The organism is Sphingomonas sp. Ell38C01 (assembly GCF_055231975.1).
In genome coordinates this window covers 2,011,415-2,065,511 of sequence record NZ_JBUYVA010000001.1, presented here as the reverse complement: position 1 = coordinate 2,065,511, position 54,097 = coordinate 2,011,415, and the positions used below count along the sequence as shown (strand labels likewise).

At 68.0% G+C, this 54,097-nt stretch carries 60 protein-coding genes and 1 tRNA gene (2 of these 61 cut by a window edge); 28 read left to right on the top strand and 33 right to left on the bottom strand.

Going from position 1 to position 54,097, the window contains the following annotated elements; all coding sequences use genetic code 11:
* Positions 1 to 527: the 3' portion of a GNAT family N-acetyltransferase gene (locus ACV7NO_RS09830; protein WP_463405822.1), read on the top strand. It extends 67 nt beyond the left edge of the window; the window shows 527 of its 594 coding nt (coding positions 68-594); the start codon falls outside the window, past its left edge; its stop codon occupies positions 525 to 527.
* Here the strand turns inward: ACV7NO_RS09830 and ACV7NO_RS09825 are convergent.
* Positions 497 to 1,243: a hypothetical protein gene (locus tag ACV7NO_RS09825; RefSeq protein WP_463405821.1), complete on the bottom strand. Its 747-nt coding sequence runs from the start codon at positions 1,241 to 1,243 to the stop codon at positions 497 to 499. The two genes, ACV7NO_RS09830 and ACV7NO_RS09825, sit on opposite strands and share 31 nt — an antisense overlap.
* On the bottom strand, positions 1,240 to 2,070 hold the full coding sequence (locus tag ACV7NO_RS09820; RefSeq protein WP_463405820.1) for a hypothetical protein: 831 nt from the start codon (positions 2,068 to 2,070) through the stop codon (positions 1,240 to 1,242). Before ACV7NO_RS09820 ends, ACV7NO_RS09825 begins: the two co-directional genes overlap by 4 nt.
* Positions 2,071 to 2,165: 95 nt before the next feature.
* Here ACV7NO_RS09820 and lipB point away from each other — a divergent pair, with 95 nt between their 5' ends.
* From lipB to ACV7NO_RS09805, 3 genes are all read left to right on the top strand, one after another.
* Positions 2,166 to 2,840 (top strand): lipoyl(octanoyl) transferase LipB, encoded by a 675-nt coding sequence (lipB, locus tag ACV7NO_RS09815; RefSeq protein ID WP_463405819.1) that lies wholly within the window; start codon positions 2,166 to 2,168, stop codon positions 2,838 to 2,840.
* 89 nt (positions 2,841 to 2,929) lie between these two features.
* A complete protein-coding gene (locus ACV7NO_RS09810) occupies positions 2,930 to 3,202 on the top strand; it encodes a hypothetical protein (RefSeq protein ID WP_463405818.1) in 273 nt (90 codons plus the stop codon).
* Positions 3,203 to 3,435: 233 nt separating this feature from the next.
* Entirely contained in the window at positions 3,436 to 4,134 is a 699-nt protein-coding gene (locus tag ACV7NO_RS09805) for a hypothetical protein (RefSeq protein ID WP_463405817.1), read from the top strand.
* Positions 4,135 to 4,228: 94 nt separating this feature from the next.
* Here the strand turns inward: ACV7NO_RS09805 and queE are convergent, their stop codons facing one another.
* The 7 genes from queE to parE form a co-directional block, all read right to left on the bottom strand.
* Positions 4,229 to 4,861: a 7-carboxy-7-deazaguanine synthase gene (queE, locus tag ACV7NO_RS09800; protein WP_463405816.1), complete on the bottom strand. Its 633-nt coding sequence runs from the start codon at positions 4,859 to 4,861 to the stop codon at positions 4,229 to 4,231.
* Positions 4,858 to 5,559, bottom strand: coding sequence for a 7-cyano-7-deazaguanine synthase QueC (gene queC / locus ACV7NO_RS09795; protein WP_463405815.1), 702 nt, complete (start codon positions 5,557 to 5,559; stop codon positions 4,858 to 4,860). The genes queE and queC overlap by 4 nt, the downstream gene beginning before the upstream one ends.
* A gap of 221 nt (positions 5,560 to 5,780) precedes the next feature.
* Positions 5,781 to 6,692, bottom strand: a complete 912-nt coding sequence (locus ACV7NO_RS09790) for an Hsp33 family molecular chaperone HslO (RefSeq protein ID WP_463405814.1) — start codon at positions 6,690 to 6,692, stop codon at positions 5,781 to 5,783.
* A 105-nt stretch (positions 6,693 to 6,797) separates the two neighbouring features.
* Positions 6,798 to 7,718 (bottom strand): ornithine carbamoyltransferase, encoded by a 921-nt coding sequence (gene argF / locus ACV7NO_RS09785; protein ID WP_463405813.1) that lies wholly within the window; start codon positions 7,716 to 7,718, stop codon positions 6,798 to 6,800.
* A gap of 197 nt (positions 7,719 to 7,915) precedes the next feature.
* Positions 7,916 to 9,106, bottom strand: a complete 1,191-nt coding sequence (locus tag ACV7NO_RS09780; RefSeq protein ID WP_463405812.1) for an acetylornithine transaminase — start codon at positions 9,104 to 9,106, stop codon at positions 7,916 to 7,918.
* An 84-nt stretch (positions 9,107 to 9,190) separates the two neighbouring features.
* A complete protein-coding gene (locus ACV7NO_RS09775) occupies positions 9,191 to 9,832 on the bottom strand; it encodes a DUF1275 family protein (protein ID WP_463405811.1) in 642 nt (213 codons plus the stop codon).
* Positions 9,832 to 11,826 carry a DNA topoisomerase IV subunit B gene (gene parE / locus ACV7NO_RS09770; RefSeq protein WP_463407313.1) on the bottom strand — a complete coding sequence of 665 codons (1,995 nt, stop codon included), beginning with the start codon at positions 11,824 to 11,826 and terminating at the stop codon, positions 9,832 to 9,834. The genes ACV7NO_RS09775 and parE overlap by 1 nt, the downstream gene beginning before the upstream one ends.
* A gap of 190 nt (positions 11,827 to 12,016) precedes the next feature.
* Here parE and ACV7NO_RS09765 point away from each other — a divergent pair, with 190 nt between their 5' ends.
* The gene (locus ACV7NO_RS09765) at positions 12,017 to 12,862 is read left to right on the top strand and encodes an outer membrane protein (protein WP_463405810.1); all 846 of its coding nucleotides are present in this window, start codon (positions 12,017 to 12,019) and stop codon (positions 12,860 to 12,862) included.
* Between the two features lie 184 nt (positions 12,863 to 13,046).
* On the opposite strand, the gene ACV7NO_RS09760 is transcribed toward ACV7NO_RS09765, so the two are convergent.
* Positions 13,047 to 13,790 (bottom strand): GcrA family cell cycle regulator, encoded by a 744-nt coding sequence (locus ACV7NO_RS09760; protein WP_463405809.1) that lies wholly within the window; start codon positions 13,788 to 13,790, stop codon positions 13,047 to 13,049.
* A 66-nt stretch (positions 13,791 to 13,856) separates the two neighbouring features.
* Here ACV7NO_RS09760 and ACV7NO_RS09755 point away from each other — a divergent pair, with 66 nt between their 5' ends.
* Positions 13,857 to 14,708 (top strand): ABC transporter permease, encoded by an 852-nt coding sequence (locus ACV7NO_RS09755; protein ID WP_463405808.1) that lies wholly within the window; start codon positions 13,857 to 13,859, stop codon positions 14,706 to 14,708.
* Here ACV7NO_RS09755 and ACV7NO_RS09750 read toward each other — a convergent pair.
* The 3 genes from ACV7NO_RS09750 to ACV7NO_RS09740 all read right to left on the bottom strand — a co-directional run bounded on the left by ACV7NO_RS09750 (position 14,698) and on the right by ACV7NO_RS09740 (position 17,202).
* Positions 14,698 to 15,486, bottom strand: coding sequence for a LysR family transcriptional regulator (locus ACV7NO_RS09750; protein WP_463405807.1), 789 nt, complete (start codon positions 15,484 to 15,486; stop codon positions 14,698 to 14,700). The genes ACV7NO_RS09755 and ACV7NO_RS09750 overlap by 11 nt on opposite strands.
* 112 nt (positions 15,487 to 15,598) lie before the next feature.
* Positions 15,599 to 15,997, bottom strand: coding sequence for a Co2+/Mg2+ efflux protein ApaG (gene apaG, locus ACV7NO_RS09745; protein ID WP_463405806.1), 399 nt, complete (start codon positions 15,995 to 15,997; stop codon positions 15,599 to 15,601).
* A complete protein-coding gene (locus tag ACV7NO_RS09740; protein WP_463405805.1) occupies positions 15,994 to 17,202 on the bottom strand; it encodes a trans-sulfuration enzyme family protein in 1,209 nt (402 codons plus the stop codon). Before ACV7NO_RS09740 ends, apaG begins: the two co-directional genes overlap by 4 nt.
* A 234-nt stretch (positions 17,203 to 17,436) precedes the next feature.
* Between ACV7NO_RS09740 and ACV7NO_RS09735 the strand changes: the two genes are divergently transcribed.
* Positions 17,437 to 18,651 carry a phospholipid carrier-dependent glycosyltransferase gene (locus ACV7NO_RS09735; protein ID WP_463405804.1) on the top strand — a complete coding sequence of 405 codons (1,215 nt, stop codon included), beginning with the start codon at positions 17,437 to 17,439 and terminating at the stop codon, positions 18,649 to 18,651.
* A gap of 224 nt (positions 18,652 to 18,875) precedes the next feature.
* Here the strand turns inward: ACV7NO_RS09735 and ACV7NO_RS09730 are convergent, their stop codons facing one another.
* The 5 genes from ACV7NO_RS09730 to ACV7NO_RS09710 form a co-directional block, all read right to left on the bottom strand.
* On the bottom strand, positions 18,876 to 19,976 hold the full coding sequence (locus tag ACV7NO_RS09730; RefSeq protein ID WP_463405803.1) for a glycosyltransferase family 2 protein: 1,101 nt from the start codon (positions 19,974 to 19,976) through the stop codon (positions 18,876 to 18,878).
* The gene (gene leuB, locus ACV7NO_RS09725; RefSeq protein ID WP_463405802.1) at positions 19,973 to 21,028 is read right to left on the bottom strand and encodes a 3-isopropylmalate dehydrogenase; all 1,056 of its coding nucleotides are present in this window, start codon (positions 21,026 to 21,028) and stop codon (positions 19,973 to 19,975) included. The genes ACV7NO_RS09730 and leuB overlap by 4 nt, the downstream gene beginning before the upstream one ends.
* 85 nt (positions 21,029 to 21,113) lie before the next feature.
* Positions 21,114 to 21,845, bottom strand: a complete 732-nt coding sequence (gene recO, locus ACV7NO_RS09720; protein ID WP_463405801.1) for a DNA repair protein RecO — start codon at positions 21,843 to 21,845, stop codon at positions 21,114 to 21,116.
* A gap of 124 nt (positions 21,846 to 21,969) precedes the next feature.
* On the bottom strand, positions 21,970 to 22,431 hold the full coding sequence (locus ACV7NO_RS09715) for an NUDIX domain-containing protein (RefSeq protein ID WP_463405800.1): 462 nt from the start codon (positions 22,429 to 22,431) through the stop codon (positions 21,970 to 21,972).
* Between the two features lie 136 nt (positions 22,432 to 22,567).
* Positions 22,568 to 22,885 carry a hypothetical protein gene (locus ACV7NO_RS09710; protein WP_463405799.1) on the bottom strand — a complete coding sequence of 106 codons (318 nt, stop codon included), beginning with the start codon at positions 22,883 to 22,885 and terminating at the stop codon, positions 22,568 to 22,570.
* 395 nt (positions 22,886 to 23,280) lie between these two features.
* Between ACV7NO_RS09710 and dcd the strand changes: the two genes are divergently transcribed.
* On the top strand, positions 23,281 to 23,835 hold the full coding sequence (dcd, locus tag ACV7NO_RS09705) for a dCTP deaminase (RefSeq protein WP_463405798.1): 555 nt from the start codon (positions 23,281 to 23,283) through the stop codon (positions 23,833 to 23,835).
* 550 nt (positions 23,836 to 24,385) lie between these two features.
* On the opposite strand, the gene ACV7NO_RS09700 is transcribed toward dcd, so the two are convergent.
* The 5 genes from ACV7NO_RS09700 to ACV7NO_RS09680 form a co-directional block, all read right to left on the bottom strand.
* On the bottom strand, positions 24,386 to 24,730 hold the full coding sequence (locus tag ACV7NO_RS09700) for a tetratricopeptide repeat protein (protein WP_463405797.1): 345 nt from the start codon (positions 24,728 to 24,730) through the stop codon (positions 24,386 to 24,388).
* A gap of 150 nt (positions 24,731 to 24,880) precedes the next feature.
* The gene (locus ACV7NO_RS09695; protein WP_463405796.1) at positions 24,881 to 25,309 is read right to left on the bottom strand and encodes an ExbD/TolR family protein; all 429 of its coding nucleotides are present in this window, start codon (positions 25,307 to 25,309) and stop codon (positions 24,881 to 24,883) included.
* Between the two features lie 33 nt (positions 25,310 to 25,342).
* Entirely contained in the window at positions 25,343 to 25,822 is a 480-nt protein-coding gene (locus ACV7NO_RS09690) for an ExbD/TolR family protein (protein ID WP_463405795.1), read from the bottom strand.
* Between the two features lie 92 nt (positions 25,823 to 25,914).
* The gene (locus ACV7NO_RS09685; RefSeq protein ID WP_463405794.1) at positions 25,915 to 26,712 is read right to left on the bottom strand and encodes a MotA/TolQ/ExbB proton channel family protein; all 798 of its coding nucleotides are present in this window, start codon (positions 26,710 to 26,712) and stop codon (positions 25,915 to 25,917) included.
* A 48-nt stretch (positions 26,713 to 26,760) separates the two neighbouring features.
* Positions 26,761 to 27,429 (bottom strand): energy transducer TonB, encoded by a 669-nt coding sequence (locus ACV7NO_RS09680; protein ID WP_463405793.1) that lies wholly within the window; start codon positions 27,427 to 27,429, stop codon positions 26,761 to 26,763.
* A 234-nt stretch (positions 27,430 to 27,663) separates the two neighbouring features.
* On the opposite strand from ACV7NO_RS09680, the gene ACV7NO_RS09675 reads away from it, so the two are divergent.
* Positions 27,664 to 28,515 carry a hypothetical protein gene (locus ACV7NO_RS09675; protein ID WP_463405792.1) on the top strand — a complete coding sequence of 284 codons (852 nt, stop codon included), beginning with the start codon at positions 27,664 to 27,666 and terminating at the stop codon, positions 28,513 to 28,515.
* Here ACV7NO_RS09675 and ACV7NO_RS09670 read toward each other — a convergent pair.
* Both ACV7NO_RS09670 and ACV7NO_RS09665 read right to left on the bottom strand, forming a co-directional pair.
* A complete protein-coding gene (locus tag ACV7NO_RS09670) occupies positions 28,484 to 28,768 on the bottom strand; it encodes a Rossmann fold domain-containing protein (protein ID WP_463405791.1) in 285 nt (94 codons plus the stop codon). The two genes, ACV7NO_RS09675 and ACV7NO_RS09670, sit on opposite strands and share 32 nt — an antisense overlap.
* A 5-nt stretch (positions 28,769 to 28,773) precedes the next feature.
* Positions 28,774 to 29,145 carry a dihydroneopterin aldolase gene (locus ACV7NO_RS09665; protein ID WP_463405790.1) on the bottom strand — a complete coding sequence of 124 codons (372 nt, stop codon included), beginning with the start codon at positions 29,143 to 29,145 and terminating at the stop codon, positions 28,774 to 28,776.
* A 145-nt stretch (positions 29,146 to 29,290) separates the two neighbouring features.
* Between ACV7NO_RS09665 and ACV7NO_RS09660 the strand changes: the two genes are divergently transcribed.
* From ACV7NO_RS09660 to ACV7NO_RS09645, 4 genes are read left to right on the top strand one after another with little or no spacing between them, the layout of a single operon-like run.
* Positions 29,291 to 29,803 (top strand): GNAT family N-acetyltransferase, encoded by a 513-nt coding sequence (locus ACV7NO_RS09660; protein WP_463405789.1) that lies wholly within the window; start codon positions 29,291 to 29,293, stop codon positions 29,801 to 29,803.
* A gap of 43 nt (positions 29,804 to 29,846) precedes the next feature.
* A complete protein-coding gene (locus tag ACV7NO_RS09655; RefSeq protein WP_463405788.1) occupies positions 29,847 to 30,407 on the top strand; it encodes a DUF1285 domain-containing protein in 561 nt (186 codons plus the stop codon).
* Positions 30,404 to 31,000, top strand: coding sequence for a CoA pyrophosphatase (locus ACV7NO_RS09650; RefSeq protein WP_463405787.1), 597 nt, complete (start codon positions 30,404 to 30,406; stop codon positions 30,998 to 31,000). Before ACV7NO_RS09655 ends, ACV7NO_RS09650 begins: the two co-directional genes overlap by 4 nt.
* On the top strand, positions 30,988 to 32,172 hold the full coding sequence (locus ACV7NO_RS09645; RefSeq protein ID WP_463405786.1) for a CCA tRNA nucleotidyltransferase: 1,185 nt from the start codon (positions 30,988 to 30,990) through the stop codon (positions 32,170 to 32,172). Before ACV7NO_RS09650 ends, ACV7NO_RS09645 begins: the two co-directional genes overlap by 13 nt.
* Here the strand turns inward: ACV7NO_RS09645 and ACV7NO_RS09640 are convergent.
* The 3 genes from ACV7NO_RS09640 to ACV7NO_RS09630 form a co-directional block, all read right to left on the bottom strand.
* Positions 32,142 to 33,866, bottom strand: a complete 1,725-nt coding sequence (locus ACV7NO_RS09640) for a putative bifunctional diguanylate cyclase/phosphodiesterase (protein ID WP_463405785.1) — start codon at positions 33,864 to 33,866, stop codon at positions 32,142 to 32,144. The two genes, ACV7NO_RS09645 and ACV7NO_RS09640, sit on opposite strands and share 31 nt — an antisense overlap.
* 72 nt (positions 33,867 to 33,938) lie before the next feature.
* Entirely contained in the window at positions 33,939 to 36,185 is a 2,247-nt protein-coding gene (gene parC / locus ACV7NO_RS09635) for a DNA topoisomerase IV subunit A (RefSeq protein WP_463405784.1), read from the bottom strand.
* 60 nt (positions 36,186 to 36,245) lie between these two features.
* Complete coding sequence (locus ACV7NO_RS09630; protein WP_463405783.1) at positions 36,246 to 37,433, bottom strand: glycosyltransferase; 1,188 nt, start codon at positions 37,431 to 37,433, stop codon at positions 36,246 to 36,248.
* 90 nt (positions 37,434 to 37,523) lie between these two features.
* Between ACV7NO_RS09630 and ACV7NO_RS09625 the strand changes: the two genes are divergently transcribed.
* From ACV7NO_RS09625 to ACV7NO_RS09600, 6 genes are all read left to right on the top strand, one after another.
* A complete protein-coding gene (locus ACV7NO_RS09625) occupies positions 37,524 to 38,411 on the top strand; it encodes an alpha/beta hydrolase (protein ID WP_463405782.1) in 888 nt (295 codons plus the stop codon).
* On the top strand, positions 38,408 to 39,589 hold the full coding sequence (kynU, locus tag ACV7NO_RS09620) for a kynureninase (RefSeq protein WP_463405781.1): 1,182 nt from the start codon (positions 38,408 to 38,410) through the stop codon (positions 39,587 to 39,589). The genes ACV7NO_RS09625 and kynU overlap by 4 nt, the downstream gene beginning before the upstream one ends.
* A gap of 60 nt (positions 39,590 to 39,649) precedes the next feature.
* Positions 39,650 to 40,474, top strand: coding sequence for a hypothetical protein (locus ACV7NO_RS09615; protein WP_463405780.1), 825 nt, complete (start codon positions 39,650 to 39,652; stop codon positions 40,472 to 40,474).
* Positions 40,475 to 40,583: 109 nt separating this feature from the next.
* Positions 40,584 to 41,363 (top strand): phosphoribosylaminoimidazolesuccinocarboxamide synthase, encoded by a 780-nt coding sequence (purC, locus tag ACV7NO_RS09610; protein WP_463405779.1) that lies wholly within the window; start codon positions 40,584 to 40,586, stop codon positions 41,361 to 41,363.
* A gap of 83 nt (positions 41,364 to 41,446) precedes the next feature.
* Positions 41,447 to 42,649, top strand: a complete 1,203-nt coding sequence (locus ACV7NO_RS09605) for a transferrin-binding protein-like solute binding protein (RefSeq protein ID WP_463405778.1) — start codon at positions 41,447 to 41,449, stop codon at positions 42,647 to 42,649.
* Positions 42,646 to 44,013, top strand: coding sequence for a surface lipoprotein assembly modifier (locus ACV7NO_RS09600; protein WP_463405777.1), 1,368 nt, complete (start codon positions 42,646 to 42,648; stop codon positions 44,011 to 44,013). The genes ACV7NO_RS09605 and ACV7NO_RS09600 overlap by 4 nt, the downstream gene beginning before the upstream one ends.
* Here ACV7NO_RS09600 and ACV7NO_RS09595 read toward each other — a convergent pair.
* Positions 44,010 to 44,159: a hypothetical protein gene (locus ACV7NO_RS09595; protein ID WP_463405776.1), complete on the bottom strand. Its 150-nt coding sequence runs from the start codon at positions 44,157 to 44,159 to the stop codon at positions 44,010 to 44,012. The genes ACV7NO_RS09600 and ACV7NO_RS09595 overlap by 4 nt on opposite strands.
* A gap of 154 nt (positions 44,160 to 44,313) precedes the next feature.
* On the opposite strand from ACV7NO_RS09595, the gene purS reads away from it, so the two are divergent.
* A complete protein-coding gene (purS, locus tag ACV7NO_RS09590) occupies positions 44,314 to 44,544 on the top strand; it encodes a phosphoribosylformylglycinamidine synthase subunit PurS (protein WP_463405775.1) in 231 nt (76 codons plus the stop codon).
* Entirely contained in the window at positions 44,541 to 45,206 is a 666-nt protein-coding gene (purQ, locus tag ACV7NO_RS09585; protein WP_463405774.1) for a phosphoribosylformylglycinamidine synthase subunit PurQ, read from the top strand. Before purS ends, purQ begins: the two co-directional genes overlap by 4 nt.
* 61 nt (positions 45,207 to 45,267) lie before the next feature.
* Here the strand turns inward: purQ and ACV7NO_RS09580 are convergent, their stop codons facing one another.
* Complete coding sequence (locus tag ACV7NO_RS09580) at positions 45,268 to 46,023, bottom strand: queuosine precursor transporter (protein WP_463405773.1); 756 nt, start codon at positions 46,021 to 46,023, stop codon at positions 45,268 to 45,270.
* A 61-nt stretch (positions 46,024 to 46,084) separates the two neighbouring features.
* Between ACV7NO_RS09580 and ACV7NO_RS09575 the strand changes: the two genes are divergently transcribed.
* Together ACV7NO_RS09575 and ACV7NO_RS09570 are read left to right on the top strand one after the other, a co-directional pair.
* Positions 46,085 to 46,161, top strand: a tRNA-Arg gene (locus ACV7NO_RS09575).
* A gap of 26 nt (positions 46,162 to 46,187) precedes the next feature.
* On the top strand, positions 46,188 to 46,445 hold the full coding sequence (locus ACV7NO_RS09570) for a hypothetical protein (protein ID WP_463405772.1): 258 nt from the start codon (positions 46,188 to 46,190) through the stop codon (positions 46,443 to 46,445).
* A 149-nt stretch (positions 46,446 to 46,594) separates the two neighbouring features.
* Here ACV7NO_RS09570 and ACV7NO_RS09565 read toward each other — a convergent pair whose 3' ends face one another.
* Positions 46,595 to 49,039 (bottom strand): TonB-dependent receptor, encoded by a 2,445-nt coding sequence (locus tag ACV7NO_RS09565; protein ID WP_463405771.1) that lies wholly within the window; start codon positions 49,037 to 49,039, stop codon positions 46,595 to 46,597.
* 238 nt (positions 49,040 to 49,277) lie between these two features.
* On the opposite strand from ACV7NO_RS09565, the gene ACV7NO_RS09560 reads away from it, so the two are divergent.
* Positions 49,278 to 49,742 (top strand): Hsp20 family protein, encoded by a 465-nt coding sequence (locus ACV7NO_RS09560; RefSeq protein ID WP_463405770.1) that lies wholly within the window; start codon positions 49,278 to 49,280, stop codon positions 49,740 to 49,742.
* A 245-nt stretch (positions 49,743 to 49,987) separates the two neighbouring features.
* Here the strand turns inward: ACV7NO_RS09560 and ACV7NO_RS09555 are convergent, their stop codons facing one another.
* Together ACV7NO_RS09555 and secG are read right to left on the bottom strand one after the other, a co-directional pair.
* On the bottom strand, positions 49,988 to 51,622 hold the full coding sequence (locus tag ACV7NO_RS09555; protein ID WP_463405769.1) for a CTP synthase: 1,635 nt from the start codon (positions 51,620 to 51,622) through the stop codon (positions 49,988 to 49,990).
* A gap of 85 nt (positions 51,623 to 51,707) precedes the next feature.
* Entirely contained in the window at positions 51,708 to 52,097 is a 390-nt protein-coding gene (gene secG / locus ACV7NO_RS09550) for a preprotein translocase subunit SecG (protein ID WP_463405768.1), read from the bottom strand.
* A gap of 253 nt (positions 52,098 to 52,350) precedes the next feature.
* Here secG and ACV7NO_RS09545 point away from each other — a divergent pair, with 253 nt between their 5' ends.
* The 4 genes in view from ACV7NO_RS09545 to zwf are tightly spaced (at most 28 nt apart) and all read left to right on the top strand, a layout consistent with a single transcriptional unit that may run on beyond the window.
* Entirely contained in the window at positions 52,351 to 52,698 is a 348-nt protein-coding gene (locus tag ACV7NO_RS09545) for a MarR family transcriptional regulator (RefSeq protein WP_463407312.1), read from the top strand.
* Positions 52,699 to 52,726: 28 nt separating this feature from the next.
* Positions 52,727 to 53,008 carry an SH3 domain-containing protein gene (locus ACV7NO_RS09540; protein ID WP_463405767.1) on the top strand — a complete coding sequence of 94 codons (282 nt, stop codon included), beginning with the start codon at positions 52,727 to 52,729 and terminating at the stop codon, positions 53,006 to 53,008.
* Positions 53,005 to 53,934 carry an N-acetyl-gamma-glutamyl-phosphate reductase gene (gene argC / locus ACV7NO_RS09535; protein WP_463405766.1) on the top strand — a complete coding sequence of 310 codons (930 nt, stop codon included), beginning with the start codon at positions 53,005 to 53,007 and terminating at the stop codon, positions 53,932 to 53,934. The genes ACV7NO_RS09540 and argC overlap by 4 nt, the downstream gene beginning before the upstream one ends.
* Positions 53,935 to 53,943: 9 nt before the next feature.
* Positions 53,944 to 54,097, top strand: the beginning of a protein-coding gene (gene zwf / locus ACV7NO_RS09530) for a glucose-6-phosphate dehydrogenase (RefSeq protein WP_463405765.1). Its footprint extends 1,310 nt past the window's final position; 154 of the gene's 1,464 nt are visible here — the first part of the coding sequence; it begins with the start codon at positions 53,944 to 53,946; its stop codon lies beyond the right edge, outside the window.

Below are 54,097 nucleotides of genomic sequence, written 5' to 3'. Positions count from 1 at the left end.
GCCCGCCGTTGCGCCCGCTCCCCGCGTCGCCGCTGCGTCTCGTGGCATGGCCAGCGCCCGTTCTGTCGCGCTATCGCACGCTGTTCCGCCGCGTCGGCGCACCGTGGCTCTGGTATTCGCGGCTCGTGATGGACGACGCCGCGCTCGCCGCGATCGTCCATGATCCCGCGGTCGAGGTCTACGCCGCCACCGATCGCGCCGGGATCGAGATCGGCATGGTCGAGCTCGACTTCCGTCACCCCGGCGCCTGCGAGCTGTCCTATTTCGCGCTGGTCCCCGAACTCGCGGGGCAGGGTCACGGCCGCTGGCTGATGGCGGAGGCGATGGCGCGGGCGTGGCGCAAGGGCGTCACCCGCGTCTGGGTCCACACCTGCACGCTCGATCACCCCTCCGCGCTCAACTTCTATCGCGCGCAGGGCTTCGTCGCGATCGCGCGGACGATCGAGACGTTCGCCGATCCGCGCGCCACAGGCCTGTTGCCGCAGGACGCCGCGCCTCAGGTCCCGCTGCTGGCGAACCGCCGATAGGCGACGACGCCCAGCATCGTCAGCGCCAGATGGAATGCGGTTGCGACCCCCGCGATCCCGGCATCGACGATCGCGATCGCCACGGGGTTGCCCTGCCCCGGCATCCGCAGCCAGTCCTCGACCGGCATCAGCGGCAACACCGCGATCCATTGCATCAGGAACAGCGCCACGACCGCCCCGAACAGCGCGAACGGCGACCGCGCGGTCATCCGCCAGCTCCGTGCGAGCGCGCCCGTCGCCGACACGGGCTGACCGCTCGCCAGCACCGGCACCGCCGCAATCAGCCGCGCCTGCATGTACAGGCCCGGCAGCGCGAGCATCCACAACCCCAGCCCCACCGGGATCGCGATCAGCACGCTCGCCAGCACGAACCGCGGCAGCCGGCGCAGCGCGGTGCCCAGCGCGCCGCGCACGTCTGGCCGCGCCGGATCGAGCAGCAGCAGCGCGATCGCCGCCACCCCGACCAGCCCGATCGCGTCGGCGACAAGATACCAGATCGCGTTGGTCTGCCCCCACACGCCGACCGCGTCGAGCCAGGCGCTCAACGCCGCCTCCGTCCGCGGAGACGCCGGCAGCGCGGGAATCGGATCGGTCAGCAGTTGCACCGCCAGCGCGGGCAGAAACAGCAACGGCCCAACGATCCGGAGCAGCAGGTCCGCTTCGCGCTGGAACAGCGCCCAGCTTTCAGCCAGAAGCCGGGCGAAGGACGGCGTCATGCGACCGGCACGACGGCGATGCCCTCTTCCCGCGCCCGCAGTGCAACATACAGCTGCGTGACGAACACCGTCTGCAGCACCGCGAACACCGTCGTCACGATCGCGCCCGCCAGTGACGCAAGGAAGGTGACCAGCGCCAGATTGTCGGCGCCTAGGATCAGGCGGAAGACGATTCCCGTGATCGCGGTCGCCGCGGTCAACGCGACGATCAGCACGATCGCATACAGGATGGCCACCGCGATCAGCTTCCACGTCATGCCCCGCGTCAGTCGCCACGCGCGCCCGAAGGCGGCGAGTCCCAGCCGCTCGTTGACGATCACCGGCCAAAGCACCGACAGCCGCGAGCCGACCACCATCGCGACGACGCCCAGAACGATCAGGTACAATCCGGTCAGGCCGACGGCACCGGGCGACAGCGTCGTCTGCGGCTGTCTCGCCGCCGCCGCGGTGAAGTCGTAGCCGGCATTCGCCAGGAGCACGCCCGCCGGGATCGACGCGACCACGACCACGACCACCGCGATCGCGACGACAAGGATCGCCGCCCCAAGCCGCGCCCGCGCGATCGCATAGGCATCGCCGCGCGTCGTCGCCGGGTCGCTCGACACCGCGGTCAGCGCCAGCTGCCCGAAGAGCATGATCGCCACGACCAGGATAGACAGGATGCCGATCACGGCCAACAGGCCACCGCTCGCCGGCGCGAACGCCCGCAGCGCATCGCGCACGATCGTCGGCACCAGCAGCGTCGCCACCGCGATCCCCGCCAGCATGTTCGTCCGTCCGCCGATCACCTCGACCGTGCGATCCCACACCGTGCCGATCCGAACCATGTCCGCGCATCCCCGTCGTCGTTGTCCCGATGCGCGCAGGCCTAGCCGCCCCGCCCCGCCTTGCCAATCGCGGTCGCACGTCGCATCTCCCCGCGATGACGACGATGGCAACCGATGCGGCGATCGAGTGGCGGGTGACGCCGGGGCTGACCGACTATGCGACCGCGCTCGCGGAGATGGAGGCGCGCGCCGCCGCGGTCGTCGCGGGCGAGGCGCGGGAGTTGATCTGGCTGCTCGAACACCCCCCCGTCTACACGGCCGGCACCAGCGCGGATCCGGCCGAGCTGATCGATCCGCGCTTTCCCGTCGTCGCGGCGGGGCGCGGCGGGCGTTACACCTATCACGGGCCCGGCCAACGGATCGGCTATCTCGTGCTCGACTTGAACCGGCGCGGCCGCGACGTGCGCTGTTTCGTCCATGCGGTGGAGGGCTGGGTGATCGCCGCGCTGGCGGAGATCGGCATCGCCGCGTTCCGCGCGCCGGGACGGATCGGTATCTGGACGTTGGACCAGGCCGGGGTCGAAGCGAAGATCGGTGCGATCGGCGTACGCGTCCGCCGCTGGGTCACGCTTCATGGCTTCTCGGTGAATCTCGCGCCGGACCTGTCGCATTTCGGCGGAATCGTGCCATGCGGCATCGCCGACTACCCCGTCACGTCCGCCGCCGCGCTCGGGAAAGCGGTGAACGCCGCAACCTTTGACGCAGCCCTTGCGTTCACTCGGGACGCTTTTCTTGAAAGCCTGTCTTGTCCGCGTGAAAACGAGGCTTGAGGGGCAGGCGTTATCCGATTAATGTCTACTTCGATTTGGGTATTAAGGCCAGACAGCCACCCCAGGTCTTCTATCTAGGGAGCTTCCAAATGCGTGCAGTCTTTTCCAAGGTTCTGACCGGTTCGATGATCGCGGGCGCCGCGCTGATGGTTTCGGCCTGCGGCTCGAAGACCGAGACGACGACGACCGACAACACGATGGTCACCGACATGAATGCCACCGAGGGCATGGACACCATGACCGACAACATGACCGCCGTCGACGGCGCTATGAACGGTGGCATGATGGCCAACGACACGATGGGGAACGACATGATGATGTCGAACACCACCACGACGACCACGACCACCAACGCGATGTAATCTGCCACTTCGGCGGATCGACATATCGTCGGAAAAAATGGACCGTCCGGGCAACCGGGCGGTCCTTTTCGCGTCCGGAAACCTTCGCCGCTTGCACGATCGTTACGGGGCCGTGCGCCAGACTGCGGCCGGATCGCGGCGCGTCATGGTAAATGGGGCTTGGGTTGCCATCCGAAAACGCCTAGAATCCGGCATGTTGTTCGGGGCGGGAACGCCTCTGGGAGGATCAGGTGATGGGTGTGTGGCGTAACGCGGGATTGGGGCTCGCGGCGACCGCGCTGGCGGCGGCGATGCCTGCCTCGGCGCAGTTCTTCATGAAGTCGAAGGATCTGTCGGGGCGTCCGGTAACGGGATCCGAGGCCGATATCGGGCTGTCGCTGCCGGGTGCGACGCCTGCCGAGCTTCGCGCGGGCGTCATCTGGAACATGCGCGCCGCACTCAACGTCGCCGCGCTTCAGTGCCAGTTCGAGCCGACGCTGCTGACCGTCGACAACTACAACGCGCTGCTGACCGATCACAAGGAGGAGCTGAAATCCTCGTTCGATACGCTGTCGAAATATTTCGCGCGGACGAACAAGACGCCCAAGGCCGGCCAGACCGCGCTCGACCAGTTCGGCACGCGCACCTATTCCAATTTCGCGACCGTCTCGGCCCAATATAATTTCTGCGAAACCGCGCACGCCGTCGGCCGCAGTGCGCTGTTCGCACCGCGCGGCAAGTTCGGCGCGCTTGCGATCGACCGGATGCGCGAGATCCGCAACAGCCTGGTGCCGTGGGGCGAGCAGAATTTCCTGCGCTCCTATTATGTTGCGCAGATGCCGACGCCGCGTCTCGACCCGATCTGCTGGTCGAAGAAGGGCGAATGGGTGGAAAAGAAATGTGGCGTTCCGTCATGGGCGAGCGCCGCGCCGACCGCGATGGCGCAGCGCTGACATTGCCGTCATCCCAGCGAAAGCTGGGGTCTCTTGCCGCATTAAGCCGAGTTCGGGGCGAGAGATCCCAGCCCTCGCCGGGATGACGATCGGGCTACCGCAACCCCAGCATCTTGTGCGTCTGCAACGACAGCCGCCACTTTGGCCGCTCCATCACCAGCGCGATCGCGGCATCGCGGTTCGCGTCCGCCTGCGGGTCGTCGAGCGGCTGGAGCAGGAAATGCGCGAAATCCCAGGTCTCGATCGCGGCCACGTCGCTGCCGGGCTGCGGCCACACCAGCTTCAGCTCGTCCCCCGATCGCTGGACGGTCTCGCTTCCTGCCTTGGGGCTGACGCAGACCCAGTCGATCCCGGCGTGCACCGGCAGCGTCCCGTTGGTCTCGATCGCGATCGCGAATCCCGCGCCGTGCAGGGCATCGACCAGCGCATCGTCGATCTGGAGCATCGGCTCGCCCCCGGTCAGCACGACGAACCGGCGCTCGGCGTCCCCGCCCCAGAATGCAGACACCGCCGCGACCAGCGCCGCGGCATCCGCGAACTTGCCGCCACCCAGCCCGTCGACGCCGACGAAATCGGTATCGCAGAACCGGCAGACCGCGGTCGCGCGATCCTGTTCGCGCCCGCTCCAAAGATTGCATCCCGCAAAGCGCACGAACACCGCGCGCCGCCCCGCATGGACGCCCTCGCCTTGGAGCGTCAGGAACATCTCCTTGACGGCGTAGCTCACGGCGCGGTCGCGTATGCCGTCGGGTCGGCGATGCCGGCTTCCTCGAAGCCCTTCGCGCGCAGCCGGCAGCTGTCGCACAACCCGCAATGCACCCCGCCCGGCGCGGGATCATAGCACGACCAGCTCAGTCCCATGTCGAGCCCCAGCCGCGCCCCTTCGCGGACGATGTCCGCCTTCGTCATGTCCTGCAGCGGTGCGCGGACGCGGAACGGATCGCCCTCGACGCCAGCCTTGGTGGCCAGCTCGGCCAGCGTCTCGAACCCCGCGATGAACTCCGGCCGGCAATCGGGATAGCCCGAATAGTCGAGCGCGTTCACCCCGATATACAGGTCGCGCGCGCCCACCGACTCCGCCCAACCGAGCGCGAGGCTGAGAAAGATCGTGTTGCGCGCGGGCACATAGGTGACGGGGATCCCCCCCGCCTCGTGCGTCCCTGCACCGTCCTTGGGCACGTCGATATCGTCGGTCAGCGCGGAACCGCCGAACGCGGACAGGTCCATCGGCAGCACGATATGCCGCTCCGCTGCGATCAGCCGCGCGACCCGACGCGCCGCCGCAAGCTCGACCCGGTGGCGCTGGTTGTAGTCGAACGACAGCGCGAGGACGCGGTATCCCGCCTCGCGCGCGAGCGCGGCGGAAACCATCGAGTCGAGGCCGCCCGAGATCAGGGCGACCGCCAGTGGCTGCTGAACTGTCATGACCCGTCCCCGCTACGCGCCCGCGCCGCCGCCCGCAAGGGTGCGCCAGACAAGACGGGCCGCCCTCTTGCAGGAGGACGGCCCAGTTCGATCCGAAGATCAGCTAGGGAGAGAAGCGCGTCGGCAACGTATCGCAAACTTGCTTGACCACCCGGATAACGCACGAGCGTTGTGAATTGGTTAACGTCTCGGCGCGCAATCGCCGCCGCCGGGCGCAAGCGTCACGCCTCGACTGCGTCCGCGCGTACCGGAAAGATGCGCGAACAGAACGCGCAATCGACCCCGATCACCCCGTCCGCGTCCGCCATCTCCAGCCGCTGCTCAAGCGGGAACTTGGCAAGCACCGATCGGATATGCGCATCGTTGCATCGGCATCCGCGTGTGAGCGGCGTCGCGGTGACGACGCGGATCTCGTCTTCCTCATTGAACAACCGCCACACCAGCGTCTCCAGCGGCAGCGCAGGGTCGGCAAGTTCCTCGCCACCCATCGTCGATCCCAGCGCCTCGACATGGTCCCATTCGGGATGGTCGAGCTTGGTGTGAAGCCGCTCGCGCCCGATCTCGCCCTCGGGCAGGTGCTGCAACAACAGCCCGCCCACCACGCAGCGCCCGTCCGTACCCTTGCGCATCCCGACGCGGATCAGCGTCGGGATCTGCTCGGACTGGAGGAAATAGCTCTGCGCCGCCTCCGCCAGCGTCTCGCCGTCGAGCGGGACGATGCCCTGATAGCGCTCGCTCGTCGTCGCGAGGTCGAACGTGATCGCCAGATAGCCCTGCCCGAACAGCGCGAACAGCGTCGGGTCCGCCGGTGCATCCGCCAGACGGTCCGCATCATACTGGATATAGCCGCGCACCTCGCCGCCACGATAATCGCACACCAGAAGTGAGACGACGCCGTTCTGCGTCTGCGTCTGGAGAGTCAGCTGCCCCGCATCGTCCTTCAGCGTCGCGCCGATCAGCGCCGCGAGCGTCAGCGCCTCCGCCAGCAGCGCCTCGATCGCGGGAGGATAGGCATGTGCGGCAAGGATCTCGTCGAGCACCGGCCCGAGCCGCACGACGCGCCCGCGCGCATGCTGCGCCGGAATAGCGAAGCCGAGCGCCCGGTCGAGGTCGTTCACAGTGTCCATCGTCATCCCCGCGAAAGCGGGGATCCCGCTTCTTCTATATCGACCCGTCCGAACAGAAGCGGGATGCCCGCATGCGCGGGCATGACGAAGATAGGTGGATCGGTCGCCCGATCAACCGATCTGCCCGAAACACCAACGCAGGATCGATTTCTGCGCGTGCAGCCGGTTCTCCGCCTCCTGCCAGATCAGCGACTGCGCGCCGTCGATCACGTCCGCGGTCACCTCTTCGCCGCGATGCGCGGGCAGGCAGTGGAGGAACACCGCATCGGGCTTCGCGCACCCCATCAGCATCGACGTGACCTGATACGGCATCATCGCCTTCAACTTTGTTTCCGCCTGCGCCTGCCCCATCGAGATCCAGGTATCGGTGACGACGACGTCCGCCCCCGCGATCGCTTCCGCCGGATCGGACACGATGCGCGCGCGACCGGAGCCGCGGACGATCGCCTCCTCCTCGGGCTGGAATCCCTGCGGGCACGCCGCGATCACGTCGAAGTGCATCAGCCCCGCCGCCTCGACGATCGACGCCAGCACGTTGTTGCCGTCCCCCAGCCACGCGACCTTGAGCCCCGGCAGCGACTTGCCCGCCTCGACGATCGTCAGCAAATCCGCGACGATCTGGCACGGATGCGACGCGTCGGTCAGCCCGTTGATGACCGGAACCGAGGCGTAGTGCGCCATCTCCTCGACCTTGGCATGGTCGTCGGTGCGGATCATGATCGCGTCGACATAGCCCGACAGCACGCGCGCGGTATCCGCCACGCTCTCGCCGCGGCCCAGCTGCATGCTGCCCGCGTCCATCACGATCGACGTCCCGCCTAGCTGGCGAATCGCCATGTCGAAGCTCACCCGGGTGCGCGTCGAGTTCTTCTCGAACACCATGGCCAGCGTGTGCCCCGCCAGCGGCGCATCGGCGTCCGCGCGTCCCTTGGGGAAGCCGGCGCGCGCCGCCTTGCGATCGATCGCGTCCGCCAGCATCGCGGCGATCGCATCGCCGCCGGCATCGGACAGGTTCAGGAAATGGCGTGTCATAGATCCTCCCCGGCACGAGTGGCAGGACGGCTTGCCCCCGGCAAGCCGAGATCATGCCGGGAGCATGATCGACCTGCCACCGGGACCGCTCGAAGAGCGGTGGAGGGGACTCGCCGCGAGCGAACCGCCATGCCGCACTCCCCCTCCACCCTGCTTCGCATGGTCCCCCTCCCCGTGCCGGGGAGGATCAGGTTCGTTCAATCGTCGCTTACCGGCACATAGATGCGCGCTGCATCGCTCAGCCGCTCGATGCACTCCGCGATGTGCGTTTCGTCGATCACCAGCGGCGGCAGGATGCGCACGACATTCTCCCCCGCCGCGACCAGCAGCAGCCCGTGATGGTCGCGGCAATGCGCCACGAACCGCCGGCTGTCGCTCTTGAGCTTCAGTCCCAGCATCAACCCGTGCCCGCGGACGTGATCGAAGAGGTGATCGTGGTTCGGGATCATCTGCTCGAGGCCCGAACGCAGCCGCTCGCCCATCGCGGTCACCTGCTCGAGAAACCCGTCCTCCAGCAGCACGTCGAGCACCGCCTCCCCCGCCGCCATCGCCAGCGGGTTGCCACCATAGGTCGAGCCATGCGTGCCGAACACCATGCCCTTCGCCGCCTCTTCGGTGGCGAGGCATGCGCCGAGCGGGAAGCCCCCGCCGATCCCCTTGGCCACCGCGATGATGTCCGGAGTCACGCCGTACAGTTCGTGCGCGAACAGCTTGCCCGTCCGTCCGTACCCCGCCTGCACCTCGTCGAGCACAAGCAGCAGGCCATGTTCGTCGCAGGCCTTGCGTAGGCCCTGAAGAAACTCCGGCGATGCCGGGCGGATCCCGCCCTCGCCCTGGATCGGCTCGACCAGGAACCCGGCGGTATTGCCGTCGATCAGCGCGAGCGCGCCCTCCAGATCGTTGAACTGCGCGTACTTGAATCCGGGCAGCAGCGGCTCGAACCCGTCGCGCATCTTCGCCTGGTTGGTCGCGGAGATCGTCCCCAGCGTCCGTCCGTGGAAGGCGGTGTCGAAGGTGATGAGGTCGTGCCGCTCGGGATTGCCGTTCGCGAAATGATAGCGCCGCGCGGTCTTGATCGCGCACTCGACTGCCTCCGCGCCCGAATTGGTGAAGAACACCGTATCCGCGAACGTCGCATCGACCAGCCGCTGCGCCAGATGCTCGCCCTGCGGCGATCCGTACAGGTTCGACACGTGCATCAGCGTCGCCGCCTGGTCGGCGATCGCCTTCACCAGCTTTGGATGGCCATGCCCCAGGCAATTGACCGCAATCCCGCTCGCGAAATCGAGATACCGCTCGCCGCGCTCGCCGAACAGATACGCCCCCTCGCCTCGCACCGGCCGCACATCGCACCGCGGATAAACGGGCATGAGGGCAGGCGTGGACACGACAGGTCTCCTTCGTTCAAACAGCATGGGCGACCCAATGCAGGCCGCCCGGATGCGCCTGATACCGGCGACAAGGGGCAAGCGTCAACCGACTGGCGGTATGCGCAGCCGGGTGGACACGATCGCCAGAAGCCCCGCCGCCGCCGCCGCTCCCCAAAGGCTTGCGGTCCCGATCCGCGGATACAGCGTCGCCCCGGCGATCGCGCCGCAGACCAGCCCACTCCACAACATCGCATAGGGCGCCCAGCCGAACCGGGCGCCCCCCGCCAGCGCCGCCGCCAGATGCTGGCCGAACTTCACCAGCGTCCCCGTCATGTAGGTCACGCCGATGCTGACCTCGCCGTTGCGCTGGAATACCGCATTGGCGGCGCCCATTGCCGCCGCGAGCAGCGACACGGTCGCGTCCGGTCCGTTCGCCCGGTCGAGGGCCGACGCACACGCTAACAGAGTCGCGACGACCAGCAGCACGACCGGCTCGCGATGCGCAAGCGCCATCTGCGCCACGACCGCACCCACGACCACGCCCACTACGAACGCGCCGATCAGGATCGCCGCGATCGCAGCGCCGGGCCGGCCGGACACCGCCTCGACCGCCATCCGGGTCGAATTGCCGCTCATGAACGATACGAACAGTCCGCCCAGCTTCACGAATCCGATCGCATCGATATAGCCGGCCAACGCCGCCAACGCCGCCGCCAGCGCCCACACAGGCTTGTCATAGGTCATCACGCGTCGATCGCATCCTCGTCCATCCGCGCGGCATTCTCCTGGATGAACGCGAAGCGGTGCGCGGGGTTCGTGCCCATCAGCCGGTCGACCAGGTCCTTCACCCCGGCACGCTCCTCATATTCCTGCGGGAGCGTGATGCGGATCATCGATCGCGTCTTCGGGTCCATCGTCGTCTCGCGCAGCTGGATCGGGTTCATCTCGCCCAGCCCCTTGAAGCGCGACACCTCGACTTTCTTGCCGCGGAACACCCCGCCCTCGATCTTCGCGCGCGCCGCCTCGTCCATCGCGTAGAGCGATTTCGCTCCCACCGTCAGCCGGTAGAGCGGCGGCTGCGCCAGATACAGGTGCCCGCGCCGCACCAGCTCGGGCATCTCCTGGAAGAAGAACGTCATCAGCAGCGTCGCGATATGCGCGCCGTCGACATCCGCGTCGGTCATGATGACGATCCGGTCGTAGCGCAGATTCTCGGGCACGCAGTCCTTGCGCGTGCCGCAGCCCAGCGCCAGCGTAAGGTCCGCGATCTCCTGGTTGGCGAAAATCTTGGCGGAGGTGGCGGACGCCACGTTCAGGATCTTGCCGCGGATCGGCAGGATCGCCTGCGTCTTGCGGTCGCGCGCCTGCTTTGCGGAGCCGCCCGCCGAATCGCCCTCGACGATGAACAGCTCGGTCCCGCCCGGGCTGTCGCTCGCGCAATCGGTCAGCTTGCCCGGCAGCCGCAGCTTGCGCCCGGAGGTCGCGGTCTTGCGCTTCACCTCGCGCTCCGCCTTGCGCCGCAGCCGCTCGTCCATCCGCTCGAGCACATAGCCGAGCAACGCCTTGCCGCGTTCCATGTTGTGGCTCAGGAAATGGTCGAAATGGTCGCGCACCGCACGCTCGACCAAGGCCGCGGCCTCGGGGCTCGTCAGCCGGTCCTTGGTCTGGCTCTGGAACTGCGGCTCGCGGATGAAGACCGACAGCATCAGCTCGCAGCCGACCATCACGTCGTCCGCGGTCAGGTCCTTGGCGCGCTTGTTGCCGACCAGCTCGCCGAACTGGCGAAGCCCGCGGACCAGCGCCTGCCGCAGCCCCTGTTCGTGCGTGCCGCCGTCGGGCGTCGGGATCGTGTTGCAATACCAGCTGTAGCTGCCGTCGCTCCACAGCGGCCACGCCACCGCCCATTCGACCCGCCCCTGCTGCTCCCCGGGAAACGCCTGCGCACCCGAGAAGAAGTCCGCGGTCGCGCACTCCCGCGCGCCCAGCTGCTCGCGCAGATGATCCGCCAGCCCGCCGGGGAACTGGAACACCGCCTCGACAGGCGTATCGGTGCCCTCCACCAGCTCGGGCGAACATTTCCACCGGATCTCGACGCCCGCGAACAGATACGCCTTCGATCGCGCCAGCCGGTACAGCCGCGCGGGCTTGAACGCGAGCTCGGGCCCGAAGATCTCCTCGTCCGGGGTGAACGCCACCGAGGTGCCGCGCCGGTTCGGCGTCCCGCCCAGCCGCTCGAGCGGCCCCAATGTCACACCGCGCGAAAATCGCTGGCGGTACAGCTGCCGGTCGCGCGCCACCTCGACGACGGTATCCGATGACAGCGCGTTGACCACCGACACGCCCACGCCGTGCAACCCGCCGGAGGTCGCATAGGCTTTCCCTGCGAACTTGCCCCCCGAATGGAGCGTCGACAGAATCACCTCCAGCGCGCTCTTTCCCGGAAACTTCGGGTGCGGATCCACCGGGATGCCGCGCCCGTTGTCCACCACGGTCAGCCGGTTGTCCGGCTCCAGCGTCACCTCGATCCGGGTCGCATGCCCTGCGACCGCCTCGTCCATCGCGTTGTCGATCACCTCGGCCGCGAGATGATGCAGCGCACGCTCGTCGGTGCCGCCGACGTACATGCCGGGCCGCCGGCGTACCGGTTCCAGCCCCTCCAGCACCTCGATCGAGGACGCGTCGTAATCGGACGGCGTGCTGGTCGGGGCGGCGAAGAGGTCTTTGGGGTCGTTGGCCATCCCGCGGGTATAGAACGCCCCCGCCGCCGCGACCAGACCGCGCACTTTTCGATCGCTTTGCGTCCACGCCGCAGCGCAGCACTGTGACCGAATGGCCACACCGGCCGTATTTGTCGAACTTGAGGGACATTAATCGCGCGCCAAGCGCTTGCTGGATCACACTTCTTCGAAACGTACCGGGAGCCTATCCATGCGCAACTACACCGCGATCGCCCTGGCGGGCGTCGCCAGCCTTGCCTTCATCCAGCCCGCCTTCGCGCAGGACACCGTTCAGGATCGCCCGTTCAGCGGCGTCTATGTCGGTGGTTCGGTCGGCTTCGATGTCCAGCCCAACGATGTCGGCGAGCGTATCGAATTCGATCGCAACCTCGACGGCAATTTCGGCGACACCGTGTCGACCGCGACCGGTGCGAACGCGTTCTCGCCCGGCTTCTGCAACGGCCAGCCCTTCACGAACACCCCCGCACTCGGCTGCAGCAACGATCGCGACGACATCTCATACGCCGCGCGCGTCGGCTTCGACATCCAGCGCGGTGCCTATGTCGGCGGTATCGTCGGCGAGTTCGGCAAGAGCAACATCCGCGACAATGTCGGCGCGTTCAGCACCACGCCCGCCAGCTACACCCTGAGCCGCGAGCTCGACTGGGAAGCCACCGCACGCCTGCGTGGCGGTTTCGCAGCCAACACCACGCTGTTCTACGGCACCGCGGGCGTCGGCTATGCGCGCATCAAGAACTTTTTCACCACCACCAACGCCGCCAATGCCTTCACCGGTATCGATACGAAGAACAACCAGTGGGGCTTCGTCGGTGGTGGCGGTCTCGAGCAGAAGCTCGGCAAGAACGTCTCGATCGGCGTCGAGTATCTGTTCCACATGTACAAGGACAATGACTACAAGGTCCGCGTCACGCAGGGCACCGCCCCGGCGACCAATCCGTTTGTGCTCGCGCCGAATACCACTGGCACCGACATGCGCCGGAACTTCGATTACTTCCGTTGGCACAGCGTCCGCGGCGTGGTGAACTTCCGCTTCTGATCTTGTCCGGGCCGTTCTCTTTAGCGGCCCAGCCTCGATAATAAAAAGCCTCCGTCGGATCGACCGGCGGAGGCTTTTTTCATCTGTCACCCCAGCGAAAGCCGGATCTCCCTGAGCCGGGCGAGCACCCTATCCGGGCACGCTCCCGAAGGAGGGGTATCCCAACTTCCGCCGGGATAACGAGCTATCGCGCCCGCGGCCCTCCGAACGGCAACGGCGGCGCACGCCGGTCGCGCCGCGGGAGCTGCGCCTGGTACGCATGTCCGCAATGCGCGACGCAATAGGGGAATCCCGGATTCACCTTGTCGCCGCAGAAGTGGAAGTCCGGCTCGCCCGGATGCCCCAACGGCCACTTGCAGATCTTGTCGTTCAGATCGAGCAACGACGTCTTGTCCGCCATCTCGGCCGACGGCTTGGCGGGGACCAGCCGGCGCGGTGGCGCGGGCGCGATCGGGGCCTGCTGCTCGCCAGGCGCCTGTCGCAGGAAGCCGCCGGGACCAACCGATCGCATGATCGGCTGTGGCGCACGCTCGACCGGCGCGGGAGTCGCGACGACCGCGTCGGCGTCGTCTTCTTCCTCTTCCTCGTCGTCCTCGATCGCGAGTTCGGGAGCCACCGGCGCCGCCGCGCGCGGTTCCATGCGCGGCGCGGGAGCCGGCTCGGGCGCCATTTCCACGACGGGCTCGGGTTCGGGTTCGGGCTGGGGGGTCGCCGGCGGCGGTGCGACGACGGCAGCGACCGGCTCGGCCTTCGCCTCCGCATCGTTCGACTTCACGGGCGACGGCCGCGATTGCAGCCCCAGCCGGTGCGCCTTGCCGATCACGGCGTTGCGGCTGACGCCCCCCAGCGCCTCGGCGATCTGCGAGGCGGTCTGTCCGCCCTCCCACATCACCTTGAGCGTATCGATGCGCTCGTCGGTCCACGACATAATCGATCCAAATCCTCTAGCGTGCCGGGTTGCGGGCAGCGACACAGGCGATTACCGCCACGCATCATGAGCAGCCAGCCCCCAATCGGTGAAATCCAGTCGGCGGTGCGAAGCGCCCCCGGCGTCCCCGTCATCAGGAACGTCAATTGGGGAGGCCTCAAGGCGCTCTATGTGAAGGAGGTGCGCCGCTTCTTCAAGGTCCAGCTCCAGACGATCTGGGCGCCCGCGATCACCACGCTGCTGTATCTGGTCATTTTCACGGTCGCGCTCGGCGCACGTTCGGCCGTCCCGCTGGGCGGCGGCAGCGTCGCGTTCGCCGATTTCGTCGCCCCCGGGCTGATCGTGATGGGGATGCTCAACAACGCGTTCGCCAATGCCAGCTTCTCGCTGCTCGTCGGCAAGATCCAGGGCACCATCGTCGATTACCTGATGCCGCCGCTCTCGAACCTCGAACTGCTGGCCGCGTTGGTGGGCGGCGCCGTGACGCGTGCGATCTGCGTCGGCTGCACCGTATGGCTCGCGATGGCGCTGTGGCCCGGCGTCCACGTCACCCCGGTCCACCCGGTCGCGATCCTGTGGTTCGGCGTCCTCGGCGCGACGATGCTCGCGCTGATCGGGGTCCTGACGTCGATCTGGGCGGAAAAGTTCGATCATGCCGCGGCGGTCACCAATTTCGTCGTCGCACCGCTGACGCTGCTCAGCGGCACCTTCTACTCTGTCGATCGCCTCGCCCCCGCATTTCGCGCGATCAGCCACGCGAACCCGTTCTTCTACGTCATCTCGGGCTTTCGCTACGGCTTCCTCGGCATCGCCGATTCGCCCGTCATGATCGGCGGCGTCGTGATCCTCGCGATCGACGTCGCGCTCGCGATCCTGTGCTACGCGCTCCTGCGCAGTGGCTGGAAGCTCAAGAACTGAGCGCCTCGACCAGCGCCTGAACCTTCTTCTGCCGCCACTGCGGCACCGGCGCGATCAGCCAGTATCCCATCCGTGAGGGCAGCGCCTCGCCGATCACGCGCACCCGCCCGTTCGCGATGTCCCGTGCGGCGAGCAACTCCGGCACCGTCGCGCGCCCGAACCCTTCCGCCGCCGCATCGATCGCAAGCCCCGCATCCCCGACCCGAACCGCAGCACCCGGCTCGTCGGGGCCGCCGGTCCACGCGATCGCCACGTCCGCGCCGCCGCTGGTGCGTTCGACCGTCACCATTCCGTCCGATTCGAGCGCCTCGCCCTCCAGTTCGCCCGGCCCCTCGCCCCAGCGGATCGCCAGGTCGAGGTTCGCCTCGGTGAAGTCGAGCGCATCGTCCGCGGTGATGATCGCGAAGCGCAGCTCGCCGTCGCCGCGCGCGATCTCGGCGAGCCGCGGCATCAGCCACTTCTCCGCCACGTCGCGCGGCGCCGCGATCGTCAGCGACTTGGACGACTGCCCCGCCTGCATCGCGCGCACCGCTTCCTCGAACTCGAGGAACCCCCGCCGCAGCGCCACCAGCCCCGCCTCGCCTTCCGGCGTCAGCTCCAGCCCCCGTGTCGTCCGCCGGAACAGTACGACGCCCAGCGTCTCCTCCAGCGCGCGGACCTGCTGACCCACCGCCGCCGGCGTCACCGCCAGCTCGTCCGCCGCGCGCGTGAACGACAGATGCCGCGCCGCAGCATCGAGTACGCGCAACCCGTTGAGCGGAAGATGCGTGCGCTTCACGAGACCGCTCCCCATCCGTTCGTTTCGAGCGAAGTCGAGAAACGCTGCACAGCGGTCTTGGCACGTTTTGCGACTACGCTCGAAACGAACGGCGATGAAGGCACGACCGTCCTCATCCCATCACCGCGGGCGCGGTCAGCGCGAAGTGCGGGATCGCGACGTCGAACGCCGCCCCCAGCGCGTCGATCATCCGGTAACGCCCCTTCATGGATCCCGTCGGCGTCGCCAGCGGGCAGCTCGACACGTAATCGTAGCTCGCCCCCGGCGCGATCACCGGCTGTTCGCCGACCACGCCCTCACCCTCGACGGTATGCCGCGCGCCGCGCCCGTCGACGATGATCCAGTGCCGCGTCAGCAGTTGCACCGGCTGGTCGCCGTCATTCTCGATGCGGATATGATACGCCCAGAACCAGCGCCCGCGCGACGGCTGCGACTGTTCGGGCAGAAAGCTGACCGACACGCGCACCGTCACCCCGCCGGTCGTTTCCGCCGCGGGGAACAGCGCCTTCACAGCCCGACTTTCGCCAGCGCCCGGTCGAGATCCTCGATCACGTCCGCAGGGTCCTCGAGCCCGACGTTCAGCCGCAGCATGCCCTCGTCGATCCCCATCTCGAGGCGCTTGTCCTCGCTCACGCTCGCATGCGTCGTCGAGGCGGGATGCGTCATCAGCGACCGCGAATCGCCGATATTGTTCGAGATATCGACCAGCTCCAGCGCATCGAGCAGCCCGTGAGCCTGCGTCCGTCCGCCATCCAGCTCGATCGCGAAGATCGCGCCCGCCATGTCCATCTGGCTCATCGCCAGGTCGTGCTGCGGATGGCTCGGCAGCCCCGGATGCAGGACCTTTGGCACGCGCCCCTCGAGAAAGCGCGCGACTTCCAGCGCATTCTCCGACTGGCGGCGGATGCGCAGGTCGAGCGTCTCCAGCCCCTTCAGCACCACCCAGGCGTTGAACGCACTCAGCGTCGGCCCCGTGTTCCGCGTGAACGGCAGCAGCGTGTTGTCGATGAAGTCCTTCGTGCCGCACACCGCGCCCGCGAGCACGCGCCCCTGCCCGTCCATCATCTTGGTCGCGGAATAGGCGGTAACGTCCGCGCCATATTCCATCGGCCGCTGCAACGCCGGCGTCGCAAATGCATTGTCGACGACCGAGATGATGCCCCGCTCGCGCGCGATCGCGCACACCGCACGAAGGTCGACGATATCCATCGTCGGGTTGGCAGGCGTCTCGAAGAAGAACACCTTGGTTTCGGGGCGCACCGCATCCTCGAACGCCTGCGGATCGCGCGCATCGACGATCGTGGTGGCGATGCCGAATTTGGGCAACAGCGTGTCGGTCAGCCAGCGGCACGATCCGAACGCCGCGCGCCCAGCGACGACATGGTCGCCGGTCTGGAGCTGGCACAGCAGCACCGCGGTCATCGCCGCCATGCCCGACGCCATCGTCCGGCACGCCTCCGCCCCCTCCAGCAACGCGATCCGCTGTTCCAGCATCTCGACCGTCGGGTTCTGGAGCCGAGAATAGGTCATGCCCTGCTGCTCGCCCGCGAACCGCGCCGCGGCGTCGCCCGCGCAGTCATAGGCATAGCCCGAGGTCAGAAAGATCGCCTCGGACGTCTCCCCGAACTCGGATCGCGCGGTGCCCCCGCGGATGGCGCGCGTGGCGGGGCGCCAGTGGCTGGTGATCGACGGGTCCTGTCCGGTGCGGCGCTTCATGCGACAGCGCTTAGCGGGTGACGGCCTTGCGTCACAACCCTTTCGTGGAGAGGACGGCCCACCCCGCGTCCGTCACCCCGGCGCAGGCCGGGGTCCACGTCACCGCACCGGCAGTCCTTTCCCCTCGATCCCCGCGCGCGGCAACATGGCCCCCGGCCTTCGCCGGGGTGACGGGAAGGCTTGGCCTACTCCCTCGCGGTTGGCACAAGCGCACCAAGGGGGACGCCACACACGATGCCGAACATCCTGAAACGCCCCGTCCCGGCCGCGCTCGCGCTCGGCCTCGTCGCATGGCTGTTCTTCGTCTATCGCCTCGCCGTCCCGCACGCGCCCGTCTTCGACGAGGTCCACTATCTCCCCGCCGCGCGTGCGCTGCTCACCCTGTCCGGCCCGACCAACATCGAGCACCCGCTGCTCGGCAAGGCGCTCATCGCCGCCGGTATCGCCGCGTTCGGCGACACCCCGTTCGGCTGGCGGATCGCTTCCACGTTCGCGGGCGCATCGATCGTCATGTCGGCCTTCGCGATCCTCCATCTCACCTTCGGACGGATCCGCACCAGCACCTTCGGCGCGCTGCTCGTGGCGCTCAACTTCACCGTCTACGTCCAGGCGCGGATCGCGATGCTCGACGGGTTCATGGCGGCCTTCCTGATGGCCGGTCTCGCCTGCACGTTGTGGGCGATGCGCCGTGGCGGCTGGGCGCGCTATCTCGGCGCGGGCGCGCTGCTCGGGCTGGCGACCGCCTGCAAATGGGTCGCCGCGCCCTATGTCGCGTTCGCGATGTTGGCATTCTACGCGCTGCGACGACGCGGACACTTCACCGGCCTGCCCGTCTGGGCCGCGCCCGCGTTCGGCGCGGTCGCGGTCGCAGCGTACCTCCTCACCTTCACCCCCGCCTTCTTCTACGCCTCCGATCCGTTGCCCCTCGCCCGCCTGCTCCCTTTCCAGTTCGACATGCTCGCCCGCCAGCGCCAGGTCCTGCCCCCGCACACCTACCAGTCGGACTGGTGGAGTTGGCCGCTGATGATCCGCCCGATCTGGTATCTCTACGAACCCGTCGACGGCGCGCAGCGCGGCATCCTGATGCTCGGCAACCCGGTGCTGATGTGGAGCGGGCTCGTCGCGGCCGCGGCGTGCCTCTGGGCCGGCCTGCGTGGCTCCATCGCGCTGCTCGGCATCGCGCTGCTCTGGATCGCAAGCGTCGCGATCTGGGCCGCGATCCCCAAGTCGATCGGCTTCTATTATTATTACTACGTGTCGAGCATCGTCCTCCCGCTCGCGATCGCCGCCGCGTTCGATCACTGGCGCGCCCGGCTCCAGCACTGGGACGAAAGCTACGCGATCGCCGCGATCGGGGTGTTCGTCTATTTCTACCCCGTCCTCTCCGCGCAACCGCTCGCAAGCCCCGGCGCGTTCCGCCACTGGACGTGGTTCTCGACCTGGGTCTAGGGCGGATCGCCATCCACCCGTTTCCGGCCACCCGTTTCCGGCCACCCGTTTCCGGCCACCCGTTTCCGGTCGTCTCGAGTCGCCGTCGAGCGAAGTCGAGACGGCATATCGAAAGACAGGTGCGGACGCGGTCTCTCGATACGGGCTCTCGACGTCGCTCGATCCGTACTCGAGACGAACGGGCGGGAGCGACACCAACCGGTTCTGTCGACTATCGAGCGGCCCTAGTACCGCCCCCACACGAACCGCGACGACAGCGCATAATTCCACACCGCGCCGATCAGTACCCCGATCAGCGCCGACGCCGCCCACGCCCCGGCACGCACGTCGTGCAGGAACGCCGCCACGCCGACATTGGCGACCGCGCCGACCGAACACACCACGCAGAAGCTCACCCAGCCGTCGAACAGCGCGCGCGCGCCCTTCAGCCGCCGGTCGCGATAGGTCAGCGCGTTGTTGACGAAGAAGTTGAACGTCATCGCCATCACCGTCGCGACGATCTCGCCCAGCAGGAACGTCGTCCCCAGCCCGACGAACGCCAGCGACAGCACCGCCATGTGCACGCCCAGCCCCAGCACCCCGATCGCGGAGAACATCGCGAACCTGACGGGCACCACGCGCCCGAACCGCCGGTCGTACAGCGCGATCAGATATTCCATCGCGACGACGTGATCGAGCTTCGACTCCCCCTCGGTCCTGACGCGGAACACGTAGGGCAGCTCGACAGCGCGCAGGCGCTCCGGCGCCGCGCTCATCACGTCGAGCAGGATCTTGAACCCGATCCCCGACAGGCGGGGCGCGACGCGGCGGACGATGTCGGTGCGGATCATGAAGAACCCGCTCATCGGGTCGCTGAGATCGACGTTGAGCACCCGCTGCGACAGCCGCGTCGCGAAGGCGGACTTGGCGACCCGGTCGCGATCCCACTCCCCCGTCCCGCCACCATCGACGAACCGCGACCCCACGACCACGTCGACCGCATCGTCGCGCCTCAGCACCGCGAGCATCTTCGGCAGCAGCGTCTCGTCATGCTGCATGTCGCCGTCGATCACCGCGACGACGGGAGCCGCGGTCGCGCACATTCCCTCGACGCACGCGGTGGAGAGCCCACGCCGCCCGATCCGCTGGATCACCCGCACCCGCCGGTCGACCCGCGCCAGTTCGCGCGCCACGTCCGCGGTGCCATCGGGACTGTCGTCGTCGACGAAGATCGCCTCCCACGCCACCCCCGCCAGCGCCGCATCGAGGCTCGCGACCAGCCGGGGCACGTTCGCGCGCTCGTTGAACGTCGGGATGACGATGGCGAGGTCGAGCGTCCCGCTCACCCCGCGAGCGCCGCCAGCACCGCATCCCCCATCGCCGCGGTCGACGCGGCGCCGCCCAGGTCGGGCGTCCGCATGCCAGCCCCCAGCGCTGCGGACACCGCGGCCTCGATCCGGTCCGCCGCCTCGCCCATCCCCAGCGAATAGCGCAGCAGCATCGCCGCCGACAGGATCGCCGCGCACGGATTGGCCTTGCCCTGCCCCGCGATGTCCGGCGCGGAGCCATGGATCGGCTCGTACAGGCCCTGCCCCGTCGCGCCCAGCGCGGCGGAGGGCAGCATCCCGATCGATCCCGCGCACATGCTCGCCTGATCCGACAGGATGTCGCCAAACAGGTTGCCGGTCACGATCACGTCGAACTGCCCCGGATTGCGCACTAGCTGCATCGCGGCGTTGTCGACATACATGTGGCTGAGCGTCACGTCGGGATAGTCCGCGGACACTTCGATCACCACGTCGCGCCACAGCTGCGACGTCTCCAGCACGTTCGCCTTGTCGACCGAGCACAGCCGGCCGTTCCGCGCTCGCGCCGTCTCGAACCCGACGCGCGCGATGCGGCGCACCTCGTCCTCGGCATAGGACATGATGTCGTACCCCTCGCGGCGTCCGTCCGCGGTGGTGCGCATCCCCTTCTCGCCGAAATAGACGTCGCCGTTCAGCTCGCGCACGATCACCATGTCGATCGCCGCCGCCACTTCGGGGCGCAACGCGGAGGCCTCCTCCAGTCCCTCGAACAGCCTGGCCGGGCGCAGGTTCGCGAACAGTGCCAGTTCCTTGCGCAGCCCCAGGATCGCCTGCTCCGGCCGCAGCGCGCGCTCCAGCCCATCGAACGCCGGATCGCCGACCGCACCGAACAGGATCGCGGCGGACCGCTTCGCCAGCGCCAGCGTCTCGGGCGGCAGCGGATGCCCGCTCGCCCGGTACGCCGCCCCCCCCACCGGCGCCTCCTCGAACACGAGCCCCAGGTCGAGCGCCTCGAGCACCCGCCGCGCCTCGCGCGTCACTTCAGGGCCGATGCCGTCGCCGGCGAGGATCGCGATCAGATGCTGGTCCATGATATTCCGTTCGGGCTGAGCCTGTCGAAGCCCCGTCCCCGGGTAAGCGGACGAGCGTCGCGCCCTCTTGCCGAGCGGCCCGGTCTCACGCAACCGCCCTTTTCAACCGCTCCACCAGCCGTTCGCGCGCTGCCAGCGTGTCCGCCCGACGGTCGGTCAGCACGTCGCGCTCGAGGAAATGCCCGGTGATCGCCAGCCCCGCCAGCGTCTCCTCCCACGTCGCCGCGCGCCCCTCGGTCAGGAACGCAGGCAGAGCGAACAGCCGCGCTTCATAGCCGAACGCCGCCCCCCGGCTCACCGCGCCGCCGCTCTTCGGGCTCACGAACCCCAGATCTGTCGTCGCTCCCGTCACCACGCACCGCGTCAGGTCCAGCCCGAACCCCAGCTCCGCCAGCACCAGCAGCTCGTACCGCGCGAGGCTCGCCGCCCACCCCTTCGCCGACGGCGCCGCTTCGATCGCGTCGAGCACCCCGCTCAGCGCCGCATGGATCCGCGGATAGGGCAGCGCCTCCGGCAGCGCGGCCGCGGTCAGCGCGGTCAGCCATTCGAGCGCGGCGGCGGGCAGCGGCTCGCCGTGCAGCGCCGCGCGACTGTGGACCAGTTCGACCGTCAGCGCGGCGAGTTGCGTCTCCGTCCGCGCCCGCCAGTCTCCCAGCACCACGTTCGCGGGCTGGAGCACCGGCCGCAGCTGCCGCGAATGCCCACCGCGCACGTAGCCCGGCTGCACCCCGTCCCGCGCCGTCAACGCGCGCACGATCGCGCCGTGCTCGCCATGCGAACGGACGGACAGGATGATGGCGTCGGCGGCAAGATGCATCGTAACCCGATGTACGACACCCGCGCGGGGATCGCGACCGGTTCATGCCGCCCCTTCAGGATCGCACCTTTGGAATCGCGCGGCGCGGGCCAGGACCGGCAGCGCGAAGCCGGTTACGATAGGGTCACCACCGTCCGTCGCTGTTCCGCCGCCCCGCCAGTTCGTCGACCCTTCGCATCGTTGCCGGCGATACGCCGGCCGGCAGCGAGTCGCGCATGAAGAACCGTGCCTCCACCACCTCCAGACCGTCCGGTGCCGGGCTGTCCCGGGTCGTTCCCTGCACGAGATGCACCGTATCGCGCCGCCCCTCGCCGATCGATTCGAACGTGGCGAGAAGCACGGCATCCGCCAGCGCGCATCCCGTTTCCTCCCGGAGTTCGCGGCATGCCGCCTCGACCGGCGCTTCGCCGCGACCCATGCCGCCGCCCGGCAACACCCACAGGTCGCTGCGACCGTACCGATTGCGGATCAGCAGCAGCGCCCCCTTCGGATCGAACGCCAGCACCTTCACGCCGTGTGTCCGCATGCCGAAAAGGGCCATGCCACGGCGACGCACGGTATAGGCCATGTCGATCAGTGCGCGCATCGTGTCGGTCCCCCCGCGGGCATTGTGATTTCCCGACCGGCGGCGCGCAACCGGCACTTTGCGTCGCAGCCTTGCACCACTCGAGCGATCGTACGCGCCGATCCTATTGCGCCAAGGCGGCAGGCATGTCGTCAGGCTACAGGCGATCGTCACGCGCCGCGCACGATCGCGGGCGAACCCGGCTACGGCCTGAGTACCGGTCCGCGAACCAACGGACATTGCAGAGCGGTGGCATGCGGCCAACGATCGCGTCCGGAAGGCTCGCGAACGGTGATACGGGCACCAGCCTCCCGACAGGATGACCGGCGACCACCGCAGCGGACGGCGCATCGACCACCGATTGCCCGACGACGATCACCCACTTGGCCTCGGCACCATGCTCGATCGTCCAGTCGAGTGCCGCCGCGGTATCGACCGCAAACGCCGCCGCGTCGACTTTGCCCCACTCCCCCAATAGTCCAGCCCCGGCACACCAAACCCCTCGCGCGCCGGTTCCGCGAACGGGGGGCCCCGTGTAGCATAGTGCCAGACCGGCGATGGGCGATCACCATCACGCCCGATCAACCGGGGCACGGCCATCCTCCCGTCAGCATCGGTCCCCCAATGCGCCGCGAACCGCGCGACGATCGACGTGCACATGATCGATGCCGCAGGCTCGGCCCGGGCAAGCCGAGCCGCGCGGCACATCGCAATCGGCATGAGCCGGGGCTGCGCGACGATCGCCGTCGCGGTGCCGAGCGCAGAGGTCGTAACACCCGGCCAGAGGGTCCGCATCGTTCCAGACCGGCCACCCCTTGCCCGGCGCCACGATTCGCGCGAGACGCACCGGAAATCCGGAGACCAACGCCCATGTCCGTCCTGTCCGACCGCTGGATCCGCGAACGCGCGCTGGCGGACGCGATGATCGAACCTTTCGTCGAGTCCCAGCGGCGGGACGGCTGCATCAGTTACGGCCTGTCGTCCTACGGCTATGACGCCCGCGTTGCCGACGAGTTCAAGATCTTTACCAATGTCGACAGCGCGATCGTGGATCCCAAGGACTTCGCCGCGAACAGCTTCGTCGATCGCAAGACCGACGTCTGCATCATCCCGCCGAACAGCTTCGCGCTGGCGCGGACGGTCGAATATTTCCGCGTGCCGCGCGACGTGCTCGTCATCTGTCTCGGCAAGTCGACCTATGCGCGCTGCGGCATCATCGTGAACGTCACCCCGCTCGAACCCGGCTGGGAGGGACATGTCACGCTCGAATTCTCCAACACCACGCCGCTGCCGGCACGGATCTACGCCAACGAGGGCGCATGCCAGTTCCTGTTCCTCAAGGGCAACGAACCATGCGAGACGAGTTACGCCGATCGCGCCGGCAAATATATGGGACAACGCGGAGTCACGCTGCCGCGCCTCTGACGCCGGCGGGGCCCTTTTGAGCGTGTCCGCGGTCTGAAGCGTGCCTAGTCAAGGCAATCGCCCGACACCCCTCTGATAGGACGCATCGGCACGCACGCGAAAGCACGACCAGGGCGGGCCGAGGCGGCGATGTGCCGACCGGTCCTGCCGGCCAGAAGGCACCGCCGGGTATAGACCGACGTTTTTTCGGGTAGCCGAGGCGGATAATCACGGGCCGCCCCTTACGCGCCACCTGACCCGCGCCCGGCACCCCGCCTCTCATCACCGAGGACGCAGACTTCCGCATAAGACCCGTCGCCGCACGGTTCTTTGGCGCATTCCCGTCAAGACAGGCGTTCTCACGTTCGGTCCGCCACCAGATTGAGCCGTCCTCACGTCTGCGCTGCGCGACGCCGCAGCACCGTTCAGAGCCGATGCGTTGCAACTCGTTCGGAACAAGCCAGTGGACGTAGCTGAACCCGAATGTAGTTCCAGCAAACCCGGCCCGCTGGCCACCCAACGAAACAGCCCGGTCGTTGGCGTTGGACAAGGACCCGGCGCCAGCAGATCCTTAACGAGACGCGATGGTCTGGGTCAGTCGCGCGAGGCCAGCCTGTGCGAGCATCCGCGACGACAGCGTACGACCGTCCGGCAAATCAAGCGCGACGTCCTGCGCCGCCAGCGCCGCACCATATAGCGTGCGCGCGTCGGCGATGCGTCCGGTCTTCTGGTACACCGCGGCGAGGTTGAGCATCAGTTCCGGACGCTCCGGGTAGATCCGGCGCTCCGCAACGAGCGTCGATTCCGCGCCGCCCAGATCTCCAGCCGCGATGGCCTGATACCCGGTGCGTTCCTGCGCCACGGCCGGAACCGCCACCAGAATTGCCGCTGCTACACCGATCGTCATCGCTCGCATCGCTTGTCTCCTCACCGGCCTGTCGCCACGTTTCATTTTTGTGACACTGTTGTGTCACTTCGATGACGCGACATCAAGCGGGAAGTACGGATACAGAAAAGGGCGGCCCCGAAGGACCGCCCCTGGCGTCGCAACCCCGATCCCGAAGGATCAGAAATCGTTGCGATACTGCTCGTTGCCGATGAAGCCCAGCTTCGTCACCGCGGACCGCTTGATAACGGCCAGCGTGCGATCGACCACCTCGTACCGCGCATCGGGCGCAGGCTGGAAGTGCAGCTCCGGCTCCGGCTTGATCGCCGAGGCGACGTCCAGATACTGGCGCAGGGTCACTTCGTCGACCGGCGATCCGTTCCACGTGACGGTGCCCGCCGCGTCGATCGTGATCTTGTTCTTGTCCGGCTCCACCGGCGGTTTCACCGCGGTCGGATCGTTTACCGGCAGGTCGACCTTCACCGCGTGGGTCTGGATCGGGATCGTGATGATGAACATGATGAGAAGAACGAGCAGGACGTCGATCAACGGCGTCATGTTCATTTCCATCATCGGCTCGCCGTCTTCGCTGCCGCCGCTCATTGCCATCTTATGCTACTCCTAAATACGTCCGAGCGATCATCAGCGTTCGGTGGTGCCGCCGGGGGGCGGCTCGGAGATGAAGCCGACGCGGGCGAAGCCGGCTCGCTGCATCGTGTAGATCGTTCCGCCGATACATTTGTACGGCGTGTTCACGTCGCCGCGAATATGCGCCTCGGGCAATTCGAGCCCGGCGGCGTTCACGCCGCCCTGGCGGTCGATCTCGGCCTTCAGCTTCGCGACCGAGCGGTCGAGCAGCTCGGTCGAACTGACGGGAGACATACCCCAATACACCGCGCAGCTGCCATCGGCGTTGGTCGTTACCGACAGCGAGACGTTCTCGGGCTTGGTCATCGTCGGATCGAAGCGAACCTCCGGCAGCTTCAGCTTGACCGCCTGGACCGCGACGGTCGTCGTCACCAGGAAGATGATCAGGAGCACGAGCATGACGTCGACCAGCGGCGTCGTATTGATGTCCGATATCGATTTCTCGGTGGAATCGCCACCAACACTCATCGCCATGTGCGAGCTATCCTATTCATTTAGTCGCCACCGGAACCGCCGGTGGAAGGAAGCAGGGCCGCCGCGGGCGGCAACCCTGCCTTTCTCGCGTCTTAGTTGGCGCGCGGCACGCCACCGGTCTGACCGGCGGTCGTGGTTGCCGTGACAGGCTTCGCCGGCGCCGGCTTGGCAGCCGAAGCGCTCACCGGGCGCACGGCGCCGTTCGAGGCGAGGTAGCCCAGCACGTCGTTCGAGAAGGCCGACAGGTCCTCCGCGATCGCCTTGTTGCGGCGCTGCAGCCAGTTGTACGACAGCACGGCCGGAACCGCGACGACGAGGCCGAGTGCGGTCATGATGAGCGCCTCGCCGACCGGACCCGCGACCTTGTCGATCGAGGCCTGGCCCGACGCACCGATCTTCACGAGCGCGCGATAGATGCCGATAACGGTGCCGAACAGGCCGATGAACGGCGAGACCGAACCGACCGTCGCGAGGAAGGCGAGACCGCCACCCAGCTTCGAGTTGATGGCGGCTTCCGAACGCGCGAGCGAACCGTGCAGCCAGTCATGCGCCTCGACCGGATCGGTCAGGCGAGTGTGCTGCTCCTGAGCAGCGAGGCCGTCGTCGACGATCTGCTTGTAGGCCGAGTTCTTCTCGAGCTTCGCCGAACCGTCGCGCAGGTTGTTCGACTGCCAGAAGCCCTGACGGACCCGCTTGTACTGGTTGATGATCTTCTGCTGCTCGAACAGCTTCGAGAACAGGATGTAGAACGACACGACCGACATGAGGACGAGGATGGCGAACACGGTCTGCGAGATGAGACCGCCTTCCTTCAGTGCCTGCTGGAGGCCGTAAGGGTTCTCGGCCTCTGCCGCCGCCGCGCCCGCGGCGGCCAGAATGGTGGTGATCATGACTAGGTTATTCCCTCTGAAAAGCTGAATTCGAAATCGACGTGACGATCAGTTCGTCGGCAGCACCCACTTCACGCGACGGCTCTTGGTCGTCGGGATCGGATTGCCCGTCGCGTCGAGCGCCGGGCTGTACCGCGCCCGCCGCGTGATGGCGGAGCACGCCGCCCGATCGAGCGCCGGCGAACCGCTGGACGTGGTCGTACGGCAATTTTCCGCACGGCCCTGCGCGTTGATCGTCCACGCGATCACGCTCGTACCCTGCTCCTCCGCGCGGATCGCGCTCGGGGGGTAATCGTCGTTCGTCACCCAGCTCGCTTCGTCACCCTTGGCACCGGCTGCCTTGCTGACGACCGGCGGAGCGGGCGGTGCAGGCGGGGCCGGCGGCGCGGCAACGGGGGTCGGCACGTACACCGGCGGCGGAGTCGGAACCGACGCGATCGTGACCGGCGGCGGATTCGGATTCTGCACGATCGGCGGCGGCGAGACGACCGGAGGCGGCGTCATCGGCGTGTCGGGCGGCGGCGGGGGCGGCGGTTCGTCCGGCGGCGGGGGCGGTGGCTCCTCGACGTCGAACGTGTTCAACTTCTCCGAAACCTTCTTCACGTATTGAAACGCGAGGCCGGTGACGAAGGCGTAGCCAAGGGCAGCATGGATGACCGCGACGATGACAATCGCCACGATCTTGCCCCCGGACATCTTCTGGTCAGCGTAGGCCATTCAGCAACGACACTCCCTCAATCCCTCGGGCCAGATGGCCAAGGCGCGGCCAGACCGTAGCGTCTGCCCATGATGCGCCTGTCTGCAAGGGCTAATGAATCCTCTCGCAGTGCGCGAGTCCTAACTTGCGCTCCCAAGCGACGCAAACGCTTTGTCGGGCGCAACAAACGTACAATCGCATTGCGACGGAATTATTTCTGTAACCATGACGGCCGATCCGGTAGTCGGACCGGAATGACCACGCCTATTTTTTCCGCGCGGTTCGCCGCGTTCGCCGCCGCCCTGCCGCTTGCCGCGCCTGGTTGCGCTACCGCGCAGGTCGCGCAGCCCGCCGCGATCGCGCAGGCCCCTGCGCCGCCTTACGCCCGGATCGCGGATCTCGTGATCGCGGCGCCGGTGATCGTCGACGCGACGATTCGCTCCACCACCCGGATAAAGGGGGCGGAAGCGGCCTCGGTCCCCGCGGGTGCGGTACGCTTTTACGTGGAGGCCGATGTCGTCGCGCTGATCCGCGGCCCCGGCGCGATCCCGCCGCGCATCGGCTATCTGCTCGATGCGCCGCTGGGCCCTGACGGTCATATGCCCAAGTACAAGAAGGCGCGCGTCCTGCTGTTCGCCCGCCCGGTCGCGGGAGCCGCGGATCAACTCCAGCTCGTCACCCCCGATGCACAGATCGACTGGGGTCCGGGCGCAGAGGCCCGCACCCGCGGCATCGCGCAGGAAATGATCGCCGCCGACGCCCCGCCCCGGGTCACCGGCGTCGGCAATGCGTTTCACGTCCCCGGCTCGCTGCCCGGCGAGGGCGAGACCCAGATCTTCCTGACAACCGCGGACAGCCGACCGATCGCGTTGTCGATCCTGCGCCGCCCGGGCGAGGAGCGTCGCTGGGGCGTCGCGCTCAGCGAGATCGTCGACGAGAGCGCGGGCCCGGCCAAGCCCGATACGCTGCTCTGGTATCGCCTCGCCTGCACCCTCCCCGCGGCGCTGCCCGAGCGCTCGACCGCCTCGCTCCAGGGCGACGACATCACGGCCGCGCGCGAGGATTACCGGTTCGTCATCCAGCGACTCGGAACGTGCGCGCGCTGACCGCGACGATCTGCCCGGTCGTGGAGCGCGCGCTGCGCAGATAGTCCGCCGCGGCATCGACGTCGCGCGGATCGGCGTCGATGGCAGGCGAAACCGCATTGACGCGGATGGCCGGGCCCCGCTCGATCGCGAGGGCCTCGATGGCGGCGTGGAGCAGCCTTCGATCGAGATCGCAAAGCTCCGGCGGCAGGGTCACGACGATATCGGCGGTGGCGACACGCACCGATTCGATCAGCCGCTCGACGAGCGCCATGCCACTCACCGGCGATGCCGGACGAGCGTGATGCCGATCTCCTCGCCATTCTCCGAAATCGCCAGCTTGACGATCTTGACCTGGACCCGGCGCACCCGCGCATCGGACAGGAACAGGGTTTCCGCGATATGGTCGGCCACGCCTTCGATCAGCGTGAAGTGCACCCCCGCGGGCAACGCCCCGGTGGCGGCGTGCTTCAGGTCCATATAGTTCTTCGAGCCCGACAGCGGCGTCTCTGCGGTGAACCGGTCCGGGCAGTCGAGATCGACCGTGAGCGCGATTCGCAACGGCTGCGGAAGGTGCGTCTCCTCGGAGTAGACGCCGGTCAGCACGAGCACTTCGATGCCGTGGACTTCGAGCTGGAGACTGTCCTGCATCGCGCGCCCTTAGCGGGGCGGGCGAGTTCGCGAAAGCCGGCAGCACCGGACCATTTTTCTTGCGTTCGCCCTCATGCGGGCTAAAGCGCGCCGCCCGGCGTCCCCGTGATCCGGACTGCCCGTGACCTGGACTGGAGGTCGATGCGTGACCGAACTGGTGCCCCTGGCGACGATCGAGCCCGAGCAGATCGAGCAACTGCTGGATCGCGCCTTCGGTCAAGATCGGCATGGGCGCACCGCATACCGGCTGCGTGCCGGCACCGTCGCGATCCCCGCGCTCAGCCTCGCCGCGCTCGACGGCGGACGGCTGGTCGGATCGATCCAGTGCTGGCCCGTCGCGCTGTCGCATGACGATGGCGCACGCACGCCGATGGTGCTGGTCGGCCCCGTCGCGGTCGTCCCCGAACGCCAGCAGGGCGGGATCGGCCGCGCACTGATGACCGCGAGCCTGGCCGCGGCACAGGCGCACGCGCTCGATTCGGCGCTGATGCTGATCGGCGATCCCGATTATTATGCGCGTTTCTTCGGATTCGACGCCGCCGCGACCGGCGCATGGCGCCTGCCCGGCCCGGTCGAGCGCCACCGGCTGCTCGCGCGCGGCACGGGCGTCCCCACGGGCGCCGGCAGCGTCGAGCCGCGCGTGACCGTCGGAGCCTGACGCCCCCTTTACCCTCGCGCCCGCCGCGCCTACCTCCCGCGGCATGCCGATGGCCCCGCCCCCCGATTTCGACACGCTCTCGATCGCCGACATCGCGCGACTGGCGGACGGCGACAGGCTGCCTCCCGTCGATCGCTGGCACCCGACGCATTGCGGCGACAGCGAGATGCGGATCGCGCGCGACGGAACCTGGTTCCACCAGGGATCTCCGATCGGGCGCGCGGCAATGGTCCGCGCGTTCTCGCGAATTCTGCGGCGAGAGCCCGATGGCGGCTATGTCCTCGTCACCCCGGTCGAGAAGCTCGACATCGTGGTGGAGGACGCGCCGTTCGTCGCGGTCGAGATGAAGGCCGATGGAGACGGCCGCGACGCCACGCTCGCCTTCCGCCTCAACACCGGCGACGTCGTGACCGCGGGGCCCGACCACCCGTTGCGCTTCGTCGAGCAGGACGACGGCCCCCATCCCTATCTCCACGTCCGCGGCGGGCTCGATGCGCTAGTGTCGCGCGCGCTCTATTACGACCTCGTCGAGCGCGCGATCGCGAGCGGCGAGGATCCGCCGGGCGTGTGGAGCGCGGGCGCGTTCTTCGCGCTGGCGGCATGACGCTCGCCGAAAGGCTGGCGCACGCGCTCGCCACCTCCGCCGCCAACGTAGCCACGCTGACCGGCGACCGCGAGGATTTCCCCCATGACGACGCGGCATCGCTGCTCGACGCCGCGGTGCTCGTCGCGATCACCGAGCGTTCGCGTCCCGGCGTCATCCTCACCCAGCGAACCGAGACGCTGCGCCGCCACGCGGGCCAAGTCGCGTTCCCCGGCGGCCGCGTCGATCCCGGCGAGGACATGATTACCGCCGCGCTGCGCGAGGCCGACGAGGAGATCGCGCTGCCGCCCACCGCCGTCACGGTCGTGGGCACCGCCGATCGCTACCGCACCGGCACCGGCTTCCTTGTGACCCCCGTGATCGGCGTCGTCCCGCCCGATCTCGCACTGGTCCCGAGCGAAGCGGAGGTCGCAAGCGTGTTCGAGGTGCCGCTCGACTTCCTGCTCGACGCCGCCAACCAGCGCATGTCGAGCGGCGTGTGGCTGGGCGAGACGCGCCGCTTCTACGAAATCCTGTGGGAAGATCGCCGCATCTGGGGCGCGACCGCGGGGATGATCGTCAACCTGTCACGGCGGCTGCGATGGACGGCGTGACGCTGCCCGACCTGCCGTGGCGCCACCGTGCCGGTGTCGATGCGCTGATTGCCGCGCTCGGCGACGCGCGCTTCGTCGGTGGCGCGGTCCGCGATTCGCTGCTCGGACTCGACGTCGCCGACATCGACGTCGCGACTCCCCTCGCCCCCGACGACGTGATCGACCGTCTGGAGGCCCGCCGGATCAAGGCGATCCCGACCGGCATCGCGCACGGCACGATCACCGCGGTGTCGGAGGGCACCGTGATCGAAGTCACCACGCTGCGCCGTGATGTCGCCACCGACGGGCGCCACGCCATCGTCGCCTATACCGACGACTGGCGCGAGGACGCCGCGCGTCGCGACTTCACGATGAACGCGCTCTACGCCGATCCCGCGACCGGCCTCATCCACGACTGGTTCGGCGGGGTCGCCGATCTGCGCGCCGGCCTCGTGCGGTTCATCGGCGATCCGTATGAACGGATCGCGGAGGATCATCTGCGCATCCTGCGCTATTTCCGCTTCCATGCGCGCTTCGGGGAAGCGACCGACGCGGACGCGCTGGCGGCGTGCATCGCGCGCGCCAACGATCTCATGGCGCTGTCGCGCGAACGGATCGCGGCGGAGGTGACGAAGCTGCTCGTCGCGCGCGGCGCCGTCCCCGTCGCCGCACTGATGCTGGATCGCGGTATCTTCGCGCCGGTCCTGCCGGAGGTCGACGCCGCCGGGGTCGCGCGCCTCGCCGCGCTCGCCGATCGCGAAACCGCCGCGGGGATCGCACCCGATGCGGTGCGCCGACTGGCCGCCCTCCTCCCGCCCGATGCCGCCGAGACGGTCGGCGCCCGGCTCAAGCTGTCGAACGCATCGCGCAAGCGGCTGGTCGCTGCGACGGCTGGCGCGGGTGACGAAGGCGTGATGGGGCTCGCCTACCGCGTCGGCACGCAGCAGGCGCTGGACCGGCTGCTGATCGCGGGCGAGGACGTCGCCCCGATCCGCGCCTGGAATGCCCCTCGATTGCCGCTCGGCGGGGGCGCACTCGTCGAGCGCGGTCTGGCGAAAGGCCCCGACGTCGCGCGTGCGCTGCGCGCGGTCGAGGCGCAGTGGATCGACGAAGGCTTTCCCGACGACGCGCGCGTGTCGGCGATCGCCGACGCCGTCGTCGCTCAGGCGTTGCGTACCGACAGGAACGCATAGGCCGCATCCGGATCGAGCGGTCGCGCATAGGTATAGCCCTGGCCATAGGTACAGCCGAGCGCGGCGAGCGTCTGCCCAAGCTCGTGCGTCTCGATCCCCTCCGCCACCGTTTCCATCCCGAGCGCCTGCGACAGGCTCAGGATCGCACGGACGATCGCGATCTTGTCGCGATCGGCGAGCATCCCGGTCACGAAGCTGCGGTCGATCTTCAGGATGTCGATCGGCAGCTTCTGGAGATAGGCGAGGTTGGAATACCCCGTCCCGAAATCGTCCATCGCCAGCGTAGTCCCCAGCGCCTTCAGCGCCAGCAACACCTGCGCCACGCGTTCCGGGTCCACCACCAGCGCGCTTTCGGTCAACTCGAGTTTCAGGCGATGCCCCGCCAGCCCCGAATCGCGCAACGCATCCGCGACGACCGTGGCGACGGTATCGCGCTGCAACTGGATCGCCGACAGGTTGACCGCGACGCCGACCCCGCAATCCCCCCCCGCCCAGGAGTCCCACGTCGCCAGCGTATTCGTCGCCTCGCGGATCGCCCAGCGACCCAGCGGCACGATCAGTCCGGATTCCTCGGCCACCGGGATGAAATCGCTCGGCGAATGCTTCACGCCATGCTCGTCGGTCCACCGTGCCAGCGCCTCGAACGCGACCACCCGGCCGGTCGAAAGATCGCAGATCGGCTGATAGTGCAGCCGCAGTGCCCCCGCCTCGATCGCGCGGCGCAGCCCGGTTTCCATGCCGAACTCCTCGCGCGCGACCGCGAAGGCGCTCGTCTGATAGGCTTCGGGTCGTCCGCTCGTCTTCGATCGCTTCACCGCGAACTGCGCGTGGCGCATCAGGTCCTCGGCATCGGCCTGCCCGTCGACATGATGCGCGATCCCGATCGAAACCGAAACGCGGATCTCGTACTCCGACAACCGGAACGGCGTCGCCAGCACGGCCGCGATCCGCTTGGCGACATGCTCGGCTTCTTCGGGCCCGCCGTCGACCGCGACGAGGATGCCGAATTCGTCCCCACCCGTCCGCGAAAGGATGTCGCCCGCGCGCAACGCGCCCTTGATCCGGCGCGCGACCGTGATGAGCAATTCGTCGCCCGCCAGGCTGCCCAGGCATGCGTTGACCCGGCTGAACCGGTCGAGATCGATCATCAGCACCGCGTGCTGCGTACCGGGTTCGGCGCCTGCCCCTCCGCCCGCATGCGCGATCGCGAGTTCGACCCGGTCGGCGAAGCCCGCGCGGTTGGGTAACCCGGTCAGGCTGTCGGTCGACATTTCGCGACGAAGGTTGCGCTCGGTGCGAATTTCACCGGTCTGGTCGATCAGCGTGACCAGGCAGAACGGCTCCGCGCGCGCCTCGATCCGCGCGAGCGTGACGTGGAAGTGCCGCTGCTCGACCACTTCGCCCAGGTTCCACCCGAACGTCTCGCGCGCAATGTCGGAACGCAGGAACGCCGCGATCCGCTCGCGGTGGTCGATCGAGAAGCGCGACATGTCGCCGCCGACTCCGAGCCCGGCCTGCCGGAACTCGATATTGACCGTCTCGAAGATCAGGCTGGCGTCGTCCGCCGCCATGCCCACGATCGCCGCCGGCAGAGGCAACAGGTCGAGCGCACCCTCCGCCGCGGTCATGCCGGGGGGGAGTACGCGGCGGCGCCAGCTAGGCGCGGTATCGACCGGGATCGGGCGGGATGCCATGATAACCGGAATTAGCATCCACAAGTTAAAACCGGCTGAAGATCACCGTCGGTTCGACAGGTTATTGCGCTTTCAGAACCGGTTGTCCCGTGGAAACCCGGTCGGCGGCATGCGTCCGGCGGCGCCGCGCGCGGCGCGCCAGGGGTTCATGTCCGCCTCGGTCCGCGTCCGCCCGCTCTCGCCGCCCATCGCCCAGCTGAGCCCCTGCGCGAACACGAACGGGACCGCGTCGGACAGCCCGCCATCGCGATAGCGCTGGAGCTGGACACCCTGCCCGCGCGCCAATTCGGCCACTTCGGCCAGCGGAAAGACGACCAGCTTGCGGTTGTCCCCCACCACCGCGACATAGTCCGCATCCGCCGCGATCGGGCGGATGAGCTTCAGTTTCGCGCCGAGCCGTGGCGTGACCACCGTCTTGCCCTTGCGCGTCTCCGCCAGCACGTCGGCGGCCGACACCACGAACCCGCGCCCGTCGCTCGCCGCGACTAGCAGCTTCTGCGCCGGGTTCGCACGCCAGAACGCGACGATCCCGACGCTGCCGTCGAGATCGATCGTCGCGCGCACGGGCTCGCCGAACCCACGCCCGCCGGGCAGCTTGTCCGCCGCCAGCGTGAAGAACCGCCCGTTCTCCGCCGCCAGCACCAGCTTGTCGGTGGTCTGCGCGTGAAACGCGAAGGCGGGGCCGTCGCCCTCCTTGAACTTGAGCGTCTCCGCGGATGCGAGATCGCCATGCCCCTTCATCGCGCGGATCCACCCGCGCTGCGACAGGATGACGGTGATCGGCTCCCGCTCGATCATCGCCTCCAGCGGGATGTCGCGGGTCGGCGCGGCCTCCTCGATCGTCGTCCGCCGCGCGCCGAGCACCGTATCGAGCCCGTAGCGATCGCGGATCCGCCCCAGGTCGCGCTTCATCCGCGTCCGCTGGCGCGTCTCGGACGCGAGCAGCGCGGTCAGCTCGCCCTGCTCCTTCTCCAGCTTGTCGCGCTCCTCGCGCAGCTCCATTTCCTCGAGCCGGCGAAGCGAGCGCAGCCGCATGTTCAGGATCGCCTCGGCCTGTCGATCGGTCAGGTCGAACTCCGCGATCATCACCGGCTTGGGCTCGTCCTCGGTGCGGATGATCTCGATCACGCGGTCGAGGTTGAGATACGCGACGATATAGCCGCCGACGATCTCCAGCCGGTCCGCGATCTTGCCCAGCCGATGCTCGGTCCGCCGCCGCAACACCACGAACTGGTGCTCGACCCAGCTGGCCAGCGCCTCGCGCAGGCTCATCACCCTGGGCGTCCGCCGCGCGTCGAGCACGTTGAGATTCAGCGGCACGCGCGTCTCGAGGTCGGACAGGCGGTACAGCCCGTCCATCAGCACTTGCGGATCGACCGTCCGGCTGCGCGGCTCCAGCACCAGCCGGATCTCCGAATCCGATTCGTCGCGTACGTCCGCCAGGATCGGCAGGCGCTTGGCGTTGATGAGCTCGGCGATCTGTTCGATCAGCTTGCCCTTCTGCACGCCGTACGGGATCTGGCTGACAACGATCTGCCAGCCCCCGCCCTTCTCGCGCTCGATCGCCCAGCGCGCGCGCACCCGGAACCCGCCGCGTCCGGTCCGATAGGATTCGGCGATCACCGCGGGCGGATCGACCACCAGCCCGCCGGTCGGAAAGTCCGGCCCCGTCACATGCTCCAGGATTGCGGCATCGTCGGCGTCGGGGCGGTCGACCAGCATGATCGCCGCGCCCAGCAGCTCGGCGGCGTTGTGCGGCGGGATGCTCGTCGCCATACCCACCGCGATACCGGCCGCGCCGTTCGCCAGCAGGTTGGGGAACAGCCCCGGGAACAGCTCGGGTTCCTGCTCCTCGCCATTATAGGTCGGGCGGAACGCGACCGCATCCTCGTCGAGCCCGTCCATCAGGTCGATCGCGACCTGCGTCAGCCGCGCCTCGGTATAGCGATAGGCCGCGGCGTTATCGCCGTCGATGTTCCCGAAATTGCCCTGCCCGTCGACGAGCGGATAGCGCAGCGCGAAATCCTGCGCGAGCCGCACCATCGCGTCGTAGACAGACTGGTCGCCATGCGGATGATATTTGCCGATCACGTCGCCGACGACGCGCGCGCATTTCTTGTAGCCCTGCGCGGGATCCAGCTTCAGCAGCCGCATCGCCCAGAGAAGACGCCGGTGGACGGGCTTGAGGCCGTCGCGCACGTCGGGCAGCGACCGCGCGGTGATCGTCGACAGCGCATAGACGAGATACCGCTCGCTCAGCGCGCTGTCGAACGGGGCGTCGACGACGGCGTCGAACGGGTCTTCGAGATCGGTGGCCATGGTCGAACGCAGGACTAGCAGCGCGCGCGCCACAGCGCCAGTTCCCGCTTTGGTCCTGTATCAGATCGCCGCCCGCGCCCGATGCTCCGCCACCGCGCGCGCCAGCAACGCGCGGTGCTGCCGCCCCGTCTCCGCCCACTCATACTGCTCGCCGAACCGCCGCGTCGCCGCGCGATCGGGCAGGTCGCCGAGCAGGTCCGCGATCCCCGCAGCGATCGCCATGTCGGAACGATCCGCGACCAGCACTCCGGCCGTCCGCTCACGCACCACCTCGGGCGATCCCCACACCGGCGTCGCCACCAACGGCGTCCCGCATGCGAGCGATTCGAGCAGCACGTTCGCGATCCCCTCGCGATCCGAACAGCTCACCGTCGCGTCCGCCGCGCCATACAAGTCCGTCAGTTGCGCCTGGTCGACATGGCCGAGGAAATCGACCCGATCCGTGACACCCTTCTCCACCGCCAGCGCACGCAGCGCCGCCTCGCGCGGCCCGTCCCCCGCGATCATCAGCCGCACGTCGGGCAACGCCGCGATCGCCCGGATCGCGAAGTCATGCCCCTTGCGATCGATCAGGTGCCCCACCGACAGCAACGTCGGCGCTGCGACGCCCAGCCGCGCGCGCAATGCCGCGCGATCCGCGGGCGGATGGAACAGCGCCAGATCGACACCGTGCTCGACGACATGCATCTTGTCCGCCGCCGCGCCCATCTCGACCAGCGCTGTCCTGAGTGCAGCTGCCACCGTCGTCGTCGCGCTCGACGCCGCCACCGCGTCCAGGATCATCCGTCGCTCGGCGGGCCAGTCGGGGATCAGGCTGATGTCGGTGCCGAGCCCGCTCATCAGGAACGGCACGTCGAAGGTCTTCGCCAGCATCCCCGCCGCCACGCCGTCGGGATAGAGATAATAGCTGTCGATCACGTCGAAATCGAACGTCGCGCGCAGCCGCCGGATCGGCCCTTCCAAAGCCGCCGCCATCAACCGCGGCGCCACCCGCATCCCCACCTTGGGGATCACCGGATAGCGCGGATAGCTTATTTCCACTCCGCGCCGCGTCGCGGTCGCGGGCACGCGCGCATGCTCGGCATAACGACCGAACACCGGCGCGGTGAACGGAAACCATGGCACCGGCGCCACCACCCGCACCTCGTCCGCCGCGGTGACGGTGTGCGCGATCCGGTGCTCGATGAAAATCCCGTGCCGTCGCTGGACGTCGTTGGGATACAGGCTGGACAGGACGAGGATCTTCAAGGGGGCGGGCTCTCGCTGGCGTAACGCTCCGGGTACGATCCGAGTGGTTAAGATATCGGTTTCCGTCCGCGGCGCTGTTAGGTAGCGCGCATGCATGCCCGCCTCCTTCCGCTTGCCGCGCTCGCGATGACGCTGCCCGCCGGCCCCGCAGCCGCGAAACTGCTCACCTGGCCCGATCTCGCAGGTCGTCCCCGCCCCGCGCCCGATGCGACGATCGCCTACGGCCCCGATTCGATGCAGCGCATTGATCTATGGCGCCCCGCCGGCCGCGGCCCGCATCCAGTGGTGCTCATGGTGCATGGTGGCTGCTGGACGACCGCGATCGCCGACCGCCGCCTGATGGACTGGATCGCCGATGACCTGCGCAAGGACGGTATCGCGGTGTGGAACATCGACTATCGCGGCGTCGATCGCGATGGCGGCGGCTATCCCGGCACCTTCGCGGATGCTGCGAAGGCCGCCGACGAACTCGTTGTGAAAGCTCGTGAATACGATCTTGACCTGAAGCGCGTTGTCGCGGTGGGCCATTCCGCCGGCGGGCACCTCGCGCTATGGCTCGCCGCCCGCGCCCGATTGCCCAAGGAAAGCCCGCTACGCTCGTCCACGCCGCTGAAGATCGCGCACGTCGTCTCGTTAGGCGGACTCCCCGATCTCGAGGCGACCGCCGCCAGCCCCGACAATGGCTGCGGCACCGAAGTCGTCGGCAAGCTCGTCGGCACCGGCCGCTCCGACCCCTATGCGGACACCTCGGTCCCCCGACTGCTCCCGCTCGGCATCCCGCAGGATCTTGTCAATGGACGGGACGATCGCATCATCCCCCTCCGCCTCGCCACCGACTATGTCGCCAAGGCCAGCGCCGCTGGAGACCGCGTCATGCTCGAGACGGTCCCCCAGACCGGTCACGTCGAACTCATCGCGCCGGAAACCGCCGCCTGGGCGCGGGCGAAGCACCTGATCCGCAAGGCACTGTCCAAATGACCGCCCCCGCATCCTTCAAGTCCCGCTTCGCGCTCCCCGAAGACGTGATCTATCTCGACGGCAACTCGCTCGGCCCGCTCACCCATGCCAGCCTCGCCGCGATCGAGGACTGCACCCGCCGGCAATGGGGCGACCGGCTGATCCGCAGCTGGAACGAGGGCTGGATCGACGCCCCCGCGCGCCTCGGCGGCAAGATCGCCCCACTGATCGGCGCCGGCGCGCATGAAGTGATCGTCGGCGACACGACATCCGCCAATCTTTTCAAGCTGCTGGTCGCCGCTCTTCGTATCGATCTGAAACGCGACACGATCGTCAGCGAGCTTGGCAACTTCCCGACTGACCTCCACATCGCCGAGGGCGCGGTCGCAACCGTCGCCGGTGCACGCCTTGCCGCCGTCCCCCGCGAGATGCTCGCCGACGCGATCGACGAGCGCACTGCGGTGGTCCTGCTCACCCATGTCCACTACAAGACCGCCGACCGGTTCGACATGCCCGCCTGGACCGCGCGCGCCCACGCCTCCGGCGCGCTGGTCCTGTGGGACCTCAGCCACAGCGTCGGCGCAGTGCCGGTCGACCTCGCCGGCGCAAATGCCGATCTCGCGGTCGGCTGCACCTACAAATATCTCAACGGCGGCCCCGGCGCGCCCGCCTTCCTCTACGTCGCCGAGCGCTGGCAGGACCGCCTCGCCTCGCCCATCTCGGGCTGGATGGGCCATGCCGAACCCTTCGCCTTCACCGACACCTACCGCCCCGCCCCCGGCATGAAGCGCTGGCTCGCGGGCACGCCCCCGATCCTCGCCATGGCGTTGCTCGAAGCCGCGCTCGACCTGTGGCGCGACGTCGACCAGGCCGCGCTCGTCACGCAGAGCGCCGCGCTGTTCGACGTGATGGCCGCGACCGGCGACTCGCTCGGCCTCGACTGCGTGTCCCCCCGCGATCCCGCCGCCCGCGGCAGCCACATCAGCTTCCGCCACCCCGACGCCCACGCGATCGCGCAGGCGCTGATCGACCGCGGCGTGATCGGCGACTTCCGCGATCCCGACATCCTCCGCCTCGGCCTGACCCCGCTCTACATCGACCATAACGACATCGCGCGCGCAGGCGACATCCTGCATGACGTCATCACGTCCGGTATCTACCGTGACGCGCGGTACAGCCAACGCCTCGCCGTCACCTGACCCCGCTTGACCGCAATTCCTACGCGATTGATAGTGTATGAATCGAACGGGAGAACGTTGATGCGGTGGCCGGTGACGATCCTGTGTGCCCTGGCGCTTGCCGCGTGCAGCAAGGCTCCCGATTCACGGGAGAGCGCGGACGAGGCCCCCGCCGCCCCCGGCATCGTCCCCACGGCGGCCCCGGGCGTCGCCTTCGCCTATGCCTACACCTTCCGCCTGCCCCCCGCCGCGATCGCCGCGACTCAGGAGGTTCATGCGCAGGCCTGCGAGAGGCTCGGCGTCGCACGCTGCCGCATCACCGGCATGCGCTACCGCCTCGTCGGCGAGAACGCGGTCGAAGGGATGCTGGCGTTCCAGCTCGATCCGGCGCTCGCCCGCGCGTTCGGCAAGCGGGGGATCGCCGCGGTCGAATCGGCGAAGGGCGCGCTCGTCGACGCCGAGATCACCGGCACAGACGCCGCCGCGCAGATCGATCGCGCCACCACCGATCGCGCGGGCGCCGCCGACGACATCGCCCGGATCGACCGCGAACTCGCGAAGCCCGGCCGCGCCGCTGCCGAACGCGCCGAACTCCAGACGCAACGCGCCGCGCTCGCCGATCGCGTCCGTGCGAACGCCGCCACCGTCGGCGACGCGCGCGGCAGCCTCGCCGCCACCCCGATGACCTTCACCTATGCCAGCGGCCCGACGATCCGCGGGTTCGACACCAGCGCACCGCTCGCCAGCGCGCTCGATACCGCGATCGCCTCCGCGCAGATCACGCTGGGCGTCGTCGTCGGCTTTGTCGCGATCTTCGGCCCGCCCGCGCTGGTCCTGCTCCTCTTGTGGCTCGTGTGGCGCCGCTGGCTCGCGCCGGTGTGGCGCCGCGCGCGCGAGCGCGCCTGACGCGCCGCAGCAATTGCGCGCGCGGCGACGTTCACCTATAGCCCGCCACGCAATCGCCCCGGTGCGCGGGTTCGCGCGCCGGGGTGTTTCTTTTTCGAAGGACACCCGCATGGCGCGTCGCCGGCAGATCTACGAAGGCAAGGCCAAGATCCTGTACGAGGGCCCCGAGCCCGGCACGCTGATCCAGTATTTCAAGGACGACGCGACCGCGTTCAACGCCCAGAAGAAGGGCACGATCAACGGCAAGGGCGTCCTCAACAATCGTATCAGCGAGCACATCTTCACGCTGCTCGACATGATCGGCGTGCCGACGCACTTCATCCGCCGCCTCAACATGCGCGAACAGCTGATCCGCCAGGTCGAGATCGTGCCGATCGAGGTCGTCGTGCGCAACATCGCGGCGGGCTCGCTGTCGAAGCGGCTGGGGATCGAGGAGGGCACCAAGCTGCCCCGCACGATCATCGAATATTATTACAAGGACGACGCTCTCGGCGATCCGATGATCTCCGACGAGCATATCGCCGCGTTCGGCTGGGCCAGCCAGGAGGAGATGCACGACATCGCCGACCTCGCGATCCGCGTGAACGACTTCCTCACCGGGCTGTTCGGCGGCGTCGGCATCCGCCTCGTCGACTTCAAGCTGGAGTTCGGCCGGATCTGGGACAACGACTATGGCCGGATCATCCTCGCGGACGAGATCAGCCCCGACGGCTGCCGCCTGTGGGACATGGAAACCAACGAGAAGATGGACAAGGACCGCTTCCGCCGCGACCTGGGCGGCGAGGCGGAGGCCTATCAGGAAGTCGCCCGCCGCCTGGGCCTGATGCCCGACGGCGAGGATTCCGCGGTGCTCGACCTCGAAAGCCATCGCAAGCGCCGGGGCAAGTAGGAGACCGGTTTCGCGGCTGCTTTTGACAGTCCATTAACCCTTAACAGGTTAGTCGTTCCCCCGATTTCGAACCGGGGGACGACATGCGCACCATCATCCTTATCGCGGGCGCGGCCCTCCCGCTCGCCGCATGCGGCGGCGCGGGGCCGCAGTCGGCCGGCAGTGTCGCCTCCCCCGCCTCGCCGGTCGCCGCGCACAGCTTCGTCAACCCGACCGAGGCCAAGACCTACGAAGGCCTGGGTGTAGCGCAGCATTACGAATACAAGACCGCGAGCAACCGCAGCGGCCAGTATGACGGGCTCTACGCCGGCGACGCGAACACTGCACGCGACAGCGGCATTTCGGTCACCTACGATCCACGCGACGCGATCTTCGACGTCACGATCAACCGTCCCAAGGCGATCGTCGCGATCTCTGGGAGCCGGTTCCAGGATCCCGTCCACCGCACCGCGTTCGGCGGCGCGCGCGAGCCGCAGGCGGGCGTCCCCGTCCTCGCCGACACCAAGCAGATCCAGTATCTCCAGTCGGGGTCCTCGACCGGGCTTGCGAGCGTCACGCCGGGCAGCTACGCGAAGGGGGAGGCAGGCTACAGCTCCACCGTCCAGACGCTCTTCTACCAGAAGCCCGGTACGACGACGAACTATGTCAGCTATGCCGGCTTCGTCCGCTCCAGCCTCAGCACCACCGCCGCCTCGCGCACCGTGACGAACGCGGACGGCACCACGTCGACGATCCCGTTCCTCGAGAACAGCTATGCGTTCGATCGGTCGCTGTTCGCGTATGGCGAGCGTACGGGCAACACCGCGATCCCGAAGACGGGCAGCGGCACCTATACCGGCGATATGCTGGCGACGATGGTGTACAATACGCTGCTCGACACCAACACTGCCTCGCCCACCTATTTCCAGTGGATCTCGGGCTCGCACTCCACCTCGGTCGACTTCGCGTCGCTCGCGGTCGCGACCAGCATCACCGGCACCGTCGGCGCGCCGACGCTCGACGCCTACACCAACGGCCAAGTCGCGATTCCCGCCGGCGCCACGTTCACCGCCAGCGCGAAGGCCGCGATCGATCTCGTAGGCAAGGGCGGGTTCACCGGCACGTTCCAGGATGCGCGCTTCAAGGTCGCGGAGCAAAGCGATCTGGTCCTGACGATCGCGGGCTCCAGCATCGACGGCGCGTTCTTCGGCCCCAACGCGGAAGAACTGGGCGCAGGCTTCCGCGTCGTCGGCGGCAAGCCCGACCAGCGGATCGACATCCTCGGCGTCGTCACGGGCAAGAAATGATCGCGCGCCGCCACCGGGCGGCGCTGCTCGGCTTCGCGCTCTCGTCGCTGACGCCGGACGCGGCGGGCGCGCAGGCGCTGATCGACCAGTGCTCCGCGCAGATCTGCAAGGCCCGCCTCACAGCGCCCGAGCTGCTCGGCGAAGTCCAGAAGCTCGTCGCCGAGCATCGCTATGGCGAGGCGACGCCGATGATCGCGGCGCTGCGCGGCGCGCCCGGCATGGCGTTCGAATGGCGGTTCCTGACCGGCTACGTCGCCAGCCAGACCGGCGACCTGCCGCGCGCGATCGCGATGTACCAGGCGATCCTGACCGACGATCCGGGCCAGACCCGCGTCCGGCTCGAGCTCGCCAAGGCGCTGTTCCAGCTCGGTCGCGCCGAATCCGCCGATCGCCAGTTCAAGATCGCGCAGCAGGACCGCGACCTGCCGCCGGAGGTCGCGCGCACGATTCGCACGGTGCGCGACGTGATCCGCACGCGCCGCGCGTGGACGTTCAACGTCGATGTCGGCATCGCCCCCGACAGCAACATCAACAACGCCACCGCGGCGGATACCGTCACCGTGATGTTCGGCCCGATCCCGATCCCGCTGACGCTCGACGAAAATGCGCGTGCGCGCTCGGGCACCGGCCGGACGGGGTCGATCGACGCGGGGCTGCGGCTGCCGCTGGGCGGCGATGTCTCGCTGCTCGCGGATCTCGATGCCGCGGGCACCGACTATGCCGGGCGCAGCTTTGACGATTTCTACACCGAAGCCGCGCTCGGCCCGCAGATCGCACTCGACGAGACGACCCGCGTGTCGTTCCAGGGCGTCGTGTCGCAGCGCGACTTCGGCGGCCTGATCGCGACGCGCCAGTGGGGCGCGAAGGCCGGGTTCGAAACCGCGCTCGGCGATTCGGCGCGTCTCGGGCTCCAGCTCGACGCGCGCCGCACCACCGCCCGGTTCGATGGTGCCTATGACGGCTGGCAGACGGGCATCTACGCCACCTACGAACGCGCGGTCGCCAAGGCGGTCGTGGCCTCGGCCGGTCTGTTCGCGCGCCGCGACTTCCTCGCCGCCAGATCCTATTCGAACAGCGAACTCGGCGCGATCGCGGGCGTCGGCGGCGAGCTGCCTTGGGGGTTCAACCTGGGCGTCAGCGGCACCGTGTCGCGCGCGCTGTTCGACGCGCCGCTCGCGATCTTCTCGCTCGATCCGCGCCGCGACTGGCGCTTCAACGCGCGCGCGACGATCGGCAACCGCGCGTTGCGCTGGATGGGGTTCTCGCCCTCGGTCAACCTCAGCTGGGGTCGCGTCGATTCGTCGCTCGGTTTCTACGCGAGCACCCGCACCCGGGTCCGCTTCGCGCTCGCCCGCTATTTCTAGCTCTTCACGCGATACCCGCAGATGATCCCGAACACGAAGGTGGCGAACAGCGACAGCTGTATCCGCCCGCCGGGATCGTCCCACCCGAAATACTGCGCGCCGAACCCGAAGAGCGCGATGAACAACACGAGCGCCAGCCCGGCCATGTTACCTGTCCCGATAAGGTCGCGCGTCCCCGCGGCCGTCCATCCGTCAGGGTGCGCCCCGGCGCGTAAATAAAGTCTGAAGGTTGCAGCGGCGCGCGCGCGCCGTCATAGCGCGCGAAAGCGTCCGATCCGACAAACGAAGGCCGACATCCCGATGAAGCTGCGCATCCATGTCACCCTGAAGCCCGGTGTCCTCGATCCGCAGGGCAAGGCGATCGAACACGCGCTCGCGGGACTCGGCTTTTCGGGCGTCGAGGGCGCGAGCGTCGGCAAGCTCATCGAGCTCGACGTCGCCGACGATACCACCGACGATGCGGTCGACCGGATGTGCCGCACGCTGCTCGCCAACACCGTCATCGAGAACTACCGGATCGAACGCGCATGAAGACCGCGGTCATCGTCTTCCCGGGCTCCAATTGCGATCGCGACATCGCGGTCGCGCTGGAAGCGGTGACGGGCACCGCGCCCGCGATGGTCTGGCACCGCGACACCGCGTTGCCCGACGACGTCGCCGCGGTCGCCGTCCCCGGCGGTTTCTCGTACGGCGACTATCTGCGCTGCGGCGCGATCGCCGCGCGCTCGCCGATCCTCGCCGCGGTCGTCGCGGCGGCGGACCGCGGCATGCCCGTGATCGGAATCTGCAACGGCTTCCAGGTGCTGACCGAAGCCGGGCTGCTTCCCGGCGCGCTGATGCGCAACGCCGGGCTAGATTTCGTCTGCCGCGACGTCGCGCTGACCGTCGAATCGACCGCCTCGCCCTTCACCTCGGCCTATGCAAAGGGCGAGACGCTCACCGTCCCCGTCGCACACCACGACGGCAACTATTTCGCCGACACCGAAACGCTCGATCGCCTCGAGGGCGAAGGCCGCGTCGCGCTACGCTATGCCGGGCCGGTCAACGGCAGCGCACGCAACATCGCCGGCGTCCTCAACGCGCGCGGCAACGTCCTCGGCCTGATGCCGCACCCGGAGCGCCGGATCGAGGCCGCGCATGGCGGCACCGACGGACGCCGGATGCTCGAGGGCCTGCTCGCACTCGTCGCGTGACTGACCCGGTCCCCGTTCGCCCTGAGCCTGTCGAAGGGCGTCCGATCCGTGCATTGGTCGCTCACACCTTCGCACGGAACGGCGTGAAGTCCGTCCCCTCGTCGAACACGTCGAGCCCCTCCGCGCGCTTCAGCCAGCCGACCACCGCATAGGTCACCGGCGTCAGCAGCGCCTCCCAGCCGACCTTGAGCGCCCACTGTGTGAACAGCACCGTCACGACCAGCCCGGTCGTCCACCCCCCGGCGCCCCAGAACGCCAGCGGATAGAAGATCAGGCTGTCGACGCCCTGCCCCGCGATCGTCGACCCGATCGTGCGCATCCACAGATGTCGTCCGCCCGTCGCCACCTTCATCCGCGCCAGCACGAACGAATTGACGAACTCGCCCGCCCAGAACGCGATCACGCTGGCGAATACGATCCGCGGCACCTGCCCGAACACCGTCTCGTATGCCGCCTGGTTCTTCCATTCGGGCGCCGGCGGCAGCGCGACGACCACCCACGCCATAACCGCCATGAAGACGGTGGCGGCGAACCCCACCCAGATCACCCGCCGTGCGCGCGCGAACCCGTACACCTCGGTCAGCACGTCGCCGATCACATAGCTGACCGGGAAGAACAGGATCCCCGCACCGAACGGCCACGCCCCCAGCCACGGCAGGTCGATCGTCGCGACCTTGCCCGCGCCTAGCACGTTCGACAGCAGGATGATCGCGACGAACGCCGCCATCACGAAGTCGTAATAGCGCAGCTGCCCGCCCGCGATGGCGTTCGCCGAGACGGCTCGCGGCCGGTTTCCCAGATGATCGTCCTGCTTCATGGCGTGCGACTATGCGGCCGGTTTCGCCGCGCCGCAATCCACGCTAGGAGCACCGCGGTGCGCGCCCGTAGCTCAGCTGGATAGAGCAAGGAGCTTCTACCTCCTCGGTCGGGGGTTCGAATCCCTCCGGGCGCGCCATTCGCGCTTTTGGCCAGGAATACCCGATGTCCGAAGATCACGCCCGGGGGCAACGCGACGGCCTGCGTCTGGCTCTTTCGATCCTGGCCGTTGAGGAAGCGAAATGGGAAGCGCTCCTCGGCGAAAGCCGGTCGGGGCGAACCAACGCGATCCGCGCGGTCCGTCACAAGGCGTTGCAGGTTGCGCAGACCCGCATCCGAACCGCGCTCAACCGTCTCACCCCGAAAGACGAACCGGACATGAGCGCGGAGGTCGTTGCCGCCCTCGATCGGATCGGTCTGTAAGTCTGCCGGACGATCGACGCGCGGGCCGGGAGCTTCCGGACCCCGTCCCGCGCGCCACCCATGTTACCGTCCCAAGCGATTGCGTGCGTTCGCTCGAACGATCGTCACCATCTGCGACTTCACAGATGAACCCGGAATTGCCGGACGCGTCAGAAACGGAACTTGATCGTCCCGCCGAACGTCCGCGGATCGGCCAGCTGCGCCGAGATCAACCCGGTATTGCCCGGCGTCACCGCGAGCGACTCGAAATAATCCTCGTCGAACGCGTTGCGGACCCATCCGAAGATATCGACGCTGTCGGTCCGGAACCCCAGCCGGAAATTGTGGACCGAATAGCCCGCGACGTCGGTGTAGACAGACCGCGAGGCATTGGACGAGAATTTCGACCGGTAGTTCGCGTCGTATCCGGCATAGACCTGCCCCTCGCGCCCCAGCAGCGAAGCCGGCACATTATACTCGCCGCCCCACGAGAATGCCCAGCGCGACACGCCCGGCAGCCAGCTGTTCGAGACGTCGCAATTGGCCGGGCTGTTCGCGCCCGGCGTCGCGGCGGCGCCGATCGGCGTGCCGGTGCCGCCGCCCGCCAGTTCGGGCGGGCACGGCGCGTTGGTGAACTTCACGAACTTCGCGTCGGTGAACGCGCTGTTGACGTATGCGTTGAACCGCTCCGACGGGCGGATCGAGAAGTCGCTCTCGATGCCGCGCGACCGCACCTTGTCGGCGTTCGCCAGATAGCCGCGCAGCACGTTGCTGCCGCTCACGTTGCTGATGACGCTGGCCTGGAAATCCTTGATCGCGGTCCAGAAGGCGGAAATGTTGAGCGTCGCCTTGCGATCCCAGAACTGCGTCTTCAGGCCGATCTCGAAATGATCGACCTTCTCGGGCTTGATGACCGCGACGTCGAGCTGCGGCAGCCCGTTCGCCTGGCTCGGCACGCCGTTCAGGTTCACGCCTCCTGTCTTGAACGACTTCGCATAGGTGGCATACGCATTGACGTCCTGCGTCACTTCATAGGCCAGGTTCAGATCGTACGACAGGTTCCAGGCGCTGTATGGCACCTCGAAGAACTGCGACGCCTGCACCCCGCGCTGCGCTGCGGTCCACGGGTCGGTGTACGACACGCTCGTCGGATCGTTGCTGATGACCTGCCGCGTCCCGTTGGATGCGGTGCCGACGACGACCGAGTTATAATAGCCGTCCTTCTTGTCGTAGTTCAGCCGTACGCCCGGCGAGATCGTCAGCCGGTCGGTCGCCTTCCAGTTGAGCTTGCCGAACGCGGCGACGCTGGTGTTGTCGAGCCGGATGTCGTTGGTTGCCAGCACGCCGTTGAGCACTGCCGGATTGTTAGACAGCGTACTGCCCGGCGCGAGCAGCCACGCGCTGGCCGCCGTGCCGGTCTCCTGCACGCCGCTGGTGCGGATCTTCTGGTGGAACCCGAACGCGCCGACGACGAAGTTGAGCGCCTTTCCCTCGTAATTGTACCGCAGTTCCTGCGTGTACTGGTCCTGCTTGGTCGGGTTGTTGACCTTCGTGTAGATCGGCAGGCCCGTGAAATCGCGATCGTTCTTCGGCTCCCAGTCCCAATAGCGCCACGCGGTGACCGAGGTCAGCGTGCCCGGCCCCAGATCCCACTCGACGCGCGCCGACGCGCCGCCATGCTCGTTGCGCGCGGCGATCGCGGCGTCGAGATCGGTCAGCCGATCGAACGGATCGGTGCTGGGCACCCGGTATCCCGGGAAGCGCGCCGTCAGCGCCGCATATTGCCGGTTGAGCGCGCGCTGCGTCGTCCCCACCCGCGCATAGATCTGGACGCAGCACACCGGGTTCTGGAGGTTGTAGTCGCCCGACAGCGTCACGCTCAGCGCATCGCTCGGCTTCCACAGCAGCGATCCACGCACGCCCAGATTGTCGAGCGAGTTCACGTACTGGTTCGTCGCGACGTTGTAGATCGTCCCGCGCCGGTCGGTCGTCGACACGCTGATCCGCGCCGCGAGGTCGCTGGTGATCGGCCCGGAGACCGACGCCTTGCCCTGCTTGAACCCGTAATTGCCGAGCGACACCTCGGCCTTGCCCTCCAGTTCGAAGCTGGGCGCGCGCGTCGTGATGTTGATCGCGCCGGCGGTGGTGTTCTTGCCGTACAGCGTGCCCTGCGGTCCACGCAGCACCTCGATCCGCTCGACATCGACGAAGTCCAGCGTCGCCGAGGCGATGCGGTTGTAATAGACTTGGTCGATATAGATCCCGACGCCCTGCTCGAACCCGTCATTGGTCAGCCCGAACGGCGCGCCGATGCCGCGGATGTTGATGAAGGTGTTGCGCGGGTTGGTCGAATAGAATTGCAGCGTCGGCTGCGTCTGCGTCAGCCGGTTGACGTTGTAGAGCCCCTGCGCCTCCAGCGTCGCACCGCTGGTGACCGAGATCGCGACCGGCACGTCCTGCACGTTCTCGCTGCGGCGTCGTGCGGTCACGACGATGTCGTTGCCCGCTCCGTTCCCGGCCTGTGTCGCGACCGGCGCGTCGTCCGGCGTCGCGACCGCCTCGACCGGCATAGCCTGCGCCTGTGCCGCCAGCAGCAAGGCAAGTGTGATCGTCATTCGGCGTCCCCCTGAACCGTCGTCCCGAATAAACTCTACTAAATTGGTCGATATTCAATGATGGCGAAACTTTGCCGTTGCGAAGCCCGGCTTCGCGATGGGGGAAATCGCGAAAGATCGATCTTGAAACCTCGCAAAGGCGTCCCAGATTTCGGTTGCGCGGTGCCACTGACCGGATCGCGCAGGAGCGCCGCGCCACATCGGCGGGCGTCCATAGTTCGCTCATATGGAGGATTCTATGCGACTCGACCTGACTCCCTATCGCCGCTCGACGATCGGCTTCGACCGCCTGTTCGATCTGATCGAGGCCAACAGCCGTACCACGGCCGAGAACTATCCGCCCTTCAATCTCGAGCGCCTTGCCGAGGATCGCTACCGCATCACGCTGGCGGTCGCGGGCTTCGCGCGCGACGAGATCGCGATCACCGCGCAGCAGAACCTTCTGCTCGTCGCGGGCAAGAAGGACGATCGCGTGGAGGGCGCGAATTTCCTTCACGTGGGCATCGCCAACCGCAGCTTCGAACGCCGCTTCGAACTCGCCGACTTCGTGTTCGTGGAGGATGCGCGACTCAACGATGGCCTGCTCGTCATCGATCTCGTCCGCGAGGTGCCCGATGCGATGAAGCCCAAGTCGATCGCGATCAAGACCGGCGCGCCGCTCGCCGCCGTGGACGTCTCCACGGACGAGGCGAAGGCTGCCTGACCGATCGGCGCCTCCTTGCTCCCTTTTCGAGGCGTCGTGGGGCGCCCGGGTCAATCGACCCGGGCGCCTTTTTCTTTGGTATCGGCGCGCCGTACGCCTGCCAGCCGACCGTACCCCGGCGAAGGCCGGGGCCCAGCCCCGATCTCCGGCCCCGATCTCCAGCCCCGATCTAAAAGTCGCGCGGCAGCGCGATCGGCGCAAAACGCCGAGACTGGACCCCGGCCTTCGCCGGGGCAAAAATCACCTCAAACCAGCCGGCTCTGCTTCACGGCCGCCGCGATGAAGCTGGCGAACAGCGGATGCGGCTCGAACGGCTTGGACTTCAGCTCGGGGTGGAACTGAACGCCGACGAACCACGGATGGTCGGGCCGCTCAACGATCTCGGGCAGCATCCCGTCGGGCGACATGCCCGAGAACACGAGCCCGCCCTTCTCCAGCGCCTCGCGATACGCGGTGTTCACTTCATAGCGGTGCCGATGGCGCTCGCTGATCTCGGTCCCGCCATAGATGGACGAGACGACGCTGTTGCCGTCGAGTTTCGCGTCGTACGCGCCCAGCCGCATCGTCCCGCCCAGGTCGCCATTCTCGGCGCGCGTCTCGATGCCCTTCTCGCTCATCCATTCGGTGATGAGGCCAACGACGGGCTCCTCGGTCGGGCCGAACTCGGTCGACGAGGCGTTCGCGATCCCCGCCAGATCGCGCGCGCCCTCGACGCACGCCATCTGCATCCCGAAGCAGATCCCGAAATACGGCACCTGCCGCTCGCGCGCGAACCGCACCGCCTCGATCTTGCCTTCCGCGCCGCGCTCGCCGAACGCGCCGGGGACCAGGATCGCGTGGCACGCCTCCAGGTTCGCGGCGACTTCCTCGGCATCGCGCTCGAACAGTTCGGCGTCGATCCAGCGGATGTTGACCTTCACCCTGTTGGCGATGCCGCCATGCACCAGCGCCTCGTTCAGCGACTTGTACGCATCCTGCAGCCCGACATATTTGCCGACCACGCCGATCGTCACTTCGCCTTCCGGGTTGAACAGCCGGTCGACGATGCCTTGCCAGCGCGACAGGTCGGGGGTCGATCCCGGCTCGATCCCGAACGCGCGGAGCACCTCCGAATCGAGCCCCTCGCCGTGATATTGCAGCGGCACCGCATAGATCGACTTCGCGTCGAGCGCGGGGATGACGGCGGCGGTCGGCACGTTGCAGAACAGCGCGATCTTCGCGCGCTCGCTCTCGGGCAGCGGCTTCTCGCAGCGGCAGACGAGCACGTCGGGCTGCACGCCCAGCGCGGCAAGCTCGCGCACCGAATGCTGCGTCGGCTTCGTCTTCAGCTCGCCCGCCGCGGCGATATACGGCACCAGCGTGACGTGGATGCTGATCGAATGCCCGCGCCCCAGCTCGTTCTTCAGCTGGCGGATCGCCTCGATGAAGGGCAGCGACTCGATGTCGCCCACCGTCCCGCCGATCTCGCACAGCACGAAATCGAGGTCGTCGGTTTCCGCCTTGGCGAACGCCTTGATCGCGTCGGTGACGTGCGGGATCACCTGCACGGTCGCGCCCAGATAGTCGCCGCGCCGCTCGCGGTGGATGATCTGCTGGTAAATCCGGCCCGACGTCACATTGTCGCTCTGCCGTGCCGACACGCCGGTGAAGCGCTCGTAATGGCCGAGATCGAGATCGGTTTCCGCGCCGTCGTCGGTGACGTAGACCTCGCCGTGCTGATATGGCGACATCGTCCCCGGATCGACGTTCAGATACGGATCGAACTTCCGGATGCGGACCTTGTAGCCCCGCGTCTGAAGGAGAGCGGCGAGCGACGCCGCCATGAGACCCTTGCCGAGCGAGGAGACCACGCCGCCGGTGATGAAGATGAACCGCGCCATGGGAGAAAACGCCTAACCGCTAAAGACAGCACACGACAAGCACCCGTTGCGCACGGGCGCTGCGAAAAACGATGAAACGAGGGCGTCAGCGCGCGAGCGGAACGCCGTTTTCGGCCGGGGCCGTCTGGTTCGCCGCCGCCGCGGCGTTCTGCGCGGCACCCGCCAGCGGGGCGGCGCCGTCGACCGGCGGCTGCGCGCCGACCGGCGCCGCGGGTGCGGTGCGCGCCAGCGAGGTGTCGATCGTCGTCGTCCGGTGCGTCGCCGCCAGGAACGCGAGCGCGATGCTCATCCCCACGAACAGCGTCGCCAGCACCGCGGTCGCGCGCGTCAGGAAGTCCGACGCGCCGCGCGCCGACATCAGACCCGACGGACTGCCCGAACTGGTCAGCCCGCCGCCTTCCGATCGCTGCATGAGGATCACCGTGACCAGTGCGGCGGCGATGACGGCCTGGACGACGAGCAGGAAGGTGAACATGGGCGGGCGATCTTGTCCGAGATAGGGGGTGCGGCCGGCAGCACCGGCGCGAGCATCGCGGGCACATAGGCGAGGACCGCCGCGCGATCAACCGCGCCGGCCCGGCGACGAACCTCCGTCTAATTCGTGACGCCCCTGAAACCAGCCGCGCAGGCGGGCGTTATCCCTGCAATCAAAACATCATGTCCCTCGGGGCATTGAACACCGGAAGGTCGCGGTGGCCAGTTTCGCACAACCCGAACTCAGTTCCTGGATGAACACGCTGGTGGACTATGTCCGCTCGGGCGAACCGGACCTGACCAATCGTCAGATGGCGCTCCTGCTTGTCGTCTATCTCAATCCGGGGCCGCATACGGTCCGCGGACTCGCCAGATGTCTCAATGTTTCCAAACCGGTTGTGACGCGCGCCTTGAACAGGCTGGGTGGGCTCGGCTATCTGCGCCGCCAGCGCGACGACAGCGACAAGCGCAATATCTTCGTCGCGCGCACTTCCGAAGGGGCAGATTTTCTTGAGGAGTTCGGGCATTTCATCGGCGAAGGGGAACAATCCCTCGCCATCGCCGCTCCCGGCGGGAACGGGGCAAGACGCGCCAACGCGTAGAGTCTTCGCGCTCACGGGTCGGTCGCGCTTGCTCGATCCGCGCGAGAATGCGGTGCGTGCCGACATCGCCGACGTCCGCCTCGCCGAATACGTATTCGCACCGCATTACGCCGCGCACAGCCCCAGAACCGTGATACAGGGCGTCATGCTCCGTGAGACCCGCGATCCTGCCTCGCCCTCGATGGGCGCGCTGCACACCGGCGATGCGTTCGAGTTGCTCGACGTGACCGGCGGCGCGGCCTGGGGTGTCGCACCCGCGCTCGGCCTCGTCGGTTATATAGACGAAGCCGCACTGGGCAGCGCGGCATGAGCTCGCACGTCTTCATCGACGGTGCGGTCGGTACGACGGGGCTCGAAATCCGCGAGCGGCTCGCGAACCGCGACGACCTGACGCTCGTCGTCCTCGACGAAGCACGCCGCAAGGATGCCGCCGCGCGCGCCGAGGCGCTCAACGCCGCGGACTTCGTCATCCTCTGCCTGCCCGACGACGCCGCGCGGGAGGCGGTCGCGCTGATCGACAACCCGCGCACCCGCGTCGTCGACGCCTCGAGCGCGCACCGCGTCGCCGACGGCTGGACCTACGGCTTCCCCGAGCTCGGTGCGGACCAGGCCGCGAAGATCGCCGCCGCCCGCTTCGTCTCGAACCCCGGCTGCTACCCGACCGCCTTTCTCGCGCTCGTCGGTCCGCTGGTCCGCGCCGGGCTCGTACCGGCGTCCACCCCGCTCAGCTTCAATGCCACCTCCGGCTATTCGGGTGGTGGCAAGGCGATGATCGCGGAGTTCGAAACCGGGCAAACCGACACCGCCTTCCGCGCCTATGGCCTCACGCTCGCGCACAAGCACGCGCCGGAGATGACGGTCCACGCCGGCCTCGATCACGCGCCGATCTTCCAGCCCGCGGTCGCGCATGTCTATCGCGGCATGCTCGGCGAGGTGCCGCTCCATCTGCACGCGCTCCCCGCGCGCCCGTCGCTCGCCGGCATCCGCGCGGTGCTCGCCGATGCCTATGCCGGCTCGCCGCTTGTCCGCGTCGTCGACGACACGCCCTCGCTCGTCCATATCGAGGACGACGCGAAGACCGACCGGATGACGCTGCGCGTCGTCGGCAACGACGAAACGGGACAGGCGCGGCTGATCGCCACGCTCGACAATCTGGGCAAGGGTGCGGCGGGCGCCGCGGTCCAGAACCTCAACATCATGGCCGGGCTCGATCCGCTCGCCGGCCTGACCTTCTAAGGACCCGACATGCAGCGTAATCCGGTGGCAAAGCTGCTCCTGTTCGGCGCGACCGGCGATCTGGCGCAGCGTATGCTGCTGCCGTCGCTCTACGGGCTCCACGCCGACGGCCTGCTGCCCCCGGCGCTGACGATCACCGGATCCGCACGCTCCGATCTCGACG

Bases quoted from the DNA above. Each gene is read 5' to 3' on its own strand.
- ACV7NO_RS09825 (WP_463405821.1), bottom strand. From the start codon at position 1,243: ATGACGCCGTCCTTCGCCCGGCTTCTGGCTGAAAGCTGGGCGCTGTTC.
- ACV7NO_RS09820 (WP_463405820.1), bottom strand. From the start codon at position 2,070: ATGGTTCGGATCGGCACGGTGTGGGATCGCACGGTCGAGGTGATCGGC.
- lipB (WP_463405819.1), top strand. From the start codon at position 2,166: ATGACGACGATGGCAACCGATGCGGCGATCGAGTGGCGGGTGACGCCG.
- ACV7NO_RS09810 (WP_463405818.1), top strand. From the start codon at position 2,930: ATGCGTGCAGTCTTTTCCAAGGTTCTGACCGGTTCGATGATCGCGGGC.
- ACV7NO_RS09805 (WP_463405817.1), top strand. From the start codon at position 3,436: ATGGGTGTGTGGCGTAACGCGGGATTGGGGCTCGCGGCGACCGCGCTG.
- queC (WP_463405815.1), bottom strand. From the start codon at position 5,559: ATGACAGTTCAGCAGCCACTGGCGGTCGCCCTGATCTCGGGCGGCCTC.
- ACV7NO_RS09790 (WP_463405814.1), bottom strand. From the start codon at position 6,692: ATGACGATGGACACTGTGAACGACCTCGACCGGGCGCTCGGCTTCGCT.
- argF (WP_463405813.1), bottom strand. From the start codon at position 7,718: ATGACACGCCATTTCCTGAACCTGTCCGATGCCGGCGGCGATGCGATC.
- ACV7NO_RS09775 (WP_463405811.1), bottom strand. From the start codon at position 9,832: ATGACCTATGACAAGCCTGTGTGGGCGCTGGCGGCGGCGTTGGCGGCG.
- parE (WP_463407313.1), bottom strand. From the start codon at position 11,826: ATGGCCAACGACCCCAAAGACCTCTTCGCCGCCCCGACCAGCACGCCG.
- ACV7NO_RS09765 (WP_463405810.1), top strand. From the start codon at position 12,017: ATGCGCAACTACACCGCGATCGCCCTGGCGGGCGTCGCCAGCCTTGCC.
- ACV7NO_RS09760 (WP_463405809.1), bottom strand. From the start codon at position 13,790: ATGTCGTGGACCGACGAGCGCATCGATACGCTCAAGGTGATGTGGGAG.
- ACV7NO_RS09755 (WP_463405808.1), top strand. From the start codon at position 13,857: ATGAGCAGCCAGCCCCCAATCGGTGAAATCCAGTCGGCGGTGCGAAGC.
- ACV7NO_RS09740 (WP_463405805.1), bottom strand. From the start codon at position 17,202: ATGAAGCGCCGCACCGGACAGGACCCGTCGATCACCAGCCACTGGCGC.
- ACV7NO_RS09735 (WP_463405804.1), top strand. From the start codon at position 17,437: ATGCCGAACATCCTGAAACGCCCCGTCCCGGCCGCGCTCGCGCTCGGC.
- leuB (WP_463405802.1), bottom strand. From the start codon at position 21,028: ATGGACCAGCATCTGATCGCGATCCTCGCCGGCGACGGCATCGGCCCT.
- recO (WP_463405801.1), bottom strand. From the start codon at position 21,845: ATGCATCTTGCCGCCGACGCCATCATCCTGTCCGTCCGTTCGCATGGC.
- ACV7NO_RS09715 (WP_463405800.1), bottom strand. From the start codon at position 22,431: ATGCGCGCACTGATCGACATGGCCTATACCGTGCGTCGCCGTGGCATG.
- dcd (WP_463405798.1), top strand. From the start codon at position 23,281: ATGTCCGTCCTGTCCGACCGCTGGATCCGCGAACGCGCGCTGGCGGAC.
- ACV7NO_RS09700 (WP_463405797.1), bottom strand. From the start codon at position 24,730: ATGCGAGCGATGACGATCGGTGTAGCAGCGGCAATTCTGGTGGCGGTT.
- ACV7NO_RS09695 (WP_463405796.1), bottom strand. From the start codon at position 25,309: ATGGCAATGAGCGGCGGCAGCGAAGACGGCGAGCCGATGATGGAAATG.
- ACV7NO_RS09690 (WP_463405795.1), bottom strand. From the start codon at position 25,822: ATGGCGATGAGTGTTGGTGGCGATTCCACCGAGAAATCGATATCGGAC.
- ACV7NO_RS09685 (WP_463405794.1), bottom strand. From the start codon at position 26,712: ATGATCACCACCATTCTGGCCGCCGCGGGCGCGGCGGCGGCAGAGGCC.
- ACV7NO_RS09680 (WP_463405793.1), bottom strand. From the start codon at position 27,429: ATGGCCTACGCTGACCAGAAGATGTCCGGGGGCAAGATCGTGGCGATT.
- ACV7NO_RS09675 (WP_463405792.1), top strand. From the start codon at position 27,664: ATGACCACGCCTATTTTTTCCGCGCGGTTCGCCGCGTTCGCCGCCGCC.
- ACV7NO_RS09670 (WP_463405791.1), bottom strand. From the start codon at position 28,768: ATGGCGCTCGTCGAGCGGCTGATCGAATCGGTGCGTGTCGCCACCGCC.
- ACV7NO_RS09665 (WP_463405790.1), bottom strand. From the start codon at position 29,145: ATGCAGGACAGTCTCCAGCTCGAAGTCCACGGCATCGAAGTGCTCGTG.
- ACV7NO_RS09655 (WP_463405788.1), top strand. From the start codon at position 29,847: ATGCCGATGGCCCCGCCCCCCGATTTCGACACGCTCTCGATCGCCGAC.
- ACV7NO_RS09650 (WP_463405787.1), top strand. From the start codon at position 30,404: ATGACGCTCGCCGAAAGGCTGGCGCACGCGCTCGCCACCTCCGCCGCC.
- ACV7NO_RS09645 (WP_463405786.1), top strand. From the start codon at position 30,988: ATGGACGGCGTGACGCTGCCCGACCTGCCGTGGCGCCACCGTGCCGGT.
- ACV7NO_RS09640 (WP_463405785.1), bottom strand. From the start codon at position 33,866: ATGGCATCCCGCCCGATCCCGGTCGATACCGCGCCTAGCTGGCGCCGC.
- parC (WP_463405784.1), bottom strand. From the start codon at position 36,185: ATGGCCACCGATCTCGAAGACCCGTTCGACGCCGTCGTCGACGCCCCG.
- ACV7NO_RS09625 (WP_463405782.1), top strand. From the start codon at position 37,524: ATGCATGCCCGCCTCCTTCCGCTTGCCGCGCTCGCGATGACGCTGCCC.
- kynU (WP_463405781.1), top strand. From the start codon at position 38,408: ATGACCGCCCCCGCATCCTTCAAGTCCCGCTTCGCGCTCCCCGAAGAC.
- ACV7NO_RS09615 (WP_463405780.1), top strand. From the start codon at position 39,650: ATGCGGTGGCCGGTGACGATCCTGTGTGCCCTGGCGCTTGCCGCGTGC.
- purC (WP_463405779.1), top strand. From the start codon at position 40,584: ATGGCGCGTCGCCGGCAGATCTACGAAGGCAAGGCCAAGATCCTGTAC.
- ACV7NO_RS09605 (WP_463405778.1), top strand. From the start codon at position 41,447: ATGCGCACCATCATCCTTATCGCGGGCGCGGCCCTCCCGCTCGCCGCA.
- ACV7NO_RS09600 (WP_463405777.1), top strand. From the start codon at position 42,646: ATGATCGCGCGCCGCCACCGGGCGGCGCTGCTCGGCTTCGCGCTCTCG.
- ACV7NO_RS09595 (WP_463405776.1), bottom strand. From the start codon at position 44,159: ATGGCCGGGCTGGCGCTCGTGTTGTTCATCGCGCTCTTCGGGTTCGGC.
- purS (WP_463405775.1), top strand. From the start codon at position 44,314: ATGAAGCTGCGCATCCATGTCACCCTGAAGCCCGGTGTCCTCGATCCG.
- purQ (WP_463405774.1), top strand. From the start codon at position 44,541: ATGAAGACCGCGGTCATCGTCTTCCCGGGCTCCAATTGCGATCGCGAC.
- ACV7NO_RS09580 (WP_463405773.1), bottom strand. From the start codon at position 46,023: ATGAAGCAGGACGATCATCTGGGAAACCGGCCGCGAGCCGTCTCGGCG.
- ACV7NO_RS09570 (WP_463405772.1), top strand. From the start codon at position 46,188: ATGTCCGAAGATCACGCCCGGGGGCAACGCGACGGCCTGCGTCTGGCT.
- ACV7NO_RS09565 (WP_463405771.1), bottom strand. From the start codon at position 49,039: ATGACGATCACACTTGCCTTGCTGCTGGCGGCACAGGCGCAGGCTATG.
- ACV7NO_RS09560 (WP_463405770.1), top strand. From the start codon at position 49,278: ATGCGACTCGACCTGACTCCCTATCGCCGCTCGACGATCGGCTTCGAC.
- ACV7NO_RS09555 (WP_463405769.1), bottom strand. From the start codon at position 51,622: ATGGCGCGGTTCATCTTCATCACCGGCGGCGTGGTCTCCTCGCTCGGC.
- secG (WP_463405768.1), bottom strand. From the start codon at position 52,097: ATGTTCACCTTCCTGCTCGTCGTCCAGGCCGTCATCGCCGCCGCACTG.
- ACV7NO_RS09545 (WP_463407312.1), top strand. From the start codon at position 52,351: ATGAACACGCTGGTGGACTATGTCCGCTCGGGCGAACCGGACCTGACC.
- argC (WP_463405766.1), top strand. From the start codon at position 53,005: ATGAGCTCGCACGTCTTCATCGACGGTGCGGTCGGTACGACGGGGCTC.